The sequence below is a fragment of the Streptomyces sp. NPDC021096 genome, from assembly GCF_040641275.1.
Lineage (GTDB): Bacteria > Actinomycetota > Actinomycetes > Streptomycetales > Streptomycetaceae > Streptomyces.
The window spans coordinates 382,329-439,725 of record NZ_JBFADG010000004.1; the positions used below are offsets into that span (position 1 = coordinate 382,329).

General features: G+C 70.2%; 46 protein-coding genes, 2 tRNA genes and 3 pseudogenes (1 of these 51 running past the window's edge). 40 read left to right on the forward strand and 11 right to left on the reverse strand.

Translation table 11 applies throughout. From position 1 onward, the window contains the following. Positions 1-451: the 3' portion of a hypothetical protein gene (locus tag AB0G59_RS10240; RefSeq protein ID WP_360909908.1), read on the forward strand. The gene continues 179 nt to the left of window position 1, outside the view; the window shows 451 of its 630 coding nt (coding positions 180-630); its start codon lies beyond the left edge, outside the window; it ends in the stop codon at positions 449-451. 184 nt (positions 452-635) lie between these two features. Continuing rightward, positions 636-1,709 carry a hypothetical protein gene (locus tag AB0G59_RS10245; RefSeq protein WP_360909910.1) on the forward strand — a complete coding sequence of 358 codons (1,074 nt, stop codon included), beginning with the start codon at positions 636-638 and terminating at the stop codon, positions 1,707-1,709. A 6-nt stretch (positions 1,710-1,715) separates the two neighbouring features. Here the strand turns inward: AB0G59_RS10245 and AB0G59_RS10250 are convergent, their stop codons facing one another. After that, positions 1,716-2,807, reverse strand: coding sequence for a M48 family metallopeptidase (locus tag AB0G59_RS10250; RefSeq protein ID WP_360909912.1), 1,092 nt, complete (start codon positions 2,805-2,807; stop codon positions 1,716-1,718). Between the two features lie 96 nt (positions 2,808-2,903). Between AB0G59_RS10250 and AB0G59_RS10255 the strand changes: the two genes are divergently transcribed. From AB0G59_RS10255 to AB0G59_RS10295, 9 genes are all read left to right on the forward strand, one after another. Then, a complete protein-coding gene (locus tag AB0G59_RS10255; RefSeq protein ID WP_177337874.1) occupies positions 2,904-3,074 on the forward strand; it encodes a hypothetical protein in 171 nt (56 codons plus the stop codon). Between the two features lie 100 nt (positions 3,075-3,174). After that, on the forward strand, positions 3,175-3,339 hold the full coding sequence (locus tag AB0G59_RS10260) for a hypothetical protein (RefSeq protein WP_177337872.1): 165 nt from the start codon (positions 3,175-3,177) through the stop codon (positions 3,337-3,339). Positions 3,340-3,394: 55 nt separating this feature from the next. Then, on the forward strand, positions 3,395-4,006 hold the full coding sequence (nadD, locus tag AB0G59_RS10265) for a nicotinate-nucleotide adenylyltransferase (protein ID WP_360909915.1): 612 nt from the start codon (positions 3,395-3,397) through the stop codon (positions 4,004-4,006). A 47-nt stretch (positions 4,007-4,053) separates the two neighbouring features. Further along, positions 4,054-5,703, forward strand: a complete 1,650-nt coding sequence (locus AB0G59_RS10270; RefSeq protein ID WP_360909917.1) for an LCP family protein — start codon at positions 4,054-4,056, stop codon at positions 5,701-5,703. Between the two features lie 144 nt (positions 5,704-5,847). After that, the gene (rsfS, locus tag AB0G59_RS10275; protein ID WP_071963320.1) at positions 5,848-6,282 is read left to right on the forward strand and encodes a ribosome silencing factor; all 435 of its coding nucleotides are present in this window, start codon (positions 5,848-5,850) and stop codon (positions 6,280-6,282) included. After that, positions 6,279-6,932 (forward strand): histidine phosphatase family protein, encoded by a 654-nt coding sequence (locus tag AB0G59_RS10280; protein WP_071963369.1) that lies wholly within the window; start codon positions 6,279-6,281, stop codon positions 6,930-6,932. Before rsfS ends, AB0G59_RS10280 begins: the two co-directional genes overlap by 4 nt. 115 nt (positions 6,933-7,047) lie before the next feature. After that, positions 7,048-7,120, forward strand: a tRNA-Ala gene (locus AB0G59_RS10285). Positions 7,121-7,246: 126 nt separating this feature from the next. Continuing rightward, positions 7,247-7,480, forward strand: coding sequence for a hypothetical protein (locus AB0G59_RS10290; protein ID WP_071963321.1), 234 nt, complete (start codon positions 7,247-7,249; stop codon positions 7,478-7,480). Between the two features lie 145 nt (positions 7,481-7,625). Then, a tRNA-Ala gene (locus tag AB0G59_RS10295) sits at positions 7,626-7,698 on the forward strand. Between the two features lie 65 nt (positions 7,699-7,763). Here AB0G59_RS10295 and AB0G59_RS10300 read toward each other — a convergent pair. Both AB0G59_RS10300 and AB0G59_RS10305 read right to left on the reverse strand, forming a co-directional pair. Then, positions 7,764-9,266, reverse strand: a complete 1,503-nt coding sequence (locus AB0G59_RS10300) for an NADH-ubiquinone oxidoreductase-F iron-sulfur binding region domain-containing protein (RefSeq protein WP_360909919.1) — start codon at positions 9,264-9,266, stop codon at positions 7,764-7,766. 191 nt (positions 9,267-9,457) lie between these two features. After that, positions 9,458-9,973 (reverse strand): annotated as a pseudogene (locus tag AB0G59_RS10305) (hypothetical protein); the annotation flags it as partial. Positions 9,974-10,294: 321 nt separating this feature from the next. Between AB0G59_RS10305 and leuS the strand changes: the two are divergent. From leuS to AB0G59_RS10350, 9 genes and pseudogenes are all read left to right on the forward strand, one after another. Next, positions 10,295-13,144 carry a leucine--tRNA ligase gene (leuS, locus tag AB0G59_RS10310; RefSeq protein ID WP_360909921.1) on the forward strand — a complete coding sequence of 950 codons (2,850 nt, stop codon included), beginning with the start codon at positions 10,295-10,297 and terminating at the stop codon, positions 13,142-13,144. Positions 13,145-13,295: 151 nt separating this feature from the next. Continuing rightward, positions 13,296-14,060 carry a hypothetical protein gene (locus AB0G59_RS10315; RefSeq protein ID WP_360909923.1) on the forward strand — a complete coding sequence of 255 codons (765 nt, stop codon included), beginning with the start codon at positions 13,296-13,298 and terminating at the stop codon, positions 14,058-14,060. Positions 14,061-14,129: 69 nt separating this feature from the next. Continuing rightward, complete coding sequence (locus AB0G59_RS10320) at positions 14,130-14,975, forward strand: DegV family protein (RefSeq protein WP_360909925.1); 846 nt, start codon at positions 14,130-14,132, stop codon at positions 14,973-14,975. A gap of 174 nt (positions 14,976-15,149) precedes the next feature. Then, positions 15,150-15,968 carry a ComEA family DNA-binding protein gene (locus tag AB0G59_RS10325; protein WP_360909927.1) on the forward strand — a complete coding sequence of 273 codons (819 nt, stop codon included), beginning with the start codon at positions 15,150-15,152 and terminating at the stop codon, positions 15,966-15,968. Between the two features lie 113 nt (positions 15,969-16,081). Next, a pseudogene (locus AB0G59_RS10330) lies at positions 16,082-17,746 on the forward strand (ComEC/Rec2 family competence protein); the annotation flags it as partial. A 157-nt stretch (positions 17,747-17,903) separates the two neighbouring features. Further along, on the forward strand, positions 17,904-19,352 hold the full coding sequence (locus AB0G59_RS10335; protein ID WP_360910020.1) for a site-specific integrase: 1,449 nt from the start codon (positions 17,904-17,906) through the stop codon (positions 19,350-19,352). Next, positions 19,349-21,100 carry a hypothetical protein gene (locus tag AB0G59_RS10340; protein ID WP_360909929.1) on the forward strand — a complete coding sequence of 584 codons (1,752 nt, stop codon included), beginning with the start codon at positions 19,349-19,351 and terminating at the stop codon, positions 21,098-21,100. The genes AB0G59_RS10335 and AB0G59_RS10340 overlap by 4 nt, the downstream gene beginning before the upstream one ends. After that, positions 21,097-23,193, forward strand: coding sequence for an integrase (locus tag AB0G59_RS10345; RefSeq protein WP_360909931.1), 2,097 nt, complete (start codon positions 21,097-21,099; stop codon positions 23,191-23,193). The genes AB0G59_RS10340 and AB0G59_RS10345 overlap by 4 nt, the downstream gene beginning before the upstream one ends. After that, on the forward strand, positions 23,190-23,645 hold the full coding sequence (locus AB0G59_RS10350; RefSeq protein WP_360909933.1) for a hypothetical protein: 456 nt from the start codon (positions 23,190-23,192) through the stop codon (positions 23,643-23,645). Before AB0G59_RS10345 ends, AB0G59_RS10350 begins: the two co-directional genes overlap by 4 nt. A 146-nt stretch (positions 23,646-23,791) precedes the next feature. Here the strand turns inward: AB0G59_RS10350 and AB0G59_RS10355 are convergent, their stop codons facing one another. Continuing rightward, a complete protein-coding gene (locus AB0G59_RS10355; RefSeq protein WP_360909935.1) occupies positions 23,792-24,022 on the reverse strand; it encodes a DUF397 domain-containing protein in 231 nt (76 codons plus the stop codon). Beyond that, positions 24,019-24,882 (reverse strand): helix-turn-helix transcriptional regulator, encoded by an 864-nt coding sequence (locus AB0G59_RS10360; RefSeq protein ID WP_360909937.1) that lies wholly within the window; start codon positions 24,880-24,882, stop codon positions 24,019-24,021. Before AB0G59_RS10360 ends, AB0G59_RS10355 begins: the two co-directional genes overlap by 4 nt. Before the next feature lie 265 nt (positions 24,883-25,147). Here AB0G59_RS10360 and AB0G59_RS10365 point away from each other — a divergent pair, with 265 nt between their 5' ends. From AB0G59_RS10365 to AB0G59_RS10395, 7 genes are all read left to right on the forward strand, one after another. Next, a complete protein-coding gene (locus AB0G59_RS10365; protein WP_360909939.1) occupies positions 25,148-25,627 on the forward strand; it encodes an ATP-binding protein in 480 nt (159 codons plus the stop codon). Positions 25,628-25,816: 189 nt separating this feature from the next. Further along, entirely contained in the window at positions 25,817-27,142 is a 1,326-nt protein-coding gene (locus AB0G59_RS10370) for a UDP-N-acetylglucosamine 1-carboxyvinyltransferase (RefSeq protein WP_360909941.1), read from the forward strand. Continuing rightward, the gene (locus AB0G59_RS10375) at positions 27,139-28,380 is read left to right on the forward strand and encodes a bifunctional metallophosphatase/5'-nucleotidase (RefSeq protein ID WP_360909943.1); all 1,242 of its coding nucleotides are present in this window, start codon (positions 27,139-27,141) and stop codon (positions 28,378-28,380) included. The genes AB0G59_RS10370 and AB0G59_RS10375 overlap by 4 nt, the downstream gene beginning before the upstream one ends. Beyond that, entirely contained in the window at positions 28,377-28,916 is a 540-nt protein-coding gene (gene dcd, locus AB0G59_RS10380) for a dCTP deaminase (protein ID WP_360909945.1), read from the forward strand. The genes AB0G59_RS10375 and dcd overlap by 4 nt, the downstream gene beginning before the upstream one ends. After that, positions 28,913-29,449 carry a deoxycytidine triphosphate deaminase gene (locus tag AB0G59_RS10385; RefSeq protein WP_360909947.1) on the forward strand — a complete coding sequence of 179 codons (537 nt, stop codon included), beginning with the start codon at positions 28,913-28,915 and terminating at the stop codon, positions 29,447-29,449. Before dcd ends, AB0G59_RS10385 begins: the two co-directional genes overlap by 4 nt. Next, the gene (locus AB0G59_RS10390) at positions 29,446-30,555 is read left to right on the forward strand and encodes a glycosyltransferase family 4 protein (RefSeq protein ID WP_360909949.1); all 1,110 of its coding nucleotides are present in this window, start codon (positions 29,446-29,448) and stop codon (positions 30,553-30,555) included. The genes AB0G59_RS10385 and AB0G59_RS10390 overlap by 4 nt, the downstream gene beginning before the upstream one ends. 84 nt (positions 30,556-30,639) lie before the next feature. Next, positions 30,640-31,683, forward strand: a complete 1,044-nt coding sequence (locus AB0G59_RS10395; protein WP_360909951.1) for a serine hydrolase domain-containing protein — start codon at positions 30,640-30,642, stop codon at positions 31,681-31,683. Between the two features lie 400 nt (positions 31,684-32,083). On the opposite strand, the gene AB0G59_RS10400 is transcribed toward AB0G59_RS10395, so the two are convergent. Further along, positions 32,084-33,463 (reverse strand): S8 family serine peptidase, encoded by a 1,380-nt coding sequence (locus AB0G59_RS10400; protein ID WP_360909953.1) that lies wholly within the window; start codon positions 33,461-33,463, stop codon positions 32,084-32,086. Between the two features lie 593 nt (positions 33,464-34,056). Here AB0G59_RS10400 and AB0G59_RS10405 point away from each other — a divergent pair. From AB0G59_RS10405 to AB0G59_RS10420, 4 genes are all read left to right on the forward strand, one after another. After that, complete coding sequence (locus AB0G59_RS10405) at positions 34,057-35,529, forward strand: hypothetical protein (protein ID WP_360909955.1); 1,473 nt, start codon at positions 34,057-34,059, stop codon at positions 35,527-35,529. Between the two features lie 83 nt (positions 35,530-35,612). Next, a complete protein-coding gene (locus tag AB0G59_RS10410; protein ID WP_360909957.1) occupies positions 35,613-37,451 on the forward strand; it encodes a hypothetical protein in 1,839 nt (612 codons plus the stop codon). Further along, on the forward strand, positions 37,448-39,556 hold the full coding sequence (locus AB0G59_RS10415; RefSeq protein ID WP_360909959.1) for an integrase: 2,109 nt from the start codon (positions 37,448-37,450) through the stop codon (positions 39,554-39,556). The genes AB0G59_RS10410 and AB0G59_RS10415 overlap by 4 nt, the downstream gene beginning before the upstream one ends. Further along, a complete protein-coding gene (locus AB0G59_RS10420) occupies positions 39,553-40,008 on the forward strand; it encodes a hypothetical protein (RefSeq protein WP_360909961.1) in 456 nt (151 codons plus the stop codon). Before AB0G59_RS10415 ends, AB0G59_RS10420 begins: the two co-directional genes overlap by 4 nt. Before the next feature lie 139 nt (positions 40,009-40,147). Here AB0G59_RS10420 and AB0G59_RS10425 read toward each other — a convergent pair whose 3' ends face one another. From AB0G59_RS10425 to AB0G59_RS10435, 3 genes are read right to left on the reverse strand one after another with little or no spacing between them, the layout of a single operon-like run. Further along, on the reverse strand, positions 40,148-42,184 hold the full coding sequence (locus tag AB0G59_RS10425; RefSeq protein ID WP_360909963.1) for an NAD(P)-binding domain-containing protein: 2,037 nt from the start codon (positions 42,182-42,184) through the stop codon (positions 40,148-40,150). Continuing rightward, entirely contained in the window at positions 42,181-43,341 is a 1,161-nt protein-coding gene (locus AB0G59_RS10430; RefSeq protein WP_360909965.1) for a hypothetical protein, read from the reverse strand. The genes AB0G59_RS10425 and AB0G59_RS10430 overlap by 4 nt, the downstream gene beginning before the upstream one ends. 1 nt (position 43,342) lies before the next feature. Then, positions 43,343-43,552: a hypothetical protein gene (locus tag AB0G59_RS10435; RefSeq protein ID WP_360909966.1), complete on the reverse strand. Its 210-nt coding sequence runs from the start codon at positions 43,550-43,552 to the stop codon at positions 43,343-43,345. Between the two features lie 198 nt (positions 43,553-43,750). Between AB0G59_RS10435 and AB0G59_RS10440 the strand changes: the two genes are divergently transcribed. From AB0G59_RS10440 to AB0G59_RS10455, 4 genes and pseudogenes are all read left to right on the forward strand, one after another. Continuing rightward, on the forward strand, positions 43,751-45,073 hold the full coding sequence (locus AB0G59_RS10440) for a tetratricopeptide repeat protein (protein ID WP_360909968.1): 1,323 nt from the start codon (positions 43,751-43,753) through the stop codon (positions 45,071-45,073). Positions 45,074-45,146: 73 nt separating this feature from the next. Next, positions 45,147-45,905, forward strand: coding sequence for an uL30 family ribosomal protein (locus tag AB0G59_RS10445; protein WP_360909970.1), 759 nt, complete (start codon positions 45,147-45,149; stop codon positions 45,903-45,905). 529 nt (positions 45,906-46,434) lie between these two features. Then, complete coding sequence (locus AB0G59_RS10450) at positions 46,435-46,803, forward strand: hypothetical protein (RefSeq protein ID WP_360909972.1); 369 nt, start codon at positions 46,435-46,437, stop codon at positions 46,801-46,803. A gap of 434 nt (positions 46,804-47,237) precedes the next feature. Next, positions 47,238-47,804 (forward strand): annotated as a pseudogene (locus AB0G59_RS10455) (hypothetical protein); the annotation flags it as partial. A 140-nt stretch (positions 47,805-47,944) separates the two neighbouring features. On the opposite strand, the gene AB0G59_RS10460 reads toward AB0G59_RS10455, so the two are convergent. Beyond that, entirely contained in the window at positions 47,945-48,220 is a 276-nt protein-coding gene (locus tag AB0G59_RS10460; protein WP_360909974.1) for a hypothetical protein, read from the reverse strand. A gap of 72 nt (positions 48,221-48,292) precedes the next feature. On the opposite strand from AB0G59_RS10460, the gene holA reads away from it, so the two are divergent. Next, positions 48,293-49,279, forward strand: a complete 987-nt coding sequence (gene holA / locus AB0G59_RS10465; RefSeq protein ID WP_071963368.1) for a DNA polymerase III subunit delta — start codon at positions 48,293-48,295, stop codon at positions 49,277-49,279. Between the two features lie 290 nt (positions 49,280-49,569). Here the strand turns inward: holA and rpsT are convergent, their stop codons facing one another. Continuing rightward, positions 49,570-49,839, reverse strand: coding sequence for a 30S ribosomal protein S20 (gene rpsT, locus AB0G59_RS10470; protein WP_071963317.1), 270 nt, complete (start codon positions 49,837-49,839; stop codon positions 49,570-49,572). Between the two features lie 206 nt (positions 49,840-50,045). Between rpsT and lepA the strand changes: the two genes are divergently transcribed. From lepA to hemW, 4 genes are all read left to right on the forward strand, one after another. After that, the gene (gene lepA, locus AB0G59_RS10475; RefSeq protein WP_360909977.1) at positions 50,046-51,908 is read left to right on the forward strand and encodes a translation elongation factor 4; all 1,863 of its coding nucleotides are present in this window, start codon (positions 50,046-50,048) and stop codon (positions 51,906-51,908) included. Positions 51,909-52,084: 176 nt separating this feature from the next. Further along, complete coding sequence (locus AB0G59_RS10480) at positions 52,085-53,974, forward strand: long-chain fatty acid--CoA ligase (protein ID WP_360909979.1); 1,890 nt, start codon at positions 52,085-52,087, stop codon at positions 53,972-53,974. Between the two features lie 178 nt (positions 53,975-54,152). Then, positions 54,153-55,973: an ATP-binding SpoIIE family protein phosphatase gene (locus tag AB0G59_RS10485; protein WP_360910023.1), complete on the forward strand. Its 1,821-nt coding sequence runs from the start codon at positions 54,153-54,155 to the stop codon at positions 55,971-55,973. A gap of 27 nt (positions 55,974-56,000) precedes the next feature. Next, positions 56,001-57,233 carry a radical SAM family heme chaperone HemW gene (gene hemW, locus AB0G59_RS10490; protein ID WP_360909981.1) on the forward strand — a complete coding sequence of 411 codons (1,233 nt, stop codon included), beginning with the start codon at positions 56,001-56,003 and terminating at the stop codon, positions 57,231-57,233. Positions 57,234-57,397: the final 164 nt, after the last annotated feature.

Here is a 57,397-nt window from a genome sequence, read left to right on the forward strand (position 1 = left end):
GGAGACCGATGCCGCGCGCGCCCGGGCCGGCGGCGGCCCCGCCGACGACGACCCGTACGACGACGCCCCCGACGACGGCTACGGCCCGCCCGGGCGCCACGCCGACCGCCTGGGGGAGCTGCACGGCCTCGCCAGGGACCTCGACCCGGACGACGCCTACGGCCCCTACGGGCGGTACGGCACGGCTCGTGGGCCCTACCGCGGCCATGCCCGCTGGCACCGCCCGGTGGCCTGGGTGCTGGCGGTGGTCATGGGCATAGGCGTGATCGCCCTCGCCTTCACCGCCGTCTACCGCGGCGCCTCCTCGGGCAACCGGCAGGGCCCCGCGCCCACGCCCGCCACCACGGGCGTGGACGCCCCGGTGGGGGAGCGGCAGCAGCGGCACCCGCTGCCGTCGGTCTCGGTCGACACCGAACCGCCCGTGGCCTCCGCCGTGCCGCCCCCTCGCTGACCGTCACCGTCCGTCACGCCGGGGCGGTCACCCTCCGTCATTCGGCGCTACCCTCCGTCCTTTCGTCACGGAGTGCTACCGCCTGGCCAGGATTGGCGATCCCGGCCCGGCAGCTTGAAATTTCGTCAGAACTTGTCGCGTACCAGGGCGTTTACCAGGCGCTCCGCAGACCTACTCTTGAGATATGAACGGGCCTGGAGACCCCCCTGAGGGCACGCCCGAGGGCCCCCAGGGAGGTGGCGACGAAGAGTACCGATCCGTCGTGTTCGACGAATCGTTCGTCCGTGCTGCCCGGCTCCAGGAGTTCTCCGCCCGCGAGCGCATGGACGACCACGCCCCGGCCGTCCGCACCCGGCACGCCTGGGCCCGCGTCAGCGCCTCGCGTCAGGTGCTGCTCCTGGTGATGCTGATCGCCCTCGCCTTCGGCACGGCCGTCTACATGGGCCTGCGCCACCCCTACAAGGAGCCGAGGCCGCCCACCGCCGAGGCCCTGCGCACCGCGATCGTGCCGCTCGCGCCGCGTGACCCGGTGCCCGGGGCCACCGCCGTGAAGGACCTCTTCGACAGCAGCCCCGCCGCCCAGTTCCGCGACGGCGCCGAGGGCGTCACCCTTCCGGCCGCACGCCGCACGCAGAATTTCTCCGAGAGCCTGGTGATGGCCGCCCTGGCCACCGCCAAGGAGTACACGGTCAAGTCCGCCCTCGACCCGGCCGTCCTGACCGGCGGCGGCCACCGCACCGTCCGGCTGCTGCTCGCCCCCTCCCAACTGGCCCAGTTCGACCGGAGCTTGTCCCGCCCCGCCGACGACGGGCGGTACGCCGCCACCGGCTGGCTGATCCGCTTCGACCCCGCCCAGGTGGCCCTCGCCGACCGCACCGTGCGGACCCAGGGCACCTTCTCGATCACCGAGGCGTCCCCGGCCGCCCTGGAGGTCTCCTCCGACCACACCTTCGTCTACGCCGTCCGCGCCGCGAAGGGGCCCGAGGAGGCGTCGCTGTTCACCGTGCGGCGCACGATGCGCTTCCGCTTCGATCGCGACGACCTGCAGGAACACCACGTACAGGTGCTGCAGAGCTATCTGCTGGCAGGGCCGCAGTCCTGCTCGGCGGACGACGCCGGCTATCTGCGGCCGCTGCTGGCCGGCCAGAAGGCGAGCACCGCGGGCCCGAACGGCACGGACCCCTACGCCCCCGGCCCCACGACCTCCGACCTCTGCGGCGCCCTGTCCCCGTCGTCCCAGCCGACGCTGCGGCGCTGAACCGGATCAGGACCCCGGTGTGTCCCGCCCACCGTCCCCGGGAGCCTTCGGCGGCGTCGCGGCGCCCCCGCGCCCCCCGAACGTCTCCCGCAGCTTGCCGCCCAGGTCCGACGCCCCGCCCGCCAGGTCCCGCACGAGCCCCATCAGCGGGTCCTTGCTGGAGCGCACCGCATCGGCGTAGTGGTTCGCGGACTGACGGAAGGAGTCGGAGACCGACGCGTCCTTGTCCTCCGCCCGGCGCGGGTAGTGGCCGTCCATGATGCGCTGGTGGTCGCGGCTCTCGGCCCACTTCTTCAGCTCCGCCGCCCGCACGGTCGTGAACGGGTGGCTGCGCGGCAGCACGTTCATGATCTTCAGTACGGAGTCGCGCAGGTCGCCGCCCCTCTCGTACTCCTCCGCCTGGGCGAGGAAGGCGTCCACGTTCATCTCGTGCAGGTGGTTGCCGCCCGCGATCTTCATCAGCCCCCGCATGGAGGCCCGCAGGTCCTGGCCCACCAGCAGCCCCGCCCGGTCCGCCGACAGCTCGGACTTGCGGAACCACTCCCGCAGCGCCGTCACGATCGCCATCACCGCGATGTTGCCCAGCGGGATCCAGGCGACCTTCACGGCCATGCTGGTCAGGAACAGCAGGATCGTGCGGTAGACGGCGTGCCCGGAGAGGGCGTGGCCCACCTCGTGGCCCACGACCGCCCGCATCTCCTCCTCGTCCAGCAGCTCCACCAGACCGGTGGTGACCACGATGATCGGCTCGTCCAGGCCGACGCACATGGCGCCGGGCTGCGGATCCTGCGTGACGTACATCGCCGGGACCCTCGGCATGTCCAGGATGGAGCAGGCGTCCAGCAGCATCGCGTGCAGATGCGCGAACTGCTGCTCGCTCACCCGCACCGACTCGGACAGGAACAACAGCCGCAGACTGCGCTCGGGCAGCAGCCCGCTCAGGGCCTTGAAGACCGTGTCGAAGCCGCTCAGCTTGCGCAGCGCCACCAGGGCGGAACGATCCGCCGGATGCTCGTACGCGCGCGAGGAGATGTCGGGGAAGCGCCTGCGGTCGCGGCCCGGCGCCCGCTCGTGGCTGTCGGTGTGGCTGTCGCTCATGTGGAAAGACCCCCTCAGTGGCCTTGTCGATGGCCCGTCCCCCGGCTTCCGGACCCCAGCCTAGGCCGTGGCCCCGGCATGGCTACCGTGGGAGTCATGCCCCTCATCAATGGTTTCACCACGCATCCCGGGTTCACCGAGGTCCTCGCCGTCTCCAAGGGCGACACTGGCCCGGGCGCGGTGCTGCGCACGGTCCTGATCGTCGGCGTGGTCGGCGTCGTCTTCCTCGCCTGGTTCCTGCTGCGCGGGTACGGCAAGAAGGACTGAGCGGCCCGAGCCGCGGAGTCGGCGTGAGCTTGCCGTAAGGGCCCGCATACGATGTGGCAGAAGTCTCCACCCGATCCCATCCCGGATAGGTCCTGCCGACGTGACCCTCACCACCGCCCACAGCGCCCTGATCACCCTCGCTTCCGAGGGCGAGCACCACGTGGACACCCACGAGAGCATCAGCCCCTACATGACCGGCGGCGCCGCCCTGGTCATCCTGCTGCTCCTGCTCTGGATCACCACCCGCTTCAACCGCGACCGCTGATCCCGCCGGTCCCTGGAGGTTCGGCGTGTCGGGGAGCCCAGTAGGGTCTGCACGCATGGGAGAGCAGACAGGGCCCGCGAAGCGGCGGCTCGGAGTGATGGGCGGGACGTTCGACCCGGTCCACCACGGACACCTGGTCGCCGCGAGCGAAGTGGCCTCGCAGTTCCACCTGGACGAGGTGGTCTTCGTGCCGACCGGGCAGCCGTGGCAGAAGAGCCACAAGCAGGTGTCCCCGGCCGAGGACCGCTATCTGATGACGGTGATCGCCACTGCCTCCAACCCGCAGTTCTCGGTCAGCCGCATCGACATCGACCGGGGCGGCCCGACCTACACCACGGACACGCTGCGGGACCTGCACGCCCTCAACGAGAACGCCGACCTGTTCTTCATCACCGGCGCCGACGCGCTGGCGCAGATCCTCACCTGGCGTGACACCGAGGAGCTCTTCTCGCTCGCCCACTTCATCGGCGTCACCCGGCCCGGTCACATACTGGCCAACCCGGGGCTGCCCGAGGACCGCGTCTCCTTCGTCGAGGTCCCGGCCCTCGCCATCTCCTCCTCCGACTGCCGCACCCGCGTCGCCCAGGGGGAGCCCGTCTGGTACCTCGTGCCCGACGGTGTGGTGCGCTACATCGACAAGCGCAGGCTGTACCGTCACGACGGCTGAGACCGGAGCGAGGGCCGACTCCGGCTCGAGGGCATCGAGGGGCACTGGTGAACGACCGACAGGACCCGTACGCGCACGACCCGTACGCGCCGCAGCAGCAGGTCCACGGCTATGACGCGTACGGGCAGCCGGTGTACCGGCCGGACGCCCCGGAGCGCGTGTACGACCAGTACGGTCAGCCCCTTCCGCAGCAGACACAGCAGACGTACGGCTACGACCCGTACGCCCAGCAGGCTCCGCCCGCCGGGCAGCAGGCGTACGACCCCTCGTACGGCCCCTACGACCCGTACGCCCAGAACCCCGCGCCCCAGGACCAGCCCCAGCAGCCCCAGCAGACCCAGCAGCAGGAGTGGATCCCCCGGCAGGCGGGCCCGCCCGCGCACGAGGAGCCGCCGGCCGCGCAGGTCCGCACCGGGCAGCGGGTCCCCGAGCCCCGGCCGGCCGCGGGAGAGGCGCCGGACTACCGCACCGAGCAGTTCTCCTTCATCGAGGAGCCGGACGAGGACTCCGAGGACGTCATCGACTGGCTGAAGTTCAGCGAGAGCCGCACCGAGCGGCGCGACGAGCGCAAACGCAAGGGCCGCAACCGCTACGTCGCGCTCGCCGTGGTGCTGGTCCTGGCGCTCGGCGGCGGCATCGGCTGGTTCCTGCTGGCCGGCGGCGAGGAGAAGAAGGGCCCGGCGGCGGTGAGCGGCGCGCAGAAGCGCGACGTCATCGTCGTGCACCTGCGCCAGACCCGGGGCGGCGACAGCGCCACGGCCCTGCTGGTCGACAACGCGACCACCAAGAAGGCCACGGCGGTGCTGCTGCCGAACGCGCTGGCCCTCGGCAAGGAGGGCGGCGGCGCCACGACCCTCGGCAAGGCCGTCCAGGAGGCCGGCACCGGCGGCACCCGGGACGCGCTGAACACCCTGCTCGGCGCCGACATCAAGGGCAGCTGGCGGCTGGACACCCCCTATCTGGAGAACCTCGTCGAGCTGGTCGGCGGCATCACCGTCGACGCGGACACGGCCGTCCCCGGCGCCAAGGAGGGCGACCGCCCCCTGGTGAGCCCGGGCAAGGGCCAGAGCCTGAGCGGCCAGACGGCGGTCGCCTACGCCACCTACCGGGGCCCCGGCGAGGACCAGGGCAAGCCGCTGGCGCGGTTCGGCCAGGTCATGCAGGGCGTGCTGCGCAAGATGTCCAGCGACGCCAAGGCGGCCACCACGACCGTGGAGTCGCTCGCCCAGATCCCCGACCCCTCGCTCTCCGTCCAGCAGCTGGGCGCCTCGCTGGCCCACCTCGCCGAGAAGGCCAAGGAGGGCTCGTACGGCACCGCCGTCCTGCCCGTGCAGTCCGACGGCACGCTCGGTGAGCGGGCGGCCGACGGCGTGGTCAAGGACGTGCTGGGCGGCACGGTGAGGAACACCGACAAGAACGCACCGCCCCGGGTGAGCGTGAAGAACGCCACAGGCACCCCGGCGGCGACCGGATCGGCGCAGGTCAAGCTGGTCAACGGGGGTTACACCTACGTCGACGGCGGCTCGGCCGGCCCGGCTCAGGCGACCTCCTCGGTGGTCTACGCCGACGAGGCCCGGGCGGCCGAGGCCAAGGAGGCCGCGAAGACGCTGGGGCTGCCGGAGCGGGCCGTGCGCAAGGGCGACGGCGCGGGCAACGCCGACATCACCGTGGTCCTGGGCAAGGACTACAAGAGCTGAGCGCAGGCGGGCCGCCCCGGCGGCCCGGGGCCCTGCCGGGGCGGTCCCGGGGCGGTCCTGGGGCGGGCGGAAAAGGCCAGGAGGGGTGTCGGCGGGTCGTGAGACCCTTGAGAGGTACTGACCCTCTTTACGAAAGCATGGCTTGTGACCGCCACTGACCGCTCCATCGAGCTCATCCAGGCCGCTGCCCAGGCGGCCGCCGACAAGCTCGCGCACGATGTCATCGCGTACGACGTCAGCGACGTGCTGTCGATCACCGACGCCTTCCTGCTGGCCTCGGCCCCCAACGACCGCCAGGTCAAGTCGATCGTCGACGAGATCGAGGAGCGGCTGCTCAAGGACCTCGGCGTCAAGCCGGTGCGCCGCGAGGGCGACCGTGACGCCCGCTGGGTGCTCCTGGACTACGTCGACATCGTCGTGCACGTCCAGCACAGCGAGGAGCGGGTCTTCTACGCCCTGGAGCGGCTGTGGAAGGACTGCCCCGAGATCGACCTGCCCGCCGACGCCGTCGCCACCCGCGGCAAGGCCGACGAGCACGCCCGCGCGCAGGCGGCCGAGGTGGACGGGGACCTGAGCTGAACGGCCGTCCGGGCGGCCGGGGCCGCCGGATCGTGCTGTGGCGGCACGGTCAGACCGCATGGAACGTGGAGCGCCGCTTCCAGGGCACCACGGACATCGAGCTGACCGGCACCGGCGTCGCGCAGGCGCGCCGGGCCGCCCGGCTGCTGGCCGCGCTGCGGCCGGACGCGATCGTCGCCTCCGACCTCAAGCGCGCCGCGGCCACCGCCGCCGAGCTGTCGGCCGTCACGGGCCTGGAGGTCTCCCACCACCCCGAGCTGCGCGAGACCTACGCGGGCACCTGGCAGGGCCTGACCCACGAGGAGATCTCCGAGCGCTACGGCGAGCAGTACGCGGCGTGGAAGCGCGGCGAGCCCGTGCGCCGCGGCGGCGGCGAGCTGGAGACCGAGGTCGCCGACCGGGCCGCGCCCGTCGTGCGGTCCCACGCCGAGAAGCTGCCCGACGGCGGCACCCTGGTCGTCGTCAGCCACGGCGGCACGATCCGCACCACCATCGGCCGGCTGCTGGGCCTGGAGGCCCGCTCCTGGGAGGCCCTGGGCGGCCTCACCAACTGCTGCTGGTCCGTGCTGGGCGAGGGCGCGCGCGGCTGGCGGCTGCAGGAGCACAACGCCGGGACGCTGCCCGAGCCGGTCCTCGGCGACGACGACTGAGGCGCCCGCCGTGTGGCCCCTGAGGCCCGATTTCACTTCTGGGCAGGTCACAGGCTAAAGTTCTTCTTGTTCGCGGGGAACGCGGAGGGAAACTTCCGGGGGAACCGAGAACAGCGGGGCTATAGCTCAGTTGGTAGAGCGCCTGCATGGCATGCAGGAGGTCAGGAGTTCAATTCTCCTTAGCTCCACAGTTCGGACGATCCCGTCTCCCACTCACAGGGAGGCGGGATTGTTGCTGTTCCGGCGTGGTCCCGTGGCAGAATCGGACGGCCGGGAGCGGACGGGGCCGAAGGGGAGGGGGTTGGAGCTGACCCATGGGTGCTCACAGCCGGAAGTGCGACTGGTGCGGCAGCGGGACGCCGATCGTCCGTGACATGGAGCCGCTCAACTCCGAATACCAGTACTGGTGTGTGGAGTGTGCGCGGGCGCTGATCATAAAAGGCGACCCGATCGAGACCTACCGCGAGCTCGAGGGCGAGCCGATCTACGGACGGCTGCTCGACGAGCACTGCGCGCTGAAGAGGTTCTACTCCTTCGCGACGGCCTGACCCCTCGCGATGGCCTGAAAATCGGTCAAACCGGGGCGACCCGGTCGGGGGGTCGAACCGATTTGGCAAGTGGGGGGGAGGTCCGTGTAATGTAATCCGTGTCGCCAGGGAGACCGCAAGGAAAACCGGGCGGAAAACAAAACAAGGGGCTATAGCTCAGTTGGTAGAGCGCCTGCATGGCATGCAGGAGGTCAGGAGTTCAATTCTCCTTAGCTCCACAGAAGATGAGAGGGTCGTCCGCAAGGACGGCCCTCTCATCGTTTGTCCTCCCGTCGTTTACGGATCATTGTCCGCGGTCCAGGCGCAGCGCCAGCGCCGGACAGCGGCGTACGGATCGTTGCGCGCGCCCCCGAAGGTGCTCGGGCACCCCTGTGTCCGCCAGCACGGGAAATCCGTCCGGTCCGATCCGTACGAGCTCGGGCAGCAGCCCCGCGCACAGCCCGTGCCCCTCGCACAGCGTCCAGTCCACCGCCAGCCGCTCCGAACGCCCCTCGCCGGGCGCCGCGCCGGGCGGGGTCGGCAGGGGCAGCACGCCGGCCGTGGGGCGCCCGCAGCCGCTGCCCAGGACGTGCGCCGCCAGATCGTCCGTGAACGCCGTCAGGGCGCTCAGCACGAAGCGCGCCGAGCCGTCCGGATGGGCGCACGCCCCCCGGCCGCGTACGGCCCCCGCGGCCTCCCGTACACCTTCCAGCGCGCCGCGCCCACCGCCGGCCACCACGTCCGCCAGCGCCCCCGCGAGCGTCGGCAGGCCGAGCCGGCAGGGCCCGCACTGGCCCGCCGACTCGGCCGCCAGCCAGTGCGCCACGCGGACCGCCTCGCCCAGCGGGCAGGTGTCGTCGGGCAGCGGCAGCACCGCGCCCGCGCCCAGGCTCGCGCCGCACGCCGCCAGGGCGTCCCGCGACAGCAGCGCCCCCGCCGCCGTCGGCGCGTCCAGCCAGCCGCCGTGATAGCCGCCGACCAGCACCCCCTGCGGCGACTGCCCGGCCCCGCACCGGGCCAGCACGTGCGGCAGCGCCACGCCGCTCGGCGCCTCCACCACGCGCGGGCCAGGCACCGCGCCGGAGACGGTGAGCAGGACGGTGCCCGGCTCGTCCGGCGTGCCGGCCGTGGCGTAGCGGGCGGCGCCCAGGCGGGCGGCGAGGGCGAGTTGGGCGAAGGTCTCGGTGTTGGAGAGCAGCGTCGGCAGCCCGGCCAGGCCCTGCTCGCTGGCGCGCGGGTGCCGGCCGGGCGGGAGCGCGGGTCCGCCGTCGGCGGCGCGCAGCAGGGCGGACGACTCACCGGAGACCATGCGCTCGGGCAGGCGTACGACCCGAGCGCGTACCGCCCGTCCGCGCCGGTCGGCCAGACCGCGCTCCGCGAGCGCTTCCCGCATCGACGCTTCTGTGCCCGGTCGCGTCACCCCGACCACGAGCCTGCGGGCCCCGAGCGCCTCGGCGGCCAGCAGCGCGCCGTCCAGCACCAGGTGCGGGGCGCGCTCGAGCAGGACGGCGTCCTTGCGGCACGCGGGCTCGCCCTCACAGCCGTTGACCACCACCGCGGGCCGGACCCCGCGCCGCCGCGCCGTGCCGCCCACCGCGCGCAGCTTCCGCGCGAACGGGAAGCCCGCGCCGCCGCGCCCGCGCAGGGCGACCGCTTCCGCGAGCCGGATCAGCTCGTCCTCGGTCAGGCGGGGCGCCGTGCCGTGCACGGCCAGGTGCGCCCGCCGGTCCAGGCGCCCGGCGTCCTCGAAGCCGGCCGTCAGGCGGGGCTGCCCGAGCGCGAGCACCTCCGGCAGCCCGCCGGCCACGGCGGCCCTCACCGGTGCCGGCCCGGCGCGCCGTGGGCGGCACGGGGCCGCGCGAGGTCCGTGCCGGCGTGTGGCACGGGGGCCTCCCGGACCGGCTGTGGGGCGACGGCGACGGCCTCCTCGGGGCGTCGGCGGCGGCCCCGTATGCGGTGGTCCGGTACGCGGCGGCCCTGCGCGAGGCGCGCCAGCGCGAGGCGTAACAGGAGCGCGCCCGCCACCGCCGCCAGGCAGAGCGCGTAGCAGAGGGTCACCCAACGCGCCGGGGCGCGCCCCGCGTTGAGGCCGTGCAGGAGGGCGGCGCACCAGGCGGCGTAGGCGCAGCCGTGCAGCGCCCGCCAGCGGTGGGCGGCGCTTCCGCGCCCGGCGAAGGCGCTGCGCCCGGCGCCGGTCGCCGCGGCGAGCACCATCAGATGGCCCGCGAGCGACCCCAGTGCGATCAGCCCGTCGCGGCCCCGGACGCCGGAGGAGAACGGCAGCAGGGCGGCGCCGGCCGAGGCGTGCGCCTCGGTGACCTTGACGCCCACGTGGACGAACAGGAAGCCGAGCGCGCCGACGGCGGTCGCCCGGTGCACGGCCTGGGCGAGCAGCCGGCTGCGCGGGCCGAGGACCAGCCGGTCGGTGGCGATGAGCCCCCAGACGACGGTCGCGGTCAGCGAGACCAGGGCGAGCACGCCACCGGTCTGGTCGAGGAAGCGGTGGAGGTCCATGCCCCGGCACGCTAGGCAGCGGGCCGCGGCGGCGGCCGCGCTTCGCGCAACCCCGGTGGGCGGCGGCGTGCCGCTGCTAACGTCTGCGGGGCCCTTGCCTCGGTGCGGTACCTTCCGCCGCTGCGGTAACCTGACCCCATGCGTGCCGTACGCCTCCTGCTTAGCGAGCCGCGCTGATCAGCACCGACCGGTGACTTCCGGTCGGCATCGGCGCGGCGTCCCCTCCTGTGCGAGGGGCTTTTTCATTTCCGGGGCCAGCCCGGAAGGACCGGAATATCGCAGCCGCAGGCAGAGACGACGATCGATGGAGCTTTGAGGACGATGAGCGAGACCCCCACCGCCGCCGAAGTGGCCGCCCCGCACCGCTACACGGCCGCGCTGGCCGCTGACATCGAGGCGCGCTGGCAGGACTTCTGGGACGCGGACGGCACGTACGCCGCGCCCAACCCCAGCGGAGAGCTGGCGGGCGACCCGGACGTCGTCGCCCGGCCCAAGAAGTTCATCATGGACATGTTCCCGTACCCCTCGGGTGCGGGCCTGCACGTCGGCCACCCGCTCGGCTACATCGCCACCGACGTCTACGCGCGCTACCACCGCATGACGGGCCACAACGTCCTGCACACCCTCGGCTTCGACGCCTTCGGCCTGCCCGCCGAGCAGTACGCGGTGCAGACCGGCACGCACCCCCGGGTGTCCACCGAGGCCAACATGGACAACATGAAGGCGCAGCTGCGCCGCCTGGGTCTGGGCCACGACAAGCGCCGGTCGTTCGCGACGATCGACCCGGAGTACTACAAGTGGACGCAGTGGATCTTCCTGCAGATCTTCAACTCCTGGTACGACGCGGACGCCAAGAAGGCCCGGCCGATCAGTGAGCTGGTCGAGGAGTTCGAGAGCGGGCAGCGTGAGGTTGCGGGCACGCGCGCGTGGAGCGAGCTGAGCGCTGCCGAGCGTTCGGACGTCCTGGGCACGTACCGCCTGGCGTACGCCTCCGACGCGCCCGTGAACTGGTGCCCCGGCCTGGGCACCGTGCTGGCCAACGAGGAGGTCACCTCCGACGGCCGCTCCGAGCGCGGCAACTTCCCCGTCTTCAAGTCCAAGCTGCGCCAGTGGAACATGCGGATCACCGCCTACGCGGACCGCCTGATCGACGACCTGGACGCCCTGGACTGGCCCGAGGCCATCAAGCTGCAGCAGCGCAACTGGATCGGCCGCAGCGAGGGCGCCCGCGTCGACTTCGCTGTGGCGGACGGCGCCGAGGCGAAGGTCACGGTCTTCACCACGCGCCCCGACACCCTGTTCGGCGCCACCTACATGGTGCTGGCCCCCGAGCACGACCTGATCGACGCCATCGTGCCCGCCGAGTGGCCCGAGGGCACCAAGGACATCTGGACCGGGGGCGCGTCCACCCCGGCCGACGCCGTCGCCGCCTACCGCAAGCAGGCGCAGTCCAAGACCGACGTCGAGCGCCAGACCGAGGGCAAGGACAAGACCGGCGTCTTCACCGGTGCGTACGCCCTCAACCCGCTGACCGGCGAGCGCGTCCCCGTCTTCGTCGCCGACTACGTCCTGATGGGCTACGGCACCGGCGCGATCATGGCCGTCCCGGGCCAGGACGAGCGCGACTGGGAGTTCGCCACCGCCTTCGACCTGCCCATCATTCGCACCGTCCAGCCCCCCGAGGGCTGGGAGGGCGAGGCGTACGGCGGCCAGGGCCCGGCGATCAACTCCGCCGGCGACGAGATCGACCTCAACGGCATGGAGGTCGACGAGGCCAAGCGCACCGTCATCGCCCACCTGACCGAGCGCGGCATCGGCGAAGGCACCATCAACTTCCGCCTGCGCGACTGGCTGTTCAGCCGCCAGCGCTACTGGGGCGAGCCCTTCCCGATCGTCTACGACGAGGACGGCGTCGCCCACTCGCTGCCCGAGTCGATGCTCCCGCTGGAGCTGCCCGAGGTCGAGGACTACTCGCCGCGCACGTTCGAGCCGGACGACGCCGACACCTCGCCCGAGACCCCGCTCTCGCGCAACGAGGACTGGGTCAACGTCGAGCTGGACCTCGGCGACGGCGTCAAGCGCTACCGCCGCGAGACCAACACCATGCCCAACTGGGCCGGCTCCTGCTGGTACGAGCTGCGCTACCTGGACCCGCACAACGACGAGCGCCTGGTCTCCGCCGACGCCGAGCAGTACTGGATGGGCCCGCGCGAGGGCCAGCCGCACGGTGGCGTCGACCTGTACGTCGGCGGCGCCGAGCACGCCGTGCTGCACCTGCTGTACGCCCGGTTCTGGTCCAAGGTCCTCTTCGACCTGGGCCACATCTCCTCGGCCGAGCCGTTCCACAAGCTCTACAACCAGGGCATGATCCAGGCGTACGTCTACCGCGACAGCCGTGGCATCGCCGTCCCGGCCGCCGAGGTGGAGGAGCGCGACGGCGCGTACTACTACCAGGGCGAGAAGGTCAGCCGGCTGCTCGGCAAGATGGGCAAGTCCCTGAAGAACGCCGTCACGCCGGACGAGATCTGCGCCGAGTACGGCGCGGACACGCTGCGCCTGTACGAGATGGCGATGGGCCCCCTGGACGTCTCCCGCCCCTGGGACACGCGCGCCGTCATCGGCCAGTACCGGCTGCTGCAGCGCCTGTGGCGCAACGTGGTGGACGAGAACACCGGCGAGGTCACCGTCGTCGACGCCGACCCCGACGAGGCGACGCTGCGCGCCCTGCACAAGGCCGTCGACGGCATCTCCCAGGACATGGCGAACCTGCGCTTCAACACCGCCATCGCCAAGGTGACCGAGCTGAACAACCACGTCACCAAGCTGCGCGAGGTGCCCCGGTCCGTCGCCGAGCCGCTGGTGCTGCTCTTCGCGCCGCTGGCCCCGCACATCGCCGAGGAGCTGTGGCGCAAGCTCGGCCACACCGACTCGGTCGTGCACCGGGACTTCCCCGTGGCCGACCCGGCCTACCTGGTCGACGAGGCCGTGACCTGCGTCGTCCAGATCAAGGGCAAGGTCAAGGCCCGCCTGGAGGTGCCCCCGTCGATCTCCGACGAGGAGCTGGAGAAGGTGGCCCTGGCCGACCCGGCGGTCGTGGCGGCGCTGGCCGGCGCGGGCATCCGCAAGGTGATCGTGCGGGCGCCGAAGCTGGTGAACATCGTTCCGGCGTAGTGGCTCGCGCATGAGCTAGGGGTTTGTCCCTACGGGCAGGTTGGGGGTTCCTCCGGAACCCTCGGCCTGCCCGTTGCGTTTACGGTGGAGGGGTGGGGACGGACCCTGCCATTGACGTGCCGGGCCCGCCCGGGCCTCTGGAGGAGCGCATATGGACGCCGCCGCCGCGATCTTCGCCGTGATCTTTGCGATCCTCGTCGCGTTCGCGGTGATCGCCGCGGTCAGGACGGTGCGGGCGGTCAAGCGCGGCGTCGACCGCACGGTCACCCAGGCGCGGCGCACGGTCGAGGACACGCGGCTCAAGGCCAGGCAGTACGTCCAGCCGGGCCCGGGCGGCGAGGTCGCACAGCTGCGGCTGTCCCTGCGCACGTCGATGCGCGCCACCCAGGACGTGCTGCGCGCGGCCCTGCCGGAGGATGCCTCCCTGTCGGAGTCCCTGGCCCTCTTCGAGCGGCTCAGCGCCCATGCCCACGAGATCGACGATGACCTGCGCAAGCTGGAGACCGAGCCGGACAAGGGCCGGGTGGCCGCGCGCCTGCCGGAGCTGCGCGAGCGCACGGAGCGCGTCACGCACTCGGCGGACTCGCTGCGGTGGGCCGCGCAGGACCGGGCGCGGCAGTTCGCGGACGACGACCTGTCGGCGCTGAGCGAGCAGATCCGGATGGAGACGGGCGCGCTGCGGCACTGGGAGACGGAAACGGAGCCGGTGGCCGGTACGGGAACGGCGGCAGCGTCGGGGGCCGGGGCGAAGCCCGGGGCGTCGGGCGGTGCCCCGAAGGCTTCCGGTGAGGCGTCGGCACAGACCGGCGCGGCGGCCGCCGGGGAGCCGGAGCGGGCCGCCATCACCGGGCGGGATACCTGGCGGCAGGCAGGGTACTCCTGGCAGAAGGCCAAGCGTCCGGAAAGCACGGCCTGACAGCCGGGAGGGCCCGGAAGCGGAGGCTCGCACTGCCGTCGGGGCGGCCCGGCGGGTACCCTCCGGTGCATGTCCCGCCATGTCGCGATCATCACCGATTCCACGGCCTACCTGCCGCAACAGGAGAGAGAGCGGCACGGGATCACCGCCGTACCGCTGACGGTCGTCCTGGGCGGCGAGGCGCTGGAGGAGGGCACCGAGATCTCGGCCCGGTCGGTGGCCCAGGCCCTGCAGAAGCGGAGGCCGGTGACCACGTCCCGCCCAGGCCCCGAAGTCTTCGCCGCGGCCTACCGCGCGGCCGCCGCGGCCGGTGCCGAGGGCATCGTGTCCCTGCACCTGTCCGCCGAGCTCTCCGGTACGTACGACGCGGCCGTGCTCGCGGCCCGGGAGGCGCCCGTCCCGGTCAGGGCCGTGGACACGGGCATGGTGGCCATGGCCCTGGGGTTCTGCGCGCTGGCCGCCGCGGAGACGGCGCAGGCCGGCGGCACGCTGGACGAGGCGGTGGCCGCGGCGCAGAAACGCGCCCAGGGCACTGCCGCGTACTTCTACGTCGACACCCTCGACTACCTGCGGCGCGGTGGCCGTATCGGCGCCGCACAGGCGCTGCTGGGCTCGGCGCTCGCCGTCAAACCGCTGCTGCAGCTGGAGGACGGCCGCATCGAGCTGCGCGAGAAGGTCCGCACCGCGTCCAAGGCCATCGCCCGCCTGGAGGAGATCGCTGTCGAGCGGGCGGGCACCGCGCCCGTCGACGTCGCCGTCCATCACCTGGCCGCCCCCGACCGCGCCGCCCTGCTCGCCGAGCGGCTGCGGGAACGGGTGCCGGGGCTGGCCGACCTGCATGTGAGCGAGGTGGGCGCGGTCATCGGGGCGCACACGGGGCCGGGGCTGCTGGGTGTGGTGGTCTCGCCCAGGTAGGGCGGCTGGGTGCGCTGAGTTTTTTGGGCGCGTTGGGCGTTCCTTGCCCCTGACGGGTGACGGAGTTTTCCACAACCGGCCGGTTATCCACGGAAATCAGGCTGCCTCAGCGGGGTGGGCCGAACACGTCTACGGTCACGTGCCATGACTGCTCGATCACATGGCGTGACATCCGTGGGGGCTTCCTCGCTCGCCCGGGACTTCGGTTCCCTGCGCGAGCGGGTGGCCGCCGCGCCGGCTCCCGACTCCAGGCCCGTGCGCGGGGGTTGGCGGGGTGCCTTGTGGGACCGGTTGCCGGTGTGGGTGCACCTGCGGTGCGGCATCGAGCCGAGGACGCTCGCCGCGCTGGCGGTGGTGCTGGTGGCGGCGGTCGCCTTCGCGGGCTACCACTTCTGGGCCGGAAGACCGCAGACGGTACGGCCGCCGGCGCGCGAAGGGCCCGCCGCGGCGGTGGGCGCCGCGCCGAGGGCGGTTCCCACGGCGGTTCCCACGGTGGCGGTCGGGGCGAGCGCGCGGGCCGTGGTGGTGGACGTGGCGGGCAAGGTGCGGCGCCCCGGCGTTCAGCACTTGCCGGCCGGTTCGCGGGTCGCCGACGCGCTGGAGGCGGCGGGGGGAGCCCGCCCGGGGGCCGATACGACCGGCCTCAACCGGGCCCGGGTGCTCACTGACGGGGAACAGGTCGTGGTGGGCGTGCCGGGTTTTCCAGGTGTTCCTGGTGTGCCGGGCCCGTCAGGCCCGTCCGGGGCTGGTGGAGCGGCGGCGGGCGCGAGCGGCCCACGTGGCGGTCCGGGGGCGTCGGGCGGGCCGGTCAGCCTCAACTCGGCGACGCTCGAGCAGCTTGACGCCCTGCCGGGCGTCGGCCCGGTCCTCGCCCAGCACATTCTCGACTACCGCACTCGGCACGGCGGCTTCCGGTCCGTCGCCGACCTCCGGCACGTCAACGGCATCGGCGCCCGCCGGTTCACGGACCTCAAGCCTTTGGTCCAGCCATGAGGCAGGCGGCGGGGCGGTTCACGCGGGGAGAAAGCGGGGGCGGGGGCGGCGCCGACGGCGGGGATGCGGGCGACGGTCCGCCGGCGGGAGGCGGAGCCGAGGGCCGGGCGGCCGATCTGCGGCTGGTCGTCCCCGCGCTCGCCGCGTGGGCAGCGGCGGCGGCCGCCCTGACGGCCGACGGTTGGGACGTCGCCCTCGCCTGTGCCGGAGCCGTGGCCGTGGCCTGTGTGCTGCTGGCCGTCGTGCGCCGCGCCGCGGGCGGGCGGGACGGCGTCGCGAGGGGGCTGGGCGCCCGTACCGCCGGGGTGGCGGTCGCGGTGGCGGCGGCGCTGCTGTGCGCCTCGGCCGGAGCGGCGGCCGGCGCCCTGGCGGGGGCCGACACGCGGCGCGGGCCCCTGCCGGAGCTGGCGCGGCGGTACGAGCGGGCCACCGTGGAGGTGACGGTCACCGGGGACCCGCGGGCCACGCGGCAGAAGGTGCGCGGCTCGGTCCGCACCGCGCCCGCCGTCGTCGTGGAGGCGGAGGCGACGGACGTCCTCCCCGCCCCAGGCGGGACCGGGGCACGCACGAAGGTCCGCACGCCGGTCCTGCTGATCGCCGGTCAATCCTGGCTGGGGCTGCTGCCGTCGACCCGGCTGCGAGTCGAGGGACGGCTGGCGCCGCCGGTGCGGGACGGGGACCGCGTCGCGGCCGTCGTGCGGGTCGACGGCCAGGAGCCGCCGCAGGTCGTCGGCGGGCCCTCCACGCTGCAGCGCGCGGCGGGCAGGCTGCGCGCGGGCCTGCGGGCCGCCACGGACGGACTGGACCCGGACGCCCGGGCGCTGCTGCCGGGGCTGGTCGTGGGGGACACCTCCCGCGTTCCGCCGGATCTCGACGAGGCGTTCCGCGCCACGGACCTGACGCACCTTCTGGCCGTGTCAGGGGGGAACTTCACGGTCCTCCTCGTCCTCCTCATCGGGCCGCCGCACCTCGCCTCGCGTGCCGAGCGCCGGGGGCTCGCCGCGCGGCTGGGCATTCCGCTGCGGCTGACCGCGGTGCTGGGGGGTGTGGTCGCGCTCGGGTTCGTGGTCGTGTGCCGGCCCGATCCGAGCGTGCTGCGGGCCGCCGTGTGCGGCCTGATCACCTTGCTGGCGATCGGCACGGGACGGCGCCGGAGCCTGCTGCCCGCCCTCGCGGCGGCCACACTGCTGCTGGTGCTCCTCGACCCGTGGCTGGCCCGCAGCTATGGGTTCCTGCTCTCGGTCCTGGCCACCGGAGCCCTGCTGACGCTCGCCCCGCGCTGGAGTGCGGCGCTGCGGCGGCGCGGGATGCCGCCCCGGCTCGCGGAGGCCCTCGCCGCGACGGGCGCGGCGCAGGCGGTGTGCGCGCCGGTGCTCGCGGTGCTGGCGGCCCGGGTGAGCCTGGTCGCGGTGCCCTGCAACCTCCTCGCCGAGCCCGCGGTCGCCCCCGCCACCGTCCTGGGCTTCGCCGCACTGGCCGTCGCTCCTGTGGCGCCGCCCGTCGCGGAGGGCCTCGCGTGGCTGGCCGGCTGGCCCGCTTCCTGGACGGCCACCGTGGCCCGGACGGGGGCGGGGTTGCCCGGGGCGGAGCTCGACTGGCCGGGCGGCCCGGCCGGCGGGCTGGCGCTGGCGGCCGTCACGGCTGTCGTCGTGTTCGCCGCTCGTCCCGTGCTGCGCCGCCCCTGGGCCTGTGCGGGCTGCGTACTGCTCCTGCTGCTCGCGATCGTCCGTCCGGTGCCGTTGACGCGGGCCGTCACGGGTTGGCCGCCACCCGACTGGCGGATGGTCGCGTGCGCAATCTTCCCTGTTGAATTGGCGTGTTGAAGCTGGCGTGGGAGGGGTTTCATTGACTGGCTGGCGCGTCTTTTGGGTACCGAAGAGCCGGGTTGTGGATCCGGGAAGATTGCCCGTTTTGGTGGGGTTGGGAGACTTGGCGGTGCGGGAGGACCGTACGGGGATCCATGTCGGCGATCCGATTCTGCTGTCGCCGGACTATCAGGTTGATGAGCTGTTGAGCTTGTACCTGTGCCGGTCTTCCTTTGCTCGGCTGGGGGCTGAGACCAAGCGGAACTACACCGATGACTACGTCATTTTCTTCGACTTCCTCTGGTCGCGGGGCAAGGTGTGGGATGAGGCAACGGCAGATGACGTTTGGGATTTCGAGGACTGGCGGACACGTTCACCGCGCAATCCCCACAAAGTGGGTGCTGCCCGATGGAATCGCGGCCTGGCGGCACTGACCCGCCTCTATAAATGGGCGGTCGCCACCGAGAACATGACGACCAATCCGATTGCGATGCATTCTGTGGTCGGCTATCACGGCGCCGTGGTTCAGGTCCCGGAAGCCCGGGCCAAGGAAGCGAAGTCCAGTGACGTGCACTGGCTGACGCCACGGATGTTCCGGCTGTGGGTGGATGTCGGATTGCGTGGGCACACGGCGGCGGGCTTCCCCTCGCCGCGATGGCCGGGCCGACTGGAAGCCCGCAACGTCGCCTTCGCCGATCTGCTGTTCTCTTCGGGAGTGCGCCTGACGGAAGGCGCTTCCTTGCTGACGCTTGAGGTGCCGAGCCTGCGGCTTGACGGGGGCAGCTACTACCCCGGGCGCCTGGCCCGGGCTGTGACGAAGTCCAAGAGGGCCCGTACCTACTACGTCGCGGCGCCAGTGGTCGGCGAGGTGGATAACTACGTGGAGTCGCTGCGAGCTCGCGTGATCCGGCGCGCCCAGGCCCTGGGCCGATACGACCGCCTGGCAGAGATGCGGCTCGTCACGCACGTCACGGGACGCCGCAAGCGGGTATTGCACTGGGTCGACCGCAACGGAGTGGCGGGAAAGACGGCCCTGAATGACGCGCCGGTTGAGGAGCGCATGACCTATTTCACCGAGGGACCGGCGGGCCCAGAGCCGTTGTGGCTGTGGCTGAACGAGCAGGGACTGCCGTTCCAGCCGGAGTCGTGGGAGGGGGTTTTCCGTAATGCCTCGCAACGCTGTGAGGAGGTTTTGGGTTCCGTGATGGCTGAGCCGCCGTTTTGCACGCCGCACATGTGCCGGCATTCCTTCGCCCTCTACATGCTGGTCGTGCTGCACCACGTGATGGACGTGCGGATGGGGCTGACGCCCGAGGAGAGGCGGGACTTCCGTCTTCTTTACGGCGATCCGTGGCGGATGGTGCAGGACCTCCTGGGGCATGCGGACATTGAGCTCACCCGCAAGATCTACCTGGCGCCCGTCTCGGACCTGCAGATCCGGGCGCTGATGGCCGATCCGGCGCCGCGCGCTGAGGGCGGCGTGGTGACGTCGGACGAGCGGGTCACCTCGCTGCTGGCCCGCATCGCCCAGGAGAGCGAAGGCGTCCAGGACCTCGAGACCCTGTTGGAGACGGCGTGAGCCGGCGGGGCCGTAAGGCGGCCCTGCCCGAGGCCGACCACCGTCGTCCGGAGGTCCTGTCTGATTCGGGCCTTGTAGTGAAGCACCGGATCAAATCCGGTTCAGTCAAGGAATACGACTTCGCTGCCTTGCCGTTCGCCCCGGCGATGCGGCATTCGGTGGCCGGATTGTTCGGGGCCAAGTGCGCTCCGGGTGGCGGTTGGGCTGCCCACGACACCAGTAGCCAGATGTGGGGCCTGCTGAGGGCGTTCGCGCAGTACCTTGCAGGTCAGCCTCAGCCACCGGCGGACATACCGGATCTGACTGTCGCGACCTGGACGGCCTGGAAGCTGAGTCGGCCGCAGACGGCGATGGGATACGTGCAGATCACTGCGGTCGCGGGGTTTCTGCAGCTGGATGCGCGGCTTTCCCAGCCGGTACGGGCGGCCATGGCCAAGCGGGTGCCGCGCATCAAGGTCAAGGAGCATGCCTTCGCGCCGGAGGAGTTCCAGCAGATCCGTCTGGCCGCCCGGACGACGTTTCGCTCCGCGCTGCTGCGGATCCGGGAGAACACTCAGCTCCTGGGGGCCTGGCGCGACGGCGCGGTCGCCCGGCAGGACAGGGAGAACTGGCTGATCGGGGAGGCCCTGGACTCCCTCGCCCGTACCGGTCATGTCCCGCGCTACGTGGGCACGGACAACCGGCAGCGTGTGGTCTTCCGCTATGCCCGGGCCCTGGGCGGCGAGAACAGTCGGTACACCTGGCAGCGTCTCTATCTCAGCCGGCGGGAGGCGGCTGCGCTCGGCGTGCTGATGGTGGCGGAGCACGGCTTCAACTCGACCACGATCGGGGAGCTCCGCACGCCCCGGGCGACGCCGGAGTCGGGCGAGGGCCGTTTTCCTGTCTACCGCGTCGAGCTGGAGAAGCGGCGCCGGGGCACCGCAAGCAACTTTGAGACCCGCAACCTTGCCGACTTCGGGGCTGATTCACCGGGACGGCTGATCACGGAGGCCCTGGAGGCCACGGCCCACGCCCGTGCCTATCTGGCCTCGGTGGGCTGCACGGTGGACCGGCTGCTGGTCTGGCATGAGGCCCGCAGCCGGGACTGGCAGGCCAGTGAGGGCTTGCTCCGGGAGGGCCCGTTCGGCCTGGGCCTGACCAAGCAGGACTTCGAGGACTGGGGCGAGGAATTCGGTCCCACGAGCGGGTCGGTCATGCGCCGGGCCCGCAAGACGGCGAACGTGGTGTACCGGCGCGAGCCCGGCCAGAACAGCCAGGACACGCACGACAGCGTCTACGTCGTCCCCGAACCCCAGGCCCGGCAGGCCGCCATCCCGGTGATCGTCGACGGGGCCACCGATGCCCTTCAGGCAGCCCGCCGCACCGTCTTCCAGGCCCAGCTCACCGACGCCCCGGCCGACGGTGAACAACAGACCGCCACAGCTGGGTGCGCGGACTACGAGAACAGCCCGTTCACGGAGCCCGGTACCGGTTGCGGCGCATCGTTTCTGCTCTGCACCGCCTGCCCCAATGCCCGTGTCCACCCTGTCCATCACCCCCGGCTGGCCCACCTCCACCACGCTTTGGAGGCGCTCCGCAGCGTCGTGCCCCCGGCGGTCTGGGACGCGGACTGGGCCGAACCCCATGCCCGTCTGGACGACCTCAAACGGCGCCTGGGGCCGGCCCTGTGGCGGCGGGCCCTGGAGAACGTCACCGCGGATGACCGCGAGGTCATCGACGCCCTGCTGAACGGAGGCTATGACCTGTGACCGTCGCTGCCTGGTACCTGACTGGCCGGCCGGGGCCGGATACGCCGGTGATCTCCGCCGTCCTGATCGTCGATGCGAGGGAGCCCAACGCCTGCTACGGCGACCGTGTCTGGCCGCTGATGGCGCTCAACGCCAACCCGAGCGCCAACCGGTGCCAGATCCACTGGGACACTTTCCCCGCCGAGCTGCGGGAAGAGATGCGCTATCTGGCCTGGGCCATGATCAACCGGCCGCTGCCCGATGAGTTCATGATCGGCCGGAGCCCGACCTGGAGAACCCGCCAGAGCAGCGCCAAGCTCTACGCGACCCTCATGCGGTGGCGGGCCCTGGCCGAGTGGCTGGTCAAGCGCGGCATCACCACACTGGCCGACTGCACATCGGAGATCTTGCGCGAGTACGGGCAGGACAATCTGCGCACGCCCAGATCGCGGGAGTACGCGGGCTCGTTCCTGGTCGCGGTCACGCGTCTGTGGGCCTTCGACGCCTATGACGTCATGCCGCTGGGGATCGGGGAGCCTCCCTGGAACTGGGAAGGGGTCGATGACTTCCTGCCGGCGGCGACACCCCGAGGCGAGAACGCCACGGAACCGATCACCGCGGCCACCATGGGCCCCTTGCTCATCTGGGCCCTGCGCATGGTCGACGACTTCGCCGAGGACATCCTGGCGGCCTCGCAGATGGCCGGGGAGATGACCCGTCGCGCCGAGGCCACGGTCGCCACCCCGCTGAGCCTGGCCCGCCTCAAGGAGTACATCGACGGCATCCGCGATCGCGGCGAGAGCGTCCCCAGCTGGATACGGTCGGGCCGGCGGGCGTCCTGCACGCCCTACATCTCGGCTCTGACAGGCGCCTCACCGCTGCAGGTCATCGCCCTGCTCCGGCAGACCTACCGGAAGACCTACGTGCGGGACCACTTGGGCCCCAGCCCGCTGCCGCTCAAGATCACCGGCCGTATCGACGGCCGCGCCTGGACCGAGGCGATCGACTTCGACGAGACCGACAGCCTGATGCGCCACCTGGGCACCGCGTGCTTCATCGTGCTGGCCTACCTGACAGGCATGCGCCCAGGGGAAGTCCTCGGCTTGCGCACCGGATGCTGCCCCGACCCCAAATCCGGTCCCCACCTCATCCACGGGAACGTCTACAAGACCGCCACCGACGAGGACGGCAACTACCTGTCCCAGGGTGTCCTGCGCGAGATGCCCTGGGTCGCCATCGCACCGGTGGTGTCCGCGATCCGGGTCCTGGAGAAGATCGTTTCGCCCGGTGCCCTGCTGTTCGACGGCGCAGAGCACGATGTCACGCTGCGACGCGGCTACACGGGGGCCATCACCTACGCCACGATGAGCGACCGGGTGGAAAGCTTCGCGGCCTGGGCGAACGCCCAGGCCGCCCGGCTGGACCGGCCGCACGAAGCGGTCCCCGCCGACCCGCACGGAGCGCTGGGCACCGAAAGGTTCCGCCGCACCCTGGCCTGGCACATCGCCCGCCGCCCCGGCGGACTGGTGGCGCTGGCGATCCAGTACGGCCACCTGCGCACCCTGGTCAGCGCCGGCTATGCCTCGAGGAGCCGGGACGGCATCCACGATCTCCTCGACGTCGAAACCGCCCGGGCAACGGTCGACACGCTCGCCACCCTCAACGCCGACCTGGCCGAAGGAGCCGGCATCTCCGGCCCTGCAGCCCGCCGGGCGATCAATGCCGCAGTCCAGGCACCGGCATTCACCGGTGTCGTCATGAGCACGAAGGCGGCCAAGGACATCCTGGACAACCCGCAGCTGGCCGTCTACGACAGCCCCGGCAGCTACCTGATGTGCGTCTACAACCGGGACAAGGCCCTGTGCCACCGGCTCGAGGGCCAGCAGGACGCGCCCAGCCTGGACCGCTGCCAGCCGACCTGCGGGAACATCTCGCGGACCGACCACCACGCCGACCAGCTCGTCGGCCTGGCCGAGGCACTGGAGAAGCAGGCCGCCTCCGAGGCTCTCCCTGTTCCGCTCGCCGACCGCTTCCGCCGGCGGGCCGCGCGCCTTCGTGCCACGGCCGATGAGCACTACCGCAACCGCATCACCACCCAGGAGGATGCTTCATGAGCCCCGCCCCCGACGAACGCGAACGCATCCAGGCGGCGATGGAACGCATCCTGGCCGGCACCCCCCAGCACTCCAACGGCGCCCTGACCATCGTGGCTCTCGCACAGGAAGCCGAGGTGCCCCGCAACGCGCTCACCCAGCGCCACCTCGACCTGAAGAACCTCTTCTACGACACGGTCCGTGCCCGGGGAGCCATCCCCGACAGCGAGAAACGGCTCCGCCAGCAGGTGACCAAACTCAAGGAGCTGCGGGCCGCGGACGCCGAGGAGCTCAAACAGCTGCGGGCCGACGTCGAAAGCCTGGTCGGCGCCTTGCACCAGGCACAGATGGAGAACCGGCAGCTGCGTCAGCAGCTTGCCACTCCGGACTCGAGGGTGCGGTCCCTGCCCACGCGGCCCAGGCCGAGGGTGCCCCATCAGGGCCCTTCCCAGGTGTCTCCGATGAGTGACTGAACTGCGTCAGCGTCTGTGCGAGCCGGGGCCACTGGGAGGTTGACGGCCACCGTGACGGGGCACAGGTGATTCCTGACGGCCGGTCCGAGCGACTGTGTCTCGTTCGGACCGGCCTGCTCTCACTGCCGCCGGCAGATGTGTGCCGGTCAGACGTGGGTGGCTCCTTCCTCGGCTGCACCGCCGAGGAAGGAAGCCCACGCATCGGGCTGGAACCGCAGGACGGGGCCGCTGCGGTCCTTGGAGTCCCGGACGGCGACGATGCCACCGGCCTTCGCGACTTCGACGCACGCCCCATTGCCGGAGCTGTAACTGCTCTTGCGCCAGCAGGCGCCGCTCAGGTCAACTGCGTGAGCCGGCTGCCTGTCGTTCGTGCTCATGTCTTCTCCATCTCTCTTGCGATGTTCTCCAGGACGGCGGGGGTCTCCTGCGGATCAGGCCCCGCGGCTCGTACGAGGTCGAAGGTCTGGATGAACTTGCGGACATCACGTTCCTTCTCCAGGTACACGTTTCCGGCGATCGAATCGACGTAGACCACGGTCGGCGCCTTCGCGCCGAACTCCAGCAGCGCGAACGTCCCGGCCATGGCCGCGTGGGCGCCCTTGGCCGTCGGCATGACCTGGATCGTCACGTTCGGCAGGGCAGCGGCATGGATCAGGTGCTTGATCTGGGCCGCCATCACCTCCTTCCCGCCGACCGGCCGCCGCAGGGCGGCCTCCTCGACGACCACCCACAGCTCCAGCGGATCGGGCTTGCGGGTCAGCAGGTCCTGGCGCTGCATGCGGAAGCGGACCAGCCGCTCGACCTCCTCGGGCTCACCCGGCCGCACCGCGGCGATGACAGCTCTGGCGTAGTCCTCGGTCTGCAGCAGCCCGTGGACGAATATCGGCTCGTAGGCCCGCAGGGCGACCGCATCGGACTCCAGCCCGGCGTAGGTGGCCATGCCCGACGGCAGGACTTCCTCGTAGTGAGCCCACCAGCCCTGTTGCTGGGCGTCCTTGTGGATCTGCATCACGGCCTCCACCTGAGCGGGGTCCTCGACGCCGAACCAGGCGAGGAGGTCGCGCACATCCCGGGCCTTGATCGGGGCCTGTCCGGTCTCCACCCTGCTGATCTTCGACATCGAACACTCCAGGTGCTCGGCGACGTCCTCGATCCTCTTGCCCGCGCTTTCGCGCAGCCTTCGCAGCTCGGCTCCGAGCTGGCGCTTGCGTACGGTCGGTCCGCTGGCCGTGGCCATCACCCCTCCTTGACGCGCCCCCCGCGAACGGCAGGTTGCCGTACGCAAGTGTGCCCTAGCGATGCCAACTCCTACCGTCCCGCCGGAGTTTGACACCGGATAGCAGCTTGCCTGGGCAGGCATATGCCCACTTGCTCCACGCACTTGCGTGGAAGAAGTGCATGGGGCCATTCTGAGGGCGCTTCACGATCCGTAGCCCGGCTGTCGCTGATCGTCGGTGGCTGGTGTGCGCGCGGATGCCGCCTCGGACGGAAGGAGCCCGGCCATGCACGCGGTGCCAGGCCCACGGCATGAACGACCGAAGGACGAAGCCGACGGCTATGTGGCGGCGGTGATGGACCGCTCGCTGCACTTCTGGGTCCCGACCCTCCCGGGTGCCGTGCCGGCCGCCCGCCGCGAAGTCGCCGCCCAGCTCGGTCTGTGGGGCCTCCGGCCCGGGGCCGCGGTGGTGGAGACCGCTGTGCTCGCCGTCAGCGAGCTGGTCACCAACACCGTCCGCCATGCCGCCAGGGCCTCGGCCCGGGCGGACGTCCACCTCGGCATGGATCGCCGGCACCTGATGGTCGCGGTCCACGACCGCGACCCGCGGATACCCCGCCGCCGCGAGGTCCCCCACCTCGACGGCAGTGGGGGCTGGGGCCTGCACCTGGTGGAGGCCCTGGCCACACAGGCGGGCGGCAGAACCAGCATCCCCCGTGATCCGGACGGGGGCGGCAAGACCGTCACGGTCCTGCTGCCGCTGTAGATCGCTTCGGTGGGCGGCGGCATGTTCCCGCCGAGACGTCGCCGCCCGCCGAGCCGCACCCCGCCATGACCAGGGGTGCGGCGGGCGCCGGATCTCCTCCCCACGCCGGCGCCATCGGCGGGCCCGGCCCTCCCGGGCCGGGCCCGCCCCACGGCATTCCCCTGGTACCCCCTTGGCCAAGGAGGCTCGGTGACCACACTGCCCGCACCCGTCCCCGCCGCACTCGTCCCTCACGCGCTCACCGTCCGCCCCGGCCAGCCGCTGGGCGGCATCGTGACGGTGGACGGCTCGAAGAACGCCTGCCTGCCCCTGCTGGCCGCCGCCGCGGCCACCGGGCGGCACGTGAAGCTCAGCAACGTACCCACCAGCGCCGACGTGCAGATGATGCTGGTCCTGCTTGAGCGGACGGGCTTTCGCCTCTCGTACCCCGTCGGGGAGCCCGGCAGCCTGATCCTGTGGCCCGGCGCCTTCACCTCGAGCGCCCCGGACCTGGCTGACGCCGCCCGCATCCGGGCCTCCTACTACCTGGTGCCCGCCCTCCTGGCCACGCATGGCTCAGCGCGACTGCCCTGGCCCGGAGGCTGCCGGATCGGCGAGCGGGGCATGGGCGAGCACTTCCGGGTGTACGAGACCTTCGGCGACACCGTGGAGGCCAACGACCACCACTACACCGTCACGGCCTCCGGCCGGAGGCTCGGCACGGTCAGGTGTGATCTCCCGTTCCGTTCGCGCGGGGCGACCGTCGCCGCCGTGCTCCGGGCCGTTGTCGCCGACTGCCGCCTCGTTCTGGGCAACCCGAACCTCTCGCCCGAGACGACCACCTTCCTGGCCGCCCTGCAGGAATCCGGCTGGGACGTGGCCACCAGCGAGGAGAAGATCACGCTTGGACCGCCGGCGGACAGCACGCGCGGCAGCCTCAACTGGTGGGTGCCTGGCGACAAGATCGAGGCGGGCATCCTGGCCTGTGCTCTCGCGGCCACCGGCGGCTCCGGGCGGATCGAGGGCCTGCGCGGTCCGGACGTCCGGCTGCCGGCCGACTTACTGACCCAGGCCGGCATCCCGGTCACCGTCGCCCCCGACGCGATCACCGTGCACCCGGCCACTCAGCTGACCGGGCGCCCGATGCGGGCGATGGCGTCCCTCGCGCCGAACGGCCTGGACGCCGACTTCGAACCCGCGCTGATGGCCCTCGCGTTGAATCTGCCGGGCACCCATCTGTTCGGCGACTCCATCAATCCCGGCCGCCACGGCAACCTGCTGCCGCAGCTGGCCCGGCTCGGTGCCCGGATCGAAGAGCTGTCGCCGACCCAGTGCCGCCTCCTCGGCCCGCAACGGCTGACCGGCGCCATGGTGGAGGCCACCGACATCCGCACCGGCTCCGCGCTGCTGATCGCCGCCCTCACCGCCCGGGGCGTCACCACGCTGACCGGGCTCGACCAGCTCCAACGCGGGCACGCGGACCTGCCCGCCAAACTCCGCGCCCTCGGCGCCGACCTCACCACGGTCGCCCGATGACCGGCACACGCGCGCTGGAGCGGATCGTGGTGACCACCGACTTTCACTCCGCCTTCGCCACGGCCGACGGCATGCTCGCCCACCTCCACCGGGCCCGGTCCACGTCCCTGATCGCGGACTGCGGAGACTTCTTCGAAGGCAGCGGCTACTACCGGCTCGCAGGCGGCGCCATCGAACGCGCTGTGCTCACCGGGCTCTACGACGTGCTCGCCCCCGGCAACCACGGCTGGCCTCACCACTTCGAGCCCGACCTCCACCCGCTGACGGTTTGCGCGAACGCCGTCGATGACGCCAGCGGGCAGCCGCTCTTTCGCCGCCTACGGACGTTCCGCATCGGCGGCCGGCGCGTGGCCGTCACCGCCGTCATCAGCCCGGACGCCTTCTTGGACATCCCCGCCCACCAGCGCCAAGGCCAGCGGGTCACCGACCCGCTGCGGGCCCTTAGGGAGCTGATGCTGGCCCACCACCACGAGGCCGACGCCTGGATGCTGCTGTCGCACTCCGGCTTCGAGAACGACCTGGCCCTAGCCGCCGAGTGCCCGTTCCTGGACATCATCTTCGCCGGGCACTGCCACAGCGACCACTACGCGCCCGAGCCGGTCGGCGACACCCTCATCGTCAAGGGCGGCGAGCTCGGCGCCGGGTACGCGCTGGCCGAACCGGTCGGAGCCGGCTGGGCCGCCCACACCTGCACCTTCCCCACCAGCCCGGCCGCCCTGCCGAGGGAGCTGTCCTCCGTCGTCCGGCAGATCGGCGCCGTGCGCGAGAAGCTGACCGCCCCGCTGGGGCTCACCAGCGAGTCCTACCGCGGCACCGTGCCCGACCGGCACCAGGTCCTGGCCGAGGCCGCCGTCTGGCTCCAAAGCGGGCTGGGGGCCGACGCGGTGGTCCTCAACGACACCGTGCTGCGGCCCCAGCGACTGGGCATGGTGCTGACCTTCGGGGACCTGCTGGCCATCGAGCCGTTCGCCAACCAACTCGCCTACGCGCGCATCCCCGACGCCTACCTCTACGACCCCGGCGGCCTGAACGCCTACCTGACCGAGCGGGTCGGCCCTCTCGTCACCGCCCCCAACCCGCTGTCGCTCGGGCTTCGCACCGTGCTGACCACGGACTTCCTGGCAGGCAACTTCCTCGGTGACCGCACCCGCCCGGCCGGGATGTCACTCGGCCAGGCCGTCCGCCACGTCCTGACGGGCGCCCCGTCCTCCACCGCGACCGAAAGGCCCCTGCCGTGATCCTGACCGGACCCGAGATCACCGCCGCCGCCCTGGACGGGCGGCTGCGCATCGAGCCCTTCGACGCAGACCAGGTCAACCCCAACAGCTACAACGTCCGCCTCGGCACCCACCTCACCACCTACACCGCGGCCGTCATCGACGCCCACCGCCCCAACCCCACCACGACGATCACCATTGGCGGCGACGGCTACGTCCTCCAGCCCGGCGAGCTCTACCTCGGCCACACCTTCGAACAGATCGGCTCCAACCAGTTCGTGCCGCTGCTGTTCGGCCGCTCCAGCGTCGGCCGGCTCGGCCTGTTCGTCGAGATCACCGCCCCCATCGGCGACATCGGCTTCCACGGCCAGTGGACCCTGATGCTCACCCCCGTCCGCCCCCTGCGCGTGTATCCGGGGATGGAGATCGGGCAGGTCATGTTCTTCGTGGCCACCGGAGCCGTGGATCTCTACACAGGCAAGTACCAGGGCTCCCTCGGCCCCCAGCCCTCCCGAGCCTGGCAGGACCTCATCCCGGCCCAGGCGGCGGCCTCGTGATCCTCACCGGCCCGGGCATCGCCGCCGCTGTCGCCACGGGCGAGATCAGCATCGACCCCTTCGAGCCGGCCCGGCTCTCACCGAACGCCTACGACTGGCGCTTGGGCGAAACCTTACGGATCTGCGACGGCGACCTCGACGCCGCCCGCCCCACCACCTTCACCGAAACCACCATCCCGGCCACCGGGACCGTGCTCGAGCCTGGAGTGCTCTACCTCGGGATGACATACGAGAAGACCGGCTCGGAGACGTACGCGCAGATGCTCAACGGCGACCGCACCACCGGCTCCCTGGGCATCTGGGTGCACGTCTCTGCACCCCTGGGCCACGTCGGGCACGCCATCCGCTGGACCCTGGAGATCCGCGCCACCAAACGGGTGCGGGTCTACCCGCGGATGACCTTCGGCAAGCTCATCTTCCTCGCCACAGCGGGCGACCGTGCCAGCTACCAGCGCGAGGGGGCGAAGTACGCGGCCACTGAGGGCATCGACATCTCCCGCCTGTACACCGAACTCGCCGGAGGCCCCCGATGACCCTGCCCACCGGCCCACTGGTGGCCACCGTCCTCGACCTGCCCGCCGGGAGCCCAGGCGGGAGCGTCGAGCTCTTCCTCGACCTCTACACCGGCCCCGCCCCGCTGATCCCGGCCCGGCCCTTCATGCTGGCCCCTCTCAGCCGCCGCCCCCGCCGGCCCACCGGCCTCGGCCTGCTGCCGGTCGTCGGCAAGTGTCTGGACGGCCCCGCCTTCCACCGCTACGTCGCCGCCCTCCAGCGAGCCCTGGCCGAAGCATTCGACCCGGACCAGATCGGCGTCCTGCACCTTCAGCACTTGGCCTTCGGCGCCACCCCCGCGCTCATCCGGGCCCTGCCCGAGCACCCGCGGATCGCGCTCGTCCACGGCACCGACCTGCTCTTCGCCGAAGCCCACCGCGACCAGCACCAGGTCCTCACCGACACCGTCCAGCTCGCCGACGCTATCGTCGTGCCGACACCGGCCATGGCCGACCGACTCCTGCAGACCGCGCCCACCACGGACCGCGCGAAAATCACCCACATCCCCTGGGGCGTCCCTGACCAGCTCATCCACCGTCCGCCACGCAGATCGCCCCGGCCGTCCGGCGGCCCGTTCCGGCTGCTGTATGCCGGGCGGCTCACGCCGGAGAAGGGCGCCGGGAATCTGCTGCGAGCTCTAGCGGCCGTCACCGGCGTCGAGTTGAGCGTCGCCGCCCCGCAAGACCAGGTCCACACCCTCACCCGCGCCATACGGACCTCCGGGGTCACCGTCCGCTACCTCGGCTGGCTCCGCCGGCCACAGCTGTGGCGGGCCTTCGCCGACCACGACCTGCTCGTCATGCCCTCCACCACCCTCGAGGCCATGGGCCTGGTCGCCCTCGAGGCCCAAGCCTGCGGCCTGCCCGTGCTCTACCAGCCCGTCCCCGGCCTGGTGGAGACGCTCGCAGTCTCCGGCACCAGCACCGACTTCACCCGCCCCGCAGCACTCGCCCGCGACATCGACCGCCTCCGCACCACTCCAGGGCTGCTGGCGGCCCTGCGGCAGGCTGGGCGGAACAATGCTGCCCGCTACCCCCTCAGCGCCACCGCCAAGGCCCTGACCGAACTCGGCCACCAGATCAGCTGACCGTCCCGCTGTGTTCCCCGCCCGGGCCCGGCACGGTCACTACGCTGACAAGCCGGGCCCGCACCGCGACATCGGAGACGCTCCATGGCAGACAGCACCGACCGGATCAAGCAGCTCGTGGCAGACGGCGTCCGCGACAAGGTCTACCCCGGTGCGGTGTGGGCCATCGGCGACGCCGCAGGCACGAAGGCGGGAGACACCGCCGGTGTCCTCGACCCCGCCGAGCCGGGCATCCCGATGCGGCCAGACACCGTCTTCGACATCGCCAGCCTCACCAAGATCCTCGCCGTCTGGTCCACTATCGGCGCCCTGTGGGAAGACGGCACCCTCCCCCTCGACGAGCCCCTCGAAGGCTTCTGGACCGAGGTCGCCGGCCACCCCCTCGGCCAGGTCACCGCCCGGCAGCTGCTGACCCACACGGCCGGTGTTCCGCTGCGCGCCCAGCTGAAGAACCTCTACGGCACCGACCCCGCCGCCATCCGTGCCGGGGTCCTGCACGAGGCCCTGCACCGGCTGCCGGGCGAAGCCGTCGAATACACCGACCGGGCCGCCCTCATCCTCGGCTACCTCGCCGAGTACCTCTCTGGCCAGCCCCTGGACCAACTCGCCCGCACCCGCATCTGGCAGCCCCTGGGCATGTCCCATACCCGCTTCGGCCCTCTGCCGACTGGCCTGGCAGCGCGTTGTGCCCCCACCGAGCTCGACGAGAACACCGGCCACCACCTCAAGGGCACCGCCCACGACTTCTCCGCCCGCCTCCTCGGCGGCGTCTGCGGTATCGCGGGCACCTTCTCCGTCCTCGACGACCTCACCCGATTCCTGCGATACATGCTCGACCCCACCACCGCCCCCGCAGCACCAAGCTTCGGGCCGAACTGGGTGGAGGAATCCCTGAGCGTCCACACAGGCGCCCTGGAGCCTGTACGCGGCCTGTTCTGGCATCCCGCCCCCGGCACCGACCCGGCGGACCGCACATACGTCCACTACGGCTTCACCGGTACCGGCATGTGGATCTCTCCCAAACAAGGGGCTTGGGCAGTCCTGCTGACGAACAAGCTGCGCTACACGCGCGACCGCGAGCCGCTAACCCGCGTCCGCAATGAATTCCGCAGCATCGTGTTTGGCTGAGCAGCGACGTTACACGCTACGCGATCACATTTCAGAGCGCGTCTGTGTAGGGCGAGTTGAAATCAGTCAGAATGCAGCAGAGAGGCCGGCTCCTTGTGCGGATGCCCAACTATCGGGGTACGCGTCCGCCACCCCATCGACCCGGCGTGCTCGCTCAGCAGATTCTTCCCGAAGAGAGCCTGTCGGAAACAGGGCCACCATGCGGTCTGGGAATTCTTCAGTAGGAGGCAATATCTCCTCAACTTCCGCTTTTTCCCGTAGCCGCTCGGCAACAGCTTCCCACTCCTCGTCTGAGGTCAACCTGACAACTATTCGTACAGCCATGAATGCACCTCGGCTCTTCGTGACACCTATAAGGGTCGTTTTCTGATGGCGATACCCATACCCAAAAGACAGTAGGTCAAACAGTACGCACTGCCTGCAGAGCCGCTTCGGCGTCAACGAGCCGCCTGGAGTCAGAATTTGGGTCAGTCGGCTGACTTTGCATATCCCTGGCCGTCGCAAGGAGGATATTGCGCACATCTGCTGCCGTCAGCCCTGCATCAAGCGACAACAAGAGTGCAGCTACCCCACTTACGTGCGCAGCCGCCATTGAGCTACCCGACATGAACATGTACGACGCCCTACCCCAGAAAGTACTCAGGATCTCGTCTCCTGGCGCACAGAGCTTGAAGTGGTTGCCGTGACTGCACTTCTCCATAAGCTGATCTTCCCGGTTGGCCCCTCCAACTCCAATCACATCAGGGAAGGCGGCGGGCCACAGCGCCAGACTGTCGGCATAGTTGCCAGCCGCGGCGACCACGACCACATCATGTGAAATTGCATATTCGATCGCGTCCCTTTCGTCGCGGTTCTCTCCCCCCATCCCCAGGCTTAGATTCACGACCTGGGCTCCATGATTCACTGCCCACTTGATGCCATTAGCGATATCCAGAGCGCTCCCCCAGGTCGTCAACTGACGCTCATCAGCATCGTAAGCGCGAGCAAGCACCCGCACCGGCATGATGCTGCAACTCCGGGTAACGCCCGCTACGCCTTCTGCATTTCGGCGCTCACAGGAGATCGTGCCTGCCACATGAGTTCCGTGCCCATGCTCGTCCCATGGCAGTCCCGTGGGCTCCATGAAGTGGCCGTGTAGGCGAATATCATCCGGTAGCTCTGCGCGAGGAATCCTGACACAGTTTTTCCCCGGCACAACATGGTGACGAAAGTCGCGATGATTGAGGTCCAACCCACTATCAACCACAGCTACCACAACTTGAGGGGAGCCATCGGTCCGCTGCCAAGCACTTGGGCAACCGATCTTTTCAAGCCCCCACTGTTCTGGATTATGGCGCGAAAGCTCCGCAGGTGTCGCGGCATCCATCATGCCTTCACGCCAATGGTTTGGGCGAGCATCTACGACCCATTTATCCACCTGGCACATCGTTCCAAGGGCATCGCTGAGCGGCACCTCCGGATCAAACCATATGCGATAATTCGCGTCATCTCCGCAATCTACAAGTTTGTTCTCCGTGCGCAGTGGAGGGGAAGATGAGTAGAGGCGCGAGATGTAATCCACCTTGATCTTCTGAAGGGCAGCGTCAACGTCGTGTATACCCAGACGTGAATTTCTGAATATTCCGGATGACGAATCCGGAATGTGCTCTGTAACGAGATGCTGCGCATCGGGCGTCAGCTGAATTACCATTTCACCGCGAATGCGGGCATCCGCGCCCTGGGCGTACATGTGCGGGCGCTTCATCGATTGGCGTTCCGGCCTGTGCGGTTTGGTCTTCATCGCGAGCCCCCAGTGGAGTCCTCGGCTGATGAGGAGGGGCAGGGCACGGCCACGGCGCGCTCGCTGGCCCGCCAGCGTCGCCCTCCCGATTTCACCCTATCGGGCCCCTTGAGAGACCGCACGGCGGCTGACGCCGCCCAGTTCCTCGGCCGTGCGCGACGTGATGCGATTCCCCTGCGTCAGCTAAGCCTGAGCGCGTGTCATCGGCGGTCGGCGTAGCCCCTTTCGAGGGGTGGGGTCGATCAAGTGCATCCGGCTCGCCGGCCCGCAGACCGGCGTCATGGGGCGACATCGACCTTGGCCTTCAACACGCTGAACTTGACAGAGAAGATGTCGGACAGGGAGACGCCTTGGCCCTGTCAGCTGGTCCGGGTACCGCCGTGGTCGTCGACGCGGGCCCGGAGCCGCGGGCGGTCGACCGCTGCCTGCGGGAGCTGGGCGTCGACAGGGTGCCGCTGCTGTTGCTGACCCACTTTTTCTTGGGGCAGTTCATTTCTGTCTCACGATTTCTCGTCTTTGATCTGAGGAAGCCATCCGTCCGCTGCTGGACTCTGGTATCTCTCCTGTCAGTGCTGTCTCAGGAGGGGTGAACGGTGCAACTGTTCTTTGTGAACTCACAGTTGGCAAAGCGCTACTTCGACAGTTCTGTGCTGTCGGGGGAAGAGGTCGCCCGGTTGCTGGATGATCGGGCGATCGCAGATGGGACGCCGCTCTACCTGGATGACGAGACGATGATGCCGGTGGAGCCGCTGTGCTCGTGGGGTCGGAGTCTGTCCAACGCCGAGTTGGCCGAGGGCACGATGAAGGAGTACGGGCGGATCGTCGCGCGGGTTGCTGACCATCAGGGGCAGCGAGGGCGTGACCTGGTGTCGGCTACGGAGTCCGATCTCAGGGCCTACAAGAGGGCTCGCACGGTGCTGCAGCGGCGGCCGATCGGGGATTCGGCGTGGGGCAAGGAGTCGCAGCTTCTTGACCAGTTCTATGGCCACTTGGTGGATACCGGGGTGCTGCGGCAGAGGCCGGTGCGGGTGGGGGCCCGGGGGAAGAATCCGATGGCGCCTCAGATCAAGCAGAAGATGGACATCCGTCATCTCACGCTGGGGCAGTACCGGTACTTCCGCGATGTGGGGCTTGGCGGGCAGCAACCGGATTCATCCCTTGATCACTCGTTTCGGGGCTGGTCACCGCACCGCAACCGCGGGGCGGCGGATTTGGCGCTGGGGACGGGGATGCGGTGGCAGGAGTGGGCGACCGTCCTGTTGCCCGAGCTTGGCATCGGGGTGGGGCACCCGGTTCCGGAGGTGGATTTCACTGTCCAGGCGTGCGCGAAGTACGGCAAGGCCCGGCCCGTATACGTGCCCGAGGAGTCGATGAAGTCCTTGGAGCCGTATCTGCTGCTGGAGCGGCCTGAGCAGGCTGCGACCTCGGCGAAGCGCCTTGAGCGGCGCCACCGGGACTTGTTTGTCGTCTCGCGGATCGACCATGAGTCCGGGCTGGTCTACGGGATGTTGGACGGGATGGAGAGGGTGTTCACCCTGTCCGCGATGGATCCCGGTCTGCGGCGGATCACTGTGCGAGAGACGGATGTTGGTCTGGAGGCCTTGGCGGTGTTCATTTGCCAGGGCGGACTGATGCCGATGGCGGACTCGTGGAAGCGCTACCGGCATGCGGCCTGGCGCCGCATGGTTGCCTGGGCGGACGGGAGCACGCCCGTGCTCCCGCGCAAGAGGTGGCGCTGGCACGACCTCAGGCACACGTACGCGCTGCAGTTGCTGAACTACCTCGAGCGGCAGATGGACGGCGAGGAACCGGATGCGGTGGCCCGCCGCCGACGGCACCGCCGCTACCTGTCCAGCCACACGCGGTTGAACCCGCTGCTGATCGTCAGCCGTAGGCTGGGGCACTCGAACCCGGCCACTACCTATGAGTACCTGGAGTACACCGACGACCTGCTCAATGAGTTCGACGAGGCCTTCCGCGGCTGGGTGGGCGAGGCCGACAGCGACGCGACCTACGCGCAGATCGCCTCCCACGCCTTCGGGCTGGAGAAGCGGAGCGTGGGCTGATGCCGCGCCGGGGCGAGTTCCTCAGAGACTTCCCCGAGACCGGTCCCGAGAGGGAGTCTGTGGCGGGCAGGGTCGGAGAGCGGATGGTGCGCACGTCGAGCGCGACACGGCGCAACCTGACGAGCCGCGTCATCCCGGGAAACTATGCGTGCGCACAGCTGGCAGCCGAACTCGCGGACGAGTGGGTCGAGTATGTGGCGGATGCCGGGCTGGCGGCAGGGACGGTCCAGTCCTACCGACAGGCCATCGACAGCCTGTGCACCTACGCGGATTCGCAGCTGGGCGAGGGGTCTCCTCGTGCGTCCCTGGCCCGGGATCAGCCTGAGCTGTCACGGCTGGTGGCGGCCTGGGAGCGCACGCTGCCATCCGGCTTCGCTGCCGGTTCGATGCGTCCGGCCATCCTGTCGGGGGCCATTCGGGTCCTGATCCGCAGGCGAGCGGAACACCCGGACCGGCCAGTGACCCAGCGCGTGGCTGCACTGGCCAGGTACGGCAGCGGGGTGCCCCTCGGAGAGACCGCAGAGCTCGATGAATTCTCCCGCCAGGAGAAGCAGGCCCTGGTCCGCGGGGCCTGGGCAGCCGTGATCGCCCTGGAGAAGCGGCTGGTGGCGGGGTGGGAACTGGCCTCGCAGGGGCAGCATCCGGACGAGGGCTCGTGGATGGCCCTCCCGGACCTGTTGTGGGGGCTGGCCAACGACGTGGTCACTCCGCAGGACATCAGCCGTCGCCTTCCGCCCTCGCGGTTGTGGACCGACGAACTGCGCCAGTGCATCCGCCGGCCGGACGGCACCATGCCGACCACCACGGCCAGGACCGCCCTGAACAGGTGGCTGGCGGCCCAGTTGTGGCCGAACACTCTCGACCTGCACGCCTTCCGTGTCCTGCTGGTGGACGCTACCGGCCACCCCCCGGAGGAGGTCAGCCAGCTCACCGAGGAAGGAGTCGAGTTCATGCCGGGCGGGGTCCGCCTGACGCTGACGAAAATGCGCGCGAAACGCCGCTACTACCGCGCGTTTAAGGACGCGTCGCTGGACATGGCCCAGGTGATCGAGACCGAGGAGTTCAAGGACCAGCCCCGCCGTGAAGCGAGCGTGATCGTCCGCCGCCTGATGGTCGTCACCGAACGCGCCCGACTGCGGGCAGCGGACCCGGAGCGCAAGTTGTTCGTCCGAGCCGCCGTGGACGTGGACCTGACGCTGAAGTTCTGCGAGTGGAACCCGGAGGCCCCGCTGGCCCGGTTCAGTAAGTGGCTGCAGCTCAACGAGATCACGGTCACCGGCAAGACCGATATCAGACGGCTGCGCAAGTCGACAAAGGTGGAGAGAGTCGTCGCTGCCCGCGGCCACATCCGCGACGCGGCCGACGACCACCTCGAGGAGACCTTCAAGGGCCACTACGCCCAGGGCACGACCTTGCGCGTGATCTCCGCCGAGGTGATCACCGCGGCTCAGGAGCACTGGCTCGGCCAGGCTCTCGACGGGCCGACGGTCGTAACCGGGCAGGCAGCCGAGGACACCGCGCAGCTGCAGGCACTCGGCCTGACCGAACAGGAGGCCGACGGCCTGGTCCAGGGGGAACTGGACATGGGGGTGACCCACTGCAAGAACCCATACGACTCGCCCTACAGCCCGGCCGGCGAGCTGTGTGCGGTCGCGCCTCTGCGCTGCCTGGAGTGCCGCAATGCCTGGGTCCTGCCGAGCCAGCTGCCCCAGCTTCTGCTCTTCGGCGAACACCTGGAGCGGGTACAGCGCCGGCTCTCACCCGCACGGTTCACCGCGGTATGGGGACAGTCCTACGCCAACCTGCGGGCCGTCCTGGACGACCGCACCGAAGAGGAGATCACGTTGGCCCGCAAACACATCGCCGAGGGCGACGTCACCTTGGACCTGCCTCTGTCCGCACACGTGGAGTTCGACGCATGATCACCCCCCTCGCCCACCCGCTGCCGACCTCCGCCTTCCGGGACGACGAGCCGGCTATCCAGAGCCACCCGCTGCTGCCAGGCGCCAAGGTCCCGCTGTTCGGACAGAGGGGCGTGTGGGACTTCAACGGTGTCGTCCGCCGCAACGCCAACCTGACGGAAAGCGAGTGGAAAGCCTGGTTCGGGTCGGTGCTGGCCGTGCCGGAATGGAACCTCACCGCACGCGAGCTCTGCATGATCATGGCGAACCCGCGGCATGAAGCCGTGATCGACGCCGGCGTTCATCTGCGGCCCGAGCCATTCGATCTGCAAACCGTCATCCATCACCTGTCGCACCTGCGAACTCTCGCACGGTGGGCGAACAAGCAGGGACTGCCCCCGCAGATGAGTGCCTGGAGGGATACGGATCTGCGCCGATACGTGAAATCGCTGCGGGCCCAGCAGCTGAAGCCGAGCACGTTGATGAATCACGTGAACTGCCTGAAGCGCCTTCACGAGGTCGGACCCGCGCTCAGCCTGGGCGGGCCGACAGAGGACCCCTGGCGGGGCATGAGTGCACGCAAGGCCGCCAAGTACGTGGCCGCCAGCGAGCTGTCCACTCCGGCTATCCCTCCCGAAATCTGGTTCCCGCTGGTCAGGGCGGCCTGGATCTACGTGCACACGTTCGCCCCGGACGTACTTCGCGCCCTTGGGCGATACCGGGAACTGACCGCCCGGACCCCGACGCGGCGGTTCGGGCGAGGAGAGATGGACACCGTCCTCGACGCTTACCTGGCCGATCCCGTCAGCCGTATCCCTCTGCATGACCCCACGCACTCGGGCTCCTCGCTGGGGAAGAAGCACGAGGGCGTCAATTGGAACTTGCTGGCACTGCTCGCCGGATTCGGCCCCACCAGCACCGTCTTCAACGCAGGGTCACGGGCGGCTGAACGGCGCCGCGCGAAGGTCCTCGGGCTCCTGGAGAGCGGGTACCCCACGACGACCGGCCTCATCGAGGACTTGGTCCAGGTGTCCCGGCCGGACGGCAGCACGGGCCCCTGGCACCCAGGGCTGGACCCCCGGGCCCTGGAACGGATGCTCCCCAAACTGAGGGACGCCGCATTTTGCCTGGTGGCGGCGCTGTCCATGATGCGCGACAGCGAGATCCATGAGATCCGCCGCGGCGCGGTAGTCCAGCACTACAACGCTCCCGCGATCGCATCGGCCCTGGACAAGGGGCACGCGGGCCGCCCAGGCAAGCACTGGTGGGTCACCGAGCCAGCAGCCGAGGCCATCGCCGTAGCGGAAGCCATCTCCCTCCACGACGAACGCGTCTTCGCACCGATCAAGCGCATCGAGACCTCCGAGGCCGTGCACGGCGACCACATGATCGATTCCTTCATCGACACAGTGAACGCCGACCGGGCATGGACCGGTCTGGAGGAAATCCCGGCAGGCCGTGTCCGCCCGCACATGTTCCGCAAGACCATGGCCATGCTCACCGACCAGTTCCCCGGCTCGGAGATCGCGCTGGGACTGCAGCTCAAGCACGTCGCCGCCCGTGCACTGGCCAACCGCACCACCCAGGCATACGCCGCCGCGGACACCCAATGGGCCGAACTGCTGGAGACCGCCCTCGAAGCCACCCGGTTCAGACGCTTCAAAGAGCTCTTCAACATGCACAAGGATGGCAAACCAATCGGCTACGGCCCTGGTGCGGAGCGCGTGAAGGAGGCATTCGACGAGATCACCGCCACCGTCAGGGCCCACGGGGGCGACGCCCGGATCGAGGATGACCTGCTGCGGAAAACCCGGATCACCATCCGGTTCGGCATGCTCAACAACTGCCTGTTCGACCAGTCCAACCCGGCCGGTGCGGCCTGTCTGGAGAACGCCATCGTCCCCGCAGGTCACACCGGCCCGCTTGAGGACCGGTGCCGCCCCGACCGGTGCCGCAACAGCATGATCGGCGTCGAGCACGTCGCCATCCACGACTCCCACCGGCGGACCCAGCTCAAGATTCTTGAGACGCGGCGCCTGCCCACACCGCGCAAGGCCCTCATCCGCCGTGAGATCGAGCGCGTTGACGCTGTTCTCGCCCATGTCCGCAAGGAGGAAACCCCGTGACCGCTCCTGCCGACCGCACCGCCACCGAAGACGGCGTCACCCCGCAGACCGCGCAGGCCCTGCGGGCCGCCATGCAACGGCTGTTCACCGGGAAGCCGCAGCGGACCGACGGCCGGCTGACCAAGCAGAACCTGTGGCAAGAGGCCGGAGTCAGCCGGGCCACCATGAACCGAGCCCACACAATCCTGGCCGAGTGGGACGCTCATGTCGCCGAGCACGGCAGCACGACACCCGGCGAAGCCCGCCGTGACGACGAGATCCGGGAACTGCGGCGCAAACTCGCCGAGGCAACCCGCGATCGCACCACGCTCCAGCGCCGTCTGGACGCCGCAGCCACCGCCATCGCAGCCCTCCACCACGACAACACGCTCTTGCGGCAGGAACTGGGCCAGCATGGCGCCACGGTCATCCCCCTCCACGGTCGCGGAGGCGACCACGATGAGGAAAGGTGATCACCATGGTCGTTCACTGAAGCCCGTCGATCGCGGATCGCCGACCAAGACGGACTGGGTGTTGGCGTACAGCTGAATGCCCTGTACGCCGACAGGAGGCGCCCCTCTGGGGCGCCTCCTCGGCTCGGCCGGTTCCAGTTCAGGAGGCCAGCTCGGTGACCTGTTGCAGGAGACGGGTGTTGGCCTGCGCGTTGTGGCCCAGATTCACCGTGTGCCGGGGCAGTCCGCCCAGGAGATCGAGCAGGGGACCGGCGCTTGGGGTCTCAGTGGGGAGGAGGCTGAAGAGGTCGGGGTAGCGGTCTTCGGTGCTGGCGGTGAAGAAGTCGGTGTCCCGTACGGTGCGGTCGTCGTCCAAGAGGGCTGGTTCGGCGCCGGGGGTGATCTGGGGGAAGAGGATGCGGGCGGCGTGTCCCTCGGTGGCCAGGGTCAGGCCGAGCCAGGTGTGGAGCTGGTCGGGGAAGAACTGGGGCTTGAGTTCCTTGCCGGATTCCTTCCAGAGGGGGGTGCGGCTGCCGGAGTGGAGGGCGTCGGTGACCTTCTGGTGCTGGGTGGGGTGGAGCTGTTCGCCGCGTTGGACGCGTTCGCGGACCTGGTCGTACCAGCCGAGGGCGTCGAGGAGGCCGAGGCCGATGGCGGCGGCCGAGGGCCAGGGCAGGACCCGCAGCCGGTCGTCCTCCCGGCGGATGAAGACGCGGTCGTTGGCCAGCAGCAGCCAGCCGGCCCGGGCCAGCAGGAGCCCCACGGTGGTCTTCCCGGCGCCCTTGTCGCCCAGGGTCAGCACGGCCTGCCCGTCGCGGACGACGGCGGAGGCGTGCAGGATCGACCAGCCGTCGGCTACCAGCTGCCCGCGGACGACCTCGCGGGCAAGGCGGGCGGCGGCCAGGGCGACGGGGACGTCCTCGCAGCCGTAGATGTGCAGGGGGCCGCCGGGCTCGGCCCGGTAGGTGAGCTTGTCGTCGGGCTGGGAGGCGAGGACGGTGCCGTCGTCGTCCCGGTCGAAGAGCATGCTCGAGTTCGCGTAGAGGATCTCCTCGTGCGCGTGGTCGGCCACGCGCTGGGCGATCTTGGTGACCTTGGCCGGGTTGACGTCGGCGATCACCTGCGGGCCGTCGTCAGCGGTAGTGCTGGTGGCGTTCCACCAGGGGCCGAAGTAGCGGATGGCCCAGTCGGTGATCACCGTGCTGTTGCCGGTGACGCTCACGGCCTGGGTGGCCGTGGAGATGCGGGTAGCGGTCCTGGTCACTGCGGTCTTCTCCTTCCATGAGGGACGTACGGGAACGTGCAGGCAGGCGAGCGGCTGGTAGGCGTCGCGAAGTTTGACGTCCGCGGCCACCAGTTGGCGGGCCTCGGCGGCGTCCAGCCGCGGGAGGCACACGCTTGGGGTTCCGGCGGTGAAGCGCAACGGGATTCCCCTCCACCGGCCCTCGTGGTTGACGGACAGTTCCACTACGCGGTCGTCCAGGCCCAGGCCGGCGCGGAGGGCGGCGATGACGGCGCCAGCGGGGCCGCAGCGGGTGCGGCCGAGACCGGCGTTGATCCGCCGGGGACGGGCGGACAGCTCCTCGCGGACGCGCCACACCGGCACGGGGACGGGCAGGCCGCCCGCGCGGGTGGCCGACGCGCAGATAACCGCCTGGTCACCGTGCTCGCCGATCACGTGCCCCTCCACGGCCTCGACGGGCACCTCGAGGAGGTGGGCGAGGGCGATCCGGTAGCGGGCGGTGTCGGTGTTCGAGCCGACCCCGTAGACGCGGGGGCAACCGGAGATCTCGGCGAACAGACGGGCCATCACGTCGACCGGGTTGGTCACCATGACCACCAGCCCCTGGTAGTGGGCCAGGCGCCGGGCCAGGTCGGCGATGACGGGGGCGTTCGCGTTCAGCCCGGCCATCCGGACATCCGTGCGAGCGGTGTTGGTGAAGTCGGCCCTGAGACAGACCACGATCGCCTCGCAGGAGACGAGCTGCCCGGCGTTCGCGGCGTGAACCGCACGGACGGGGGAGGCGATCACCTGGCACATGTCCTCCAGATCGGTCACCAGAGCCCGGGCCGATACGCCCGTGCGGGAGACGATCCGGACGGACTCGCACCAGCCGGCGGCCGTCAGCAGCATGGCCACACCCTGGCCGACGGCCCCGGCACCGATGACGCCGATCGCACCAGCCGACGCGTTCACCGGTCCGCCGCCTTCGCCGCGTCGGTCAGGGCAAGCCGCCACACCGCCCGCGGGTCCGTTCCGGCGATGAGATGGGCGGTGGTGCGGTCGAGCAGGCTGACCACCGTCTTGGCCTGCCGGGTGATCTTGTCGGCGTGTTCGGGCAGGGGCAGATCGGGCGGGCTGGTCAGGTAGGTGCTGAGGATGTTGGTGGTGTCCATCAGCCACAGCACCACCAGGTGCTTGATCCATGTGGCCCGTTCGTCGGGGCCTAGGTCGGCCGTCATCGCGTCGGCGAACGTCCCGGCACCGCTGACCACCGCGTCGGCTGTTGCCCGGTCCGGCGGGGAGGCGATCAGGTTCAGCACCGTCCGCGAGACCAGCTTCGCCGCATCCGTCTGGGGCCGTCCTCGGGCCAGGCCGGGGTCGAGGAAGACCGGACGGCCCCTGGGGCCGTCGGGGAAGACCGCGTGGTCGGGCTTCAGGTCGCCGTAGACCACCGGCCGCCGCCCGGCCGCCGGAGTGAGCCGAAGCCGCCGCAGCCGGCCGACCACGGTGGCCAGCACCTCGCCCTTCTCCCCGGCTTTGCGCAGGTAGGTCGGGCCGCTGATGCCGTTGAACTTGCGGTGAAAGGTGGAACCGATGCCACGTTCGACGATCGCCACCTCATCGACGACCCGGGCAACGGCGGGCCGCTGGAGGCCCGCCAGCTCGACCAGGACGCGGGTCATCAGCTCGCCCGTGCGGTGCGGTTCCTTGGCCAGCAGATCCACCAGCGTCGGCCCCGCCACCGGCTCGGTGAACAGCACCCCGTCCCTGATCCCGGCGACCGGGCAGGTCAGCACTCCGGCCTCCTCACCCAGGATGGCCAGGGCTTTCGCTTCCCGCTCCAGCAGCGTCCCCGGCGAACCCCGGTAGGCGGCCTGGGCTGCCCGGACCGTTGCCCAGTCCCCGGCCGTGCCCCGCAGAACTGACACCAGTGAAAGCCCCAGCAGCGAGACTTTCGCGAACAGCGGGCGGCCGTCGACCTGGAGGCGGCGGACGTAGGTGGTCACGCTCGGCGTGTGCTGGCCCAGTCGCACCTCGGCGCCCGGCCACAGCCTGGCTGCGGCCTTGTTGATCTGCCGATCCGCGTAGGCGAAGACGTCCGTGGCGGCCAGTGCGGCATTCGGCGTCATGTCACCAGCCTCCTGACGTGGAGGGCACCTCGCTGTCCGGCAGGGACAACGCAATGGGGACGTGTCCGGGGTGGTGTTGATCGGTGTGGACGATGGCGGCTAGGCCGCCGGCGGCGGCGATCGTGCCGAGGGCCCAGATCCAGCCGAGCGTCACCCCCAGCCAGTCGCCGTGGGCCTTCCTGCCGCTGGTCGTACGGGACGTGTGCGTCACCGTCGTCTCCTTCGGGAATTGGATGCAGCGGGCCGCCGACGCATGGGAGGAGGGAGGGTCGCCGAGGGCCCGCTGCGGCTTCTAGGCCCCCCGTGAGATCGGGCGGCGAGCTTCAGTCAACGGCCGTGCAGGGGTGGCGAGGAGGGGCCAGGATGTAGGGCAGCTGTAGGCCCGCGTAGGCCAGGAGGCGACGGCATCGTGCCGACTAAACAGGAACTCGCCGAACTCATCCGACACGCGTGCACCAAGCGCGGCTGGGGCCCCACCAAGCTCGCCCGGGAAGTCAGCGTTGCCGCCGGGAAGCCCCCGGACACGCTCGAGCGCCAGTACGCCCGCCGCTGGATGTCCGGCGAACGCGAACCGACGTACTGGCTCCCGTACGTCGTCCAGGCCCTCGACCTGGACCTAGACGCCTCCCAAGAGGCTGAATCCAACGGGTTAGAGGCAGAGGCCACCGATACCGTGGCCTCAGTCATCCAGCTGGGGAGGCGAGACGTGCACCGCCGGAACTTCCTGGCCGCCACGAGCGGTTACGCCCTGAGCGCCCTCGCGCTGCCCGACCTCGACAGCATCACCCGCCGCACCAAAATGGCTCCAGCCGGAGCCGTCCGTGTCGGCGCCGGCGAAGTCGCCGCTGTCAAGCAGATGGTCAAGGCCCTCGGCGACTCCGCCGCCGAACTCGGCGGCGGACACGCCCGCCACCTCGCCGTGCGCTACCTCACCGACGACGTCGCCCCCTGGCTCAATGGCAAATACACCGAGGCCACCGGCCGAGAACTGTTCGCCGCCACCTCCCAGCTCGTCCACCTCGCCGGCTGGATGGCCCAGGACGAAGGCAACGACCCCGAACACCAAGGTCGGGCACAGCAGTACTACGCGCACGCCTACCGCCTCGCCGCCGAAGCCCGCGACCCCGAACTCTCCGCCACCGCCTTGCGGGGCCTGGCCGTCCAGGCGATCGACCTCGGCTACCGGGCTGAAGCGGTCCAGCTCGGCGAGGCCTGCGTCCGTTACGGCAAGGACCTGGCAAACCCCCGGGCCGTCGCCTACTACGAAGCAACCCTGGCCAACGCTGCAGCCCAGGACGACGACCGCACCACGGCCACCCGGCACCTCGCCCTCTCCGAGACTGCCATCGGCCACTCCGCGGCCACGGCCGGCGAATCCTGGGCTGCCCACTATTCGCCCGGCCGGTGGGCCCACGAGTCCGGGATGATCCTCACCCGCCTCGGCGACCTTGACGCCGCCGAAGAGCACCTCCGCCTTGCGCTCGACATCCACGGCCTCGACCGCCGACGCACCCGCGCGATCGTCCTTGCGGACCTAGGCGGCGTACGCATTCGCCAAGGCGACCTCGACGGCGCCCTCGCTACCTGGAACGAGTTCCTCGCCTGCGCCGACGGCATCCGCTCGGTCAAAGTCAGCACCGCGGCTGTCGACATAGTCACACGGCTAAACCGATTTCGCGAGATGCCCGAAGCAAGCCAACTGCAGCGTAAGGCGGTCCTGTTCCTCACCTGACTGTGTTCTGACCTTTGAAGCAGGAACGCAAGATCGACGAGCCTCAACTCAGGTGAGGGACTACAATGTTTTTATGCGCTCGCTGCAGTGTAAGGGGGATGGCGATCTCCTGGTCACTCAAACTCGCTCTCCTATCGGTCACTCCAGAGAGCTGAGGAAAGTCCTCAAATCTTTGGGGCTGCGCAAGACAGGGCAAGTACGAATTTTTGACCAGGAACAGCCTGCAATAAAAGGCCAGTTGCGCCTAGTTGATCGATTCGTCAGAACCGAATCACTTGCATTGCCCATGTCGATCGCAACATCCGACTCCCCCGACTCCAAGGATATGGCGCAACTTGGCGAGCTCTGGTATGAGATAGGCGAACGGCCCGCTCTGCGCCTAAGTTTTTCGCATCGAGAATTTGTTCAAGTTGAAGTGTATGAAGATTTTTTTGCGTTGGCATGGGCGACTGCTCTTCCTTTTTCGGCGTACTTGGCGCGCACGTGCGACCTGATGCCAAAACAAGCACCCTCAGACGAAGAGACTGGCGTGCTGGCGATGAGGGGCATGGGTAAGCATGTAGTAACTAGCGGAAGGGGAGCGCTATCTCGTGCCGCAATAGAGCCGTCGAATGTTCTATTCTTGAGGATTGACTATCCCCAACTGTCTGTCACCTGGCGAACTCCTTCCCAGAGACGCGGAGGCGCATGGGAGCCAGGGGAGTCCGGGCTGATAGCTGAGTCATTTGAATCGCTCAGATGGGCAAGGCTAATTCGGAGAACGGCGACTCCAGAAATAGCAAGTCGCGCACTCGGGGTGGTAGATGCTTTCGGCTTGATAATCAAGGTCTAGTTTGAGGAGGGGCTGTGACCTGCTCAAGCACTACGGACAAGATTTTCGACGTGGCAACCTCAAGCTCAATCGAATGCCCGAGAACTCTACATAGGCTTCACCCATCCGAAACTGGAACTCATCGGATTGAGCTTAAGAACTATGCACCCGAAAAGCTTGTGATCGATGTGACATCGACGTGCAGCCCTGACGGGCCGCTCACGTATCCAGCTGTGGGTGGTACATGGTCTGAAAGGGTGGAGCTCGGCGTTAGGAAGCGAATACGTACCCCAAAGAAGGTGCTTGCCAAATCGATTAAGAATGATGGGGGCTCAGAGCGAGAAGATTTGCAAGCAGTGGCGGTCAAAATAAGTCGCTATCTTGGCAGCTCTCCGAAGCAGATGTTCGGCAACCTCATGCTACGGGTAGACACTAGATGACTGCCTCAAGTGCATCTTTGACTGTCGCGTTTCCTTTTCTTTTGGGGATATTCCTACAGGCGTTGGGGGTGGTGGCGTCAGTCATCATCGACAAGAGGATTCGCCGGATCGTGGGCGATCTGATCAAAAATGATCAGAGAAGAGAGGAGGATACTGGAGAAAAATTGCCGACATACTGGGAGCCGGAAGGGATCGCGCGCTTCGCTCTTTGGGGGGCTGACATAGTTCAGTCGGTCAGCGTGACTATCGTTCCCGCCTTTGCGTACATCATTGCGCTCGCTGGGCATGTGGAAGATGTGTCCACGTATCCGTACCTCTGGGCGATGATCGGTGGGGCCCTCCTCTTTGCTGCGGTTGCGTTCGTTCCTGCAAATCCCTCCAGATATAGCAGTAAGGGAGTCTCTTATATCACGCCAGTTTCCTTGGCTGGATTTCTCTTTAATGTTTCATTTTTGATCATAGTGCTGTGCGTCGCCTAGAAATACTGCTAGTTGGTGATTCGATTCCCCTATGTCTATTTGAGGTGGTTGGGTGCGTTCAGCACACTCCTGCCGAGTCAGTGACGCCGACGCCACCTTGCCGCCTCACTCTGCGCTCGACCGTGCGCGATGGAATCGGGCAGCGTTCAAGGAAACGCCAAAACTGGGCATTTCTCTTGAATTGGAATCTCGGCATGTTTCAGGAAGATCGGTCCTGACGGGCTCTTGAGTCCTCGCCCTGGCGCCGACCTGTAGCTGGAGCCGGCGCGCAGATTGCGCAGGCCGATTGGAGTGGTGTGCGTCACATTGATCATGAGATGGAGGCTGTCTCAGTGATGCTGCGCTCCGCGAAGGAGGGGTTCACTCCAGAACCGTGGGGGCGGGGCGAGACACGGTGAAGTCGATGTCTCATGAGACATCCAGATCGTGGAGAACATGACCACGCGGACCACGTCGACGGGCTGCCCGGTGTGCTGCGCGGCAGGGCGGTCGGGGCGATCGGGACGACGGCGTTCGCCGAGCCGGCGGGGCAGGCCGCGTTCGTGCGCGGGGAGGCGGCGCGGGCACGGGTGCCGGTCGTCGAGGCCGTGCCGGGGGAGCGGCGGCAAGTGGGAGAGCTGTCCTGGGAGGTGCTGTGGCCGCCGCCCGCCGGGACGTCCGCCGTGGCCGAGGAGGGGCCCAATGACGCCAGCGTGGCCCTCCTCGTGCGTACCGGGGGGCTGACGCTCGCTCTGCTGGGCGACCTGGAGCCGCCCGCCCAGCAGGAGTTGTGGGAGTCCCGCCCCGAGCTGCCGGCGGTCGACGTCCTCAAGGTCGCCCACCACGGGTCCGCTTACCAGGACCCGCGGCTGACGCGTGGCCTGCGACCGCGCCTGGCCCTGATCTCGGCCGGCGCCGGCAACCCCTACGGTCACCCGGCCGCCCGCACGGTCGCCGCCCTGCGGGCGCAGGGAGCGACGGTCCTGCGCACCGACACCGACGGCCCGATCGCCGTGACCGGCACGGCCACGGCGGTGACGGGCAGACGAAGAGGAAGGCGCAGACGCGGAAGTACGGGCGGAAGTACGGGCGGAAGCAGGTGGGGAGGCGGATCCGCTGTGGTGGGGCCGCTCGGTCGGGCGCCGCCCGGGGGAGTGCGGGGTCAGCCGACCTCGAGCCAGCCGTCGTACTCCTCGGCGAGCTCGCGGAGGGCGGCGGCGTCCAGCTCGCCGTTGGGGTCCTCCAGGACCACCAGCCACTGGGCGTCCTCGGCGTCGTCCTCGCCGGCGAGGGCCTCGCGCACGATCTGGGGTTCCACGTCGAGGCCGAAGCGCTCGGAGGCCTCGTCCGCGGCCTCCCCGGCGGCGTCGCGGTCGGGGAGCACCAGGAGGTGCCGTACGGATTCGGACTGATCGGAATAGGAGAAAGCGCTGCTCACCCGCACATTGTGCGGCATGCGACCTTGGCCGTGGAGGGGGGAGTGTCACTGGCGCATGGGATGCTGGACGCGATGGCCAGGAAGACTGCAACCGACGACCTGCTCGCCCCCGTGACGCTCGCCGTGGGCCAGGAGGATCTCCTCCTCGACCGCGCCGTGCAGGAGGTGGTGGCGGCCGCCCGTGCCGCCGACGCCGACACCGATGTGCGGGACCTCACCCCCGACGCGCTGCAGCCGGGCACGCTGGCCGAGCTGACCAGCCCTTCGCTGTTCGCCGAGCGCAAGGTCGTGATCGTCCGCAACGCCCAGGACCTGTCCGCGGACACGGTCAAGGACGTGAAGGGCTATCTCGGCGCCCCCGCGGAGGAGATCACGCTCGTCCTGCTGCACGCGGGCGGCGCCAAGGGCAAGGGCTTGCTGGACGCCGCCCGCAAGGCCGGGGCCCGCGAGGTCGCCTGCCCGAAGATGACCAAGCCGGCCGACCGTCTGGCGTTCGTGCGCTCGGAGTTCCGGGCGACCGGCCGCTCCGCGACGCCGGAGGCGTGCCAGGCCCTGGTGGACGCGATCGGCAGTGACCTGCGTGAGCTGGCGAGCGCCTGCGCGCAGCTCGTCGCCGACATCGAGGGCACCATCGACGAGTCCGTCGTCGCCCGCTATTACACGGGCCGCGCCGAGGCGTCCAGCTTCACCGTCGCCGACCGGGCCGTGGAGGGCCGGGCCGCGGAGGCCCTGGAGGCCCTGCGCTGGGCCATGTCCACGGGCGTGGCCCCCGTTCTGATCACCAGCGCCCTCGCGCAGGGCGTGCGCTCGATCGGCAAGCTCGCCTCGGCGCCGCGGGGCGCCCGCCCCGGCGACCTGGCCCGGGAGCTGGGCATGCCGCCCTGGAAGATCGACCGGGTGCGGCAGCAGATGCGGGGCTGGACCGCGGACGGGGTCGCCGCGGCGCTGACCGCCGTGGCGGAGGCGGATGCCGGGGTCAAGGGCGGCGGGGACGATCCGGAGTACGCCCTGGAGAAGGCCGTGGTGGCCGTGGCCCGGGCGGCGCGCAGCCGTTCCTGACGCATAGCCGTTCCTGAGAGGGGGCGGGAGCTTCGCTCCCGCCGCTCGGCCCCCGTGCGCCCGAAGACCCCGTGCGCCCGAAGACCCCGTACGGCCGAAGACCCCCTAAACACCCGAAGGCCCCGGTCGCCCTGGGGAAGGGCGGCCGGGGCCTTGGGATCGTCTAGTGAGCCGTCAGGCTCGTACCGCACCCGCGTGGCGAACGACCGAGTGCGGCGGGGTGCCGGTTCCGGAGCGGTAGAGGGGCCGCTGGTTCCGTGCCGGCGAGGGGCTCATGCCCCGAAGTGGCTTCAGCCCTTGAGGAGGGCGGCAGCCTGCTGGGCCAGCGAGGACTTCTTGTTGGCGGCAGCGTTCTTGTGGATGACACCCTTGCTGGCGGCCTTGTCGAGCTTCTTGCCGGCCAGGGCAACGGCAGCGGTGGCCTTCGCGGCGTCGCCGCCGGCCAGGGCCTCGCGGGCCGCACGGACGAAGGTCTTGACCTCGGACTTGACGGCCTTGTTACGCAGGCGCGCCTTCTCGTTGGTCTTGTTCCGCTTCATCTGGGACTTGATGTTCGCCACGATTGAGCCTTTTCAGGTTCGATTGGATTTCGATAGTGCCGTGTACGTGTGAGAGGCACGACAGGCACAGTGGACCAGGCTACCAGTACGCCTTGCGGCCTCCCAAACCGGACGGTACCCGCCGGTCATGGGACCATGGTGAGGTCGTATACCCGACTCCCGCCGAGACCAGCGTTCAAACGCCGAAGTCACCGAATGGATCCTGCGTGCCCGCGACCCCTACCAACGTGCCGGAGCCGAGCCGTACCGACCCGGCTCTGATCCGTAACTTCTGCATCATCGCGCACATCGACCATGGCAAGTCGACGCTCGCCGACCGGATGCTCCAGCTGACCGGTGTGGTCGACCAGCGGCAGATGCGTGCGCAGTACCTCGACCGGATGGACATCGAGCGCGAGCGCGGCATCACGATCAAGTCCCAGGCCGTCCGTCTCCCCTGGGCGCCCACCGAGGACAAGGGCAACACCCACATCCTCAACATGATCGACACGCCGGGCCACGTCGACTTCACCTACGAGGTCTCGCGCTCCCTGGCCGCGTGCGAGGGCTGCATCCTCCTCGTGGACGCCGCCCAGGGCATCGAGGCCCAGACCCTCGCCAACCTCTACCTGGCGATGGAGAACGACCTCACGATCATCCCGGTCCTCAACAAGATCGACCTGCCGGCCGCCCAGCCGGAGAAGTTCGCCGCCGAGCTGGCGAACCTCGTCGGCTGCGAGCCCGAGGACGTGCTCCGGGTCTCCGCGAAGACCGGTGTCGGCGTCGACGAGCTGCTCGACAAGGTCGTCGCCCAGGTCCCGGCCCCGGTCGGCGTCAAGGACGCCCCGGCCCGCGCGATGATCTTCGACTCGGTCTACGACTCCTACCGCGGCGTGGTCACCTACGTCCGTGTCATCGACGGTGAGCTCAAGAAGCGCGAGCGCATCAAGATGATGTCGACCGGCGCCACCCACGAGCTGCTGGAGATCGGTGTCTCCTCGCCCGAGATGACGCCCGCCGACGGCCTCGGCGTCGGCGAGGTGGGCTACATCATCACCGGCGTGAAGGACGTGCGGCAGTCCAAGGTCGGTGACACGATCACCTCCCAGCAGAACGGCGCCACCGAGGCCCTGGGCGGCTACAAGGACCCGAAGCCCATGGTCTTCTCGGGCCTGTACCCGCTGGACGGCTCGGACTACCCGGAGCTGCGCGAGGCCCTCGACAAGCTCCAGCTCAACGACGCCGCGCTCGTCTACGAGCCGGAGACCTCGGCCGCCCTCGGCTTCGGCTTCCGCGTCGGCTTCCTCGGCCTGCTCCACCTGGACGTGGTCCGCGAGCGGCTCGAGCGCGAGTTCGGCCTCGACCTCATCGCCACCGCGCCCAACGTGGTCTACAACGTGCGGATGGAGGACGGCGTCGAGCACGTCGTCACCAACCCGAGCGAGTTCCCCGAGGGCAAGATCGCCGAGGTGCACGAGCCGGTCGTCAAGGCGACCGTGCTGGCGCCCACCGAGTTCGTCGGCGCGATCATGGAGCTCTGCCAGTCCCGCCGCGGCACCATGCTGGGCATGGACTACCTCTCCGAGGACCGGGTCGAGCTGCGCTACACCCTGCCCCTCGCGGAGATCGTCTTCGACTTCTTCGACCAGCTGAAGTCCAAGACCCGCGGCTACGCCTCCCTCGACTACGAGCCCACGGGCGAGCAGAGCGCCGACCTGGTCAAGGTCGACATCCTGCTGCACGGCGACAAGGTCGACGCCTTCTCCGCGATCACGCACAAGGAGAAGGCCTACGCCTACGGCGTCCGTCTGGTCGCCAAGCTGCGCGAGCTCATCCCGAGGCAGAACTTCGAGGTGCCGATCCAGGCCGCCATCGGCTCCCGGGTCATCGCCCGTGAGACCGTCCGCGCCATCCGCAAGGACGTCCTCGCCAAGTGCTACGGCGGTGACATCTCCCGTAAGCGGAAGCTGCTGGAGAAGCAGAAGGAAGGCAAGAAGCGCATGAAGATGGTCGGCAGCGTGGAGGTCCCGCAGGAGGCCTTCATCGCGGTGCTGTCCAGCGACGAAGGCGGGGAGAAGGGCAAGAAGTAGCCCTGATCCACTGTCGGCAAGGTGCCCGTTCCCGTCAGGGGGCGGGCACTTTTGCGCAGCCTCTTCTCATAAGCGGCCAGGGACTCTTACGCGATGGCCCCTTCGGCTTTACTCTGATCACTGCTTGGAAGGTTACTCGCGAGTCACCAGCAACGTAGCGGGCCCCGGAGGATGCCGTGACCGAGACACAGAGTTTGATCGAGAACCGGCCGTCGTCCGTGGCTGCGCTGTTCCTCGAACGGGTCGAGGCCACACCCGACGCCGAGGCCTACCGCCACCCGGTCCCCGCGCCGTCCGGCAGCGGCCCCGACTCCTGGGCCTCGCTCACCTGGCGCCAGGCCGCCGACCGCGTCTTCGCCATCGCCGCGGGCTTCATCGACCTCGGCATCCTGCCCGAGCAGCGGATCGCGCTGTCCTGCGCCACCCGGCTGGAGTGGATCCTCGCCGACCTCGGCATCATGTGCGCCGGCGCCGCCACCACGCCCGTCTACCCCAGCACCAACGCCGACGAGACCGCCTTCATGCTCTCGGACGCCGAGTGCCGGATCCTCGTCGCCGAGGACGCCGCCCAGCTGGCCAAGGCCCGGCTGCGCCGCGCCGAGCTGCCCGACCTCGCCCACGTCGTGGTCATCGAGGCCGCCGACGCCGTGCCCGCCGAGGGCGACCCCGAGGGCTGGGTGATCTCCCTCGCCGACCTGGAGAAGCGCGGCGCCGCCCGCCTCGAACAGCACCCCGACGCCGTCCGCGAGCGCGTGGAGGCCCTGCGCTCCGACCAGCTCGCCACCCTCATCTACACCTCCGGCACCACCGGCCGCCCCAAGGGCGTACGGCTGCGGCACGACGCCTGGTCGTACATGGCGCGCGCCATCCAGGCGACCGGGCTCGCCCGCCCGGACGACGTGCAGTACCTGTGGCTGCCGCTCGCCCACGTCTTCGGCAAGGTGCTGACGGCCGGGCAGATCGGCGTCGGGCACGTCACCGCCGTCGACGGCCGGGTCGACAAGATCATCGAGAACCTGCCGGTCGTCCGGCCCACCTACATGGCCTCCGTGCCCCGGATATTCGAGAAGGTCTACAACGGCGTCGCTGCCAAGGCCCGCGAGGCCGGCGGCGCCAAGTACAAGATCTTCCGCTGGGCCGCCGAGGTGGCCCGCGAGTACGCCAAGGTCTCCCAGGACAACTACCGCCGCACCGGCAGCAAGGCTGTGCCCTTCGGCCTCGCCGCCAAGCACCGCGCCGCCGACGCCCTCGTCTACGCCAAGATCCGCGACGCGTTCGGCGGCCGGCTGCGCGCCTGCGTCTCCGGCGCCTCCGCCCTCGCCCCCGACATCGGCTACTTCTTCTCCGGCGCCGGCATCCACATCCTCGAGGGCTACGGCCTCACCGAGACCAGCGCCGCCAGCTTCGTCAACCCCGGCGAGGCCTACCGCACGGGCACGGTCGGCAAGCCGCTGCCCGGCACGGAGGTCCGCATCGCCGACGACGGCGAGGTCCTGCTGCGCAGCCCCGGCGTCATGGAGAGCTACCACCGGCAGCCCGAGAAGACCGCCGAGGTCCTCGAATCCGACGGCTGGTTCCACACCGGCGACATCGGCGAGCTCTCCCCGGACGGCTATCTGCGCATCACCGACCGCAAGAAGGACCTGATCAAGACCTCGGCCGGCAAGTACGTCGCGCCCGCCGAGGTCGAGGGCCGGTTCAAGGCCGTATGCCCGTTCGTCTCCAACATCCTTGTGCACGGTGCCGACCGGAACTTCTGCACCGCCCTCATCGCCCTGGACGGCCCGTCCATCCTGGGCTGGGCCAAGGAGCGGGGCATGGACGGCAGGCCGTACGCGGAGGTGGTCGCCGCCCCCGAGACCCAGGAGCTCATCGAGGGCTACGTACGCGAGCTCAACGAGGGTCTGCAGCGCTGGCAGACGATCAAGAAGTTCCGGCTGCTGCCGCGCGACCTGGACGTCGAGCACGGTGAGCTGACCCCCAGCCTCAAGCTCAAGAGGCCGGTCGTCGAGCGCGAGTACAAGGGCCTGATCGAGGAGATGTACGAGGGGTCCCGCGAGGACTGAGACGCGCAGGGCCACTCGTAAGGCTCACTTACCCCACTCCTCGCCCCTGAGCGCAGACGGTCTGTCACTCTGGCCCTGGTGAATTCCGCACTATGCCGTATGCGGTCAGGAGCGTCACGTGAGGACATCACCAACCGCGGGCAAGGACGGGCCGGTCGCGCTGACACCGGCCCGTGGGATCCGCGCGTCGACCGGCCCCGGTGGCGCCGACGGCCCGCCCACGGCCCGGACCAGCCTGCCCGGCGACGCCCGGGCGCCGTCGGCCGCACGCCGGTTCGTCCGGTCCGTGCTCGCCGGCTGGAACGCCCACGCCCTGGTCACCGACGATGCGACGCTGCTGGTCAGCGAGCTGGTCACCAATGCCGTGGTGCACGCCGGGACGTCCGTGGACCTGGAGTGCCGGCTGGACCCGGCGCCCGGGGGCAACCTCGTCGTGGAGGTCACCGACCACCACCCCGCCCGCGAGTTCCGGCCCTGCCCGCGCCCCGCCGCCGGTGACCGCGAGGGCGCCGCACACGGGGGCCAGGGGCTGCGGCTGGTCGCCGAGCTGGCCGAGACCTGGGGCACGGCCTACCGGCGCACGGACAAGACGGTCTGGTTCCACCTGCCGACCTCCCCGGCCGACGAGCACACCGGAGCCCTCTCCGAGCAGGCCCTCCTGCGCGACCTGCGCGTCGCCGAGATCCTCGCCCCCGGCGCCCGCCCCGAGCCGCCCGGCCGCCGCGCCGGCGACCGCACCCACCACCGCGCCCTGTCCTTCCTCGCCGAGGCGTCCGAGCTGCTCGCCGGGCAGTTCGACGAGGACATGGTGGCCTCCCTCGCCACCCAGCTCGCCGTGCCCCGCCTCGCCGACTGGTGCGCCGTCTGGCTCGACGTCGAGGGCGCCCCCGGCGCCATCCGGCCCGTACCGCGCCTCGCCCGCGTCTGGCACGCCCGCGAGAGCCGCATCGAACCCCTGCGGATCGCCCTGCAGCGCACCCCGCCCGCCCTGCCCGCCGCGGGCCGCGCCGTCCCCTGGCCGCAGGGCCAGTACGGGCACTGCCGGGCCGACGCCCCGCACGGCGCCCACGGACCGGAGGGCCCCGCGGACGGCACCGCGCTGGCCTGCCGGCTCGTCGCCGGCGGCCGTGGCGTCGGCACCCTGCTCCTGGGCCGCAGCGCCCCGGCCGCCATGGCCGGCGACGTCGTCTGCCTCGTCGAGGACTTCGCCCGCCGCGTCGCCCAGGCCCTGGCCTCCGCCCGCCAGTACACCCGCCAGGCCACCATCAGCCGCATCCTCCAGCGCGGACTGCTGCCCCGCGGCGTCGCGGAGATCCCCGGCGTCGACAAGGCCGTCGTCTACGAACCCCGCGGCGACGCCTCCGCCGGCGGCGACTTCTACGACGTCTTCGGCGTCGGCGGCGGCCGCTGGTGCTTCGCCCTCGGCGACGTCTGCGGCAGCGGCCCGGAGGCCGCCGTGACCACCGGCTTCGTACGGCCCTGGCTGCGGCTGCTGGCCAAGGAGGGCTACGGCGTCGCCGACGTCCTCGACCGCCTCAACCGGCTGGTGTGCGAGGAGGCCGCCGAAGCGGCCGAGAGCGGGGCGGCACCGCGCTTCCTGTCGCTGCTGTACGGCGAGCTCGTGCCGCACGGCAAGGGCGTGCGCTGCACCCTCGCCAGCGCCGGGCACCCGCTGCCGTTGCTGCTGCGCCCCGACGGCTCGGTGCGGGCCGCCGCGGTCCCCCAGACCCTGCTCGGCGTCGTCGAGGACGTCGGCTACGGCAGCGAGACCTTCGACCTGACCTCCGGCGACACCCTGCTGTGCGTCACCGACGGCGTCACCGAGCGCAAGTCCGGCAACCGCCTCTTCGACGACGGGGACGGCCTCGCCGCCGCCCTCGCGGGCTGCACGGGCCTCACCGCCGAGGGCGTCGCCGGGCGGATCCGGCGCGCCGTCCACGGCTTCTCCCGGACCCCGCCGGACGACGACCTGGCGCTGCTGGTCCTGCGCGCCGAGTAATCCCCGCCATGCCGGACAATGGAACGCATGCCTTCCGTACTGCCCGACGGTGAACCCATGCCCGAGGACGGGGCCCTGCCCCGCCACGCCCTCGACGGCTCCGGGCAGCGACCCCTCGGCTTCTACCTGCACGTCCCGTACTGCGCCACCCGCTGCGGCTACTGCGACTTCAACACCTACACCGCCAGTGAGCTGCGCGGCTCCGGTGGTGCGCTCGCCTCCCGCGACAACTACGCCGACACCGTCGCCGAGGAGATCCGCCTGGCCCGCAAGGTGCTGGGCGACGACCCGCGCCCGGTCGAGACGGTCTTCGTGGGCGGCGGCACCCCGACGCTGCTGCCCGCCGCCGACCTTGGGCGGATGCTCGCCGCGATCCGCGACGAATTCGGGCTCGCGGACGGCGCCGAGATCACCACCGAGGCCAATCCCGAGTCCGTCGACCCCCGCTATCTGGAGGAGCTGCGGGCCGCGGGCTTCAACCGGGTCTCCTTCGGCATGCAGAGCGCCCGCCAGCACGTCCTGAAGGTCCTCGACCGTACGCACACCCCGGGCCGCCCGGAGGCGTGCGTGGCCGAGGCCCGCGCGGCCGGGTTCGAGCACGTCAACCTCGACCTGATCTACGGCACGCCCGGGGAGAGCGACGACGACTGGCGGGCGTCCCTGGACGCGGTCATCGGCGCGGGCCCGGACCACGTCTCGGCCTACGCCCTGATCGTGGAGGAGGGCACGCAGCTCGCCCGGCGCATCCGCCGTGGCGAGGTGCCGATGACGGACGACGACGTGCACGCCGACCGCTACCTGATCGCCGACGAGAAGCTCGCCGGCGCGGGCTTCGCCTGGTACGAGGTCTCCAACTGGGCCACGACCGAGGCCGGCCGCTGCCGCCACAACGAGCTCTACTGGCGCGGCGCCGACTGGTGGGGCGCGGGCCCGGGCGCCCACTCCCACGTCGGGGGCGTGCGGTGGTGGAACGTCAAGCATCCCGGTGCGTATGCGCAGGCCCTCAGCGAGGGGCGGTCGCCGGGGGCGGGTCGGGAGGTCCTGGCGGACGAGGACCGGCGGGTGGAGCGGATTCTGCTGGAGCTGCGGTTGGTGGAGGGGTGCCCGCTGGATCTTCTGCGGCCGGCCGGCGCGCGGGCGGCGGCCCGCGCGCTCGCCGACGGCCTGCTGCAGCCGGGGCCGTACGAGGAGGGCCGCGCGGTCCTCACGCTGCGGGGGCGGCTGCTGGCCGATGCGGTGGTGCGGGACCTGGTGGACTGAGCCCCGGGCCCGCCCTTTCGCCGTTTCCCCGGGGGCTCCGCCCCCGGACCCCCGGACCGCGCTTCGCGCGGCGTCCTCAAACGCCGGACGGGCTGGATTTTCCGCCGGTTCCGGGCGACAAAATCAGCCCGTCCGGCGTTTGAGGACCGGGGTCCGGGGCGGAG

Coding starts and splice junctions, on each gene's coding strand:
- AB0G59_RS10245 (WP_360909910.1), top strand. CDS start 636: ATGAACGGGCCTGGAGACCCCCCTGAGGGCACGCCCGAGGGCCCCCAG.
- AB0G59_RS10250 (WP_360909912.1), bottom strand. CDS start 2,807: ATGAGCGACAGCCACACCGACAGCCACGAGCGGGCGCCGGGCCGCGAC.
- AB0G59_RS10255 (WP_177337874.1), top strand. CDS start 2,904: ATGCCCCTCATCAATGGTTTCACCACGCATCCCGGGTTCACCGAGGTC.
- nadD (WP_360909915.1), top strand. CDS start 3,395: ATGGGAGAGCAGACAGGGCCCGCGAAGCGGCGGCTCGGAGTGATGGGC.
- AB0G59_RS10290 (WP_071963321.1), top strand. CDS start 7,247: ATGGGTGCTCACAGCCGGAAGTGCGACTGGTGCGGCAGCGGGACGCCG.
- leuS (WP_360909921.1), top strand. CDS start 10,295: ATGAGCGAGACCCCCACCGCCGCCGAAGTGGCCGCCCCGCACCGCTAC.
- AB0G59_RS10315 (WP_360909923.1), top strand. CDS start 13,296: ATGGACGCCGCCGCCGCGATCTTCGCCGTGATCTTTGCGATCCTCGTC.
- AB0G59_RS10320 (WP_360909925.1), top strand. CDS start 14,130: ATGTCCCGCCATGTCGCGATCATCACCGATTCCACGGCCTACCTGCCG.
- AB0G59_RS10350 (WP_360909933.1), top strand. CDS start 23,190: ATGAGCCCCGCCCCCGACGAACGCGAACGCATCCAGGCGGCGATGGAA.
- AB0G59_RS10355 (WP_360909935.1), bottom strand. CDS start 24,022: ATGAGCACGAACGACAGGCAGCCGGCTCACGCAGTTGACCTGAGCGGC.
- AB0G59_RS10360 (WP_360909937.1), bottom strand. CDS start 24,882: ATGGCCACGGCCAGCGGACCGACCGTACGCAAGCGCCAGCTCGGAGCC.
- AB0G59_RS10365 (WP_360909939.1), top strand. CDS start 25,148: ATGCACGCGGTGCCAGGCCCACGGCATGAACGACCGAAGGACGAAGCC.
- AB0G59_RS10375 (WP_360909943.1), top strand. CDS start 27,139: ATGACCGGCACACGCGCGCTGGAGCGGATCGTGGTGACCACCGACTTT.
- AB0G59_RS10390 (WP_360909949.1), top strand. CDS start 29,446: ATGACCCTGCCCACCGGCCCACTGGTGGCCACCGTCCTCGACCTGCCC.
- AB0G59_RS10395 (WP_360909951.1), top strand. CDS start 30,640: ATGGCAGACAGCACCGACCGGATCAAGCAGCTCGTGGCAGACGGCGTC.
- AB0G59_RS10400 (WP_360909953.1), bottom strand. CDS start 33,463: ATGAAGACCAAACCGCACAGGCCGGAACGCCAATCGATGAAGCGCCCG.
- AB0G59_RS10410 (WP_360909957.1), top strand. CDS start 35,613: ATGGTGCGCACGTCGAGCGCGACACGGCGCAACCTGACGAGCCGCGTC.
- AB0G59_RS10415 (WP_360909959.1), top strand. CDS start 37,448: ATGATCACCCCCCTCGCCCACCCGCTGCCGACCTCCGCCTTCCGGGAC.
- AB0G59_RS10430 (WP_360909965.1), bottom strand. CDS start 43,341: ATGACGCCGAATGCCGCACTGGCCGCCACGGACGTCTTCGCCTACGCG.
- AB0G59_RS10445 (WP_360909970.1), top strand. CDS start 45,147: ATGCGCTCGCTGCAGTGTAAGGGGGATGGCGATCTCCTGGTCACTCAA.
- holA (WP_071963368.1), top strand. CDS start 48,293: ATGGCCAGGAAGACTGCAACCGACGACCTGCTCGCCCCCGTGACGCTC.
- hemW (WP_360909981.1), top strand. CDS start 56,001: ATGCCTTCCGTACTGCCCGACGGTGAACCCATGCCCGAGGACGGGGCC.